This window comes from Pseudomonas sp. NPDC088322 (genome assembly GCF_044740745.1).
Lineage (GTDB): Bacteria > Pseudomonadota > Gammaproteobacteria > Pseudomonadales > Pseudomonadaceae > Aquipseudomonas > Aquipseudomonas shirazensis.
Genome location: NZ_JBIURK010000001.1, coordinates 598,634 through 656,304 on the forward strand (window position 1 = coordinate 598,634; position 57,671 = coordinate 656,304).

The following is a 57,671-nucleotide window of genomic DNA, read 5'->3' on the forward strand; positions in this document are numbered from 1 at the left end:
ACCATCTTCATCAAGAAGCCCGCTTTTATAGCGGGCTTTTTGTTGTCTGCAATTCACCGAATTGTCAGTAAGCCGGACTAGACTGTGCGAGTAGGGCGCCCATGAGACAGGTCCTGCGCCTATGTGCTTTTTGTCTGGCGCCCACCGTCGCACTGATGGCTTTGCGCGTTGTCACAAGATAATCGCGTAAACGATTGTTCTGACCAAAAATTTAAGCAATCCGACAGCTCTTGCAGTGTATGATTGCGCCCGTCAGCCCCGCCGGGGCTTGTGGAATACCACCATGGACTTACCCAGTAGTTACCCCTTAATCCGATTTGCCAAAATAGATCTGATCGATTGATCTCCCCGGCGTGCTCCGCTGCTGGGAGTGGAGTTCGCCTATGACCGAAGTCGAAGTAAAGAAAAGCCAAGACAGCCTGCAGGATCGCCTGGCCCAGGTGATTGACCTGCTGCAGCGTCAGCGTGTTGTTGAAGACCTGACCCATCGTCAGGAGGGGCAGCACAATAGCCTGGTGGAGAGCCTCGTCCACCGCCAGAACCTGGTCGAGCTGCAACGCAAGCTCGATGACCTGCACCCTGCCGACATCGCCTACATTCTCGAAGCACTGCCGCTCGACGACCGCCTGACGGTCTGGCAGTTGGTGCGCTCTGATCGTGACGGCGACATCCTCCTGGAAGTATCCGACGCCGTCCGCCAGACCCTGATCGCCGACATGGACGATCACGAGCTGCTGGCCGCTGCCAAGGAAATGGACGCCGACGAACTCGCTGACCTGGCTCCCGAGCTGCCGCGTGACGTTGTCCACGAGCTGATGGAGACCCTCGACGCCCAGCAACGCGAGCGGGTCCGCTCGGCGCTGAGCTACGACGAGGATCAGGTCGGTGCACTGATGGACTTCGAGATGGTCACCATCCGCGAAGATGTCAGCCTGGAAGTGGTACTGCGTTACCTGCGCCGGCTCAAGGAGTTGCCAGGCCACACTGACAAGCTGTTTGTGGTCGACTCCGATGGCATGCTCAAGGGCGTGTTGCCGATCAAGCGCCTGCTGGTCAATGATCCGGACAAGCAGGTGGCTGAGGTCATGGCTACCGACCCGGTCAGTTTCCACCCTGACGACGACGCCTACGACGCCGCGCAGGCGTTCGAACGTTACGACCTGGTATCTGCCCCTGTAGTCGACAAGAGCGATCGCCTGATCGGCCGTCTGACCATCGACGAGATGGTCGACCTGATCCGTGAGGAAAGCGAAAGCGAAGTCCTCAACATGGCCGGTCTGCGCGAAGAAGAAGACATTTTCGCCTCGGTCTGGCGCTCGCTGCGCAACCGTTGGGCGTGGCTGGCGATCAACCTGATTACCGCGTTCCTCGCCTCTCGCGTGATTGGCCTGTTCGAAGGCTCGATCGAGAAGCTGGTGGCATTGGCGGCATTGATGCCGATCGTTGCTGGTATCGGCGGCAACTCGGGCAACCAGACCATCACCATGATCGTCCGCGCCATGGCGCTGGACCAGGTCAGCCCGGGCAACACCTCGCGATTGATGCGCAAGGAGCTGGCGGTGTCATTGATCAACGGCCTGGTCTGGGGTGGTGTAATCGGGGTAGTGGCGTATCTGCTTTACGGCAGCTGGTCGCTGGGCCTGGTAATGACCGGAGCAATGACTCTGAACCTGCTGTTGGCGGCGCTGATGGGAGTGTTGATCCCGATGACCCTGGTCCGCCTCGGGCGTGACCCGGCGATGGGTGCCAGTGTGATGATCACGGCAGTGACAGACAGTGGCGGCTTCTTCATATTCCTTGGCCTGGCCACGATATTCCTGATGTAAACCCACTGCCGGCGCTTGATTGCAGAGCGCCGGCAGCCAGAAACAACAAAGCCAGCTTGCGCTGGCTTTGTTGTTTCTGGCGGTTTGATCAGGACGCGTCGGCGGCCATTTCCACATCGTGGGCAATCAAGGCTACCAGAGCATTTTGTTGGCGGTGGGAGAGCTGGCGGAAGCGTTGCAGCAGCTCGCGCTCGTGCAGGCTCAGCTCAGGGCTGTCCAGGCGCATGCTCAGCTCGTCGCCCAGTGCACCTTCCTGGATAAGGCTCTGTTCCAGGCGGGCAATGATCTCGGAGTTCATGCTGCGGTGATGGTTGCGGGCTACCTCGGCAATGCGCTCACGCATCCCGTCTGGCAGACGAACGACAAACTTGTCAGCGGTGCGGCTTGAATAAATAGCCTGTTTCAATGGGCGCATATAAATTGACCGGTTTACTGGTTCAGGGGAAGCGGTTGTCAAATGCCGCGCGGTGGAAATCTGACCGTCGCGACGGCAAAATGTTCAACCGTCGTGTATTTTTGGCGTTCATCATGCCTAAAATCTGCCGTTTCCTTGGCGTCAATTCTGTGACAAATAGTGATCCGCATAAAGGCTTTTTGCCAGTACCAATTATCAGAAATGAGCACTGGTTTGAAAAGTTTAGCGTTTTTCGGATCTACTGAATGTCAGACCTCTGCCGTCAAAATCTGGTAACAGTCGGAAAAGGGCAGGGATAACACCTAGAATGCGCTCGGTCCCTAACAGTGAGCATAGTGGCTATGCAATATGACGCAAGCGGCAGTCCATCGACAGTAGGTAGGTTGATATTCCTCGTTGGACCCTCTGGATCAGGAAAAGATTCCCTGATCGACGCGTCTTCGGCGAAATTGACCGAGCACGGCATCATGGTTGCTCGCCGCGTCATTACCCGCTCGCCCGAAGCACAGGGCGAGGCCGCGCAGGGTGTCAGCCCTGAGCAATTCGAGCAGATGCGCGCAGGTGGGCATTTTGCCATGTATTGGCAGGCAAATGCTTTGGCATATGGCATTCCGGCGCAGATTGATCAGTGGCTGCAGGCTGGCAAGCACGTTTTGGTAAACGGATCGCGGGCTTACTTGGCCGAAGCGCGGCGACGTTACCCGGACCTGCTGGCAATCCGCCTCGAGGTAAACCCGACCGTCCTGCGTCAACGTTTGCTGGCGCGCGGCCGTGAGACCCCGCAAGCCATCGAGCAGCGTTTGCAGCGCAGCGCCAAACTGCAGGTGACCGCCGCCGCCGACAACGTGCATGTGCTGGACAACTCGCAGACGCTGGAGCAATCGGTCACCAGCCTGTTTGCCTTGCTGCAGGTCGAAGGTTTGCTTCAAGCCTGACCGCTATGACAAGTCTTACGTGGCAAAAGCCCGAATCGGGCATGACAAACGGTCTGGCGCTGGTTAACATGCTCGCCGTCACGCTCATCGGCGCTCGCCGGTGGCACTGGTCCCAGTAGCTCAATTGGATAGAGCATCCCCCTCCTAAGGGGAAGGTTGGCCGTTCGAACCGGCCCTGGGACACCATATCTCGCGCTGCAGGTGCCCACGCAGCACCGTCAGCTCCCCCAGACATTTCCCGCCGGGCCTGGCACTTTCATGCTAGATTCTCGGAAATCTCCGACCATTTCCATGCTGCAACGCCCAACTTGATCCCAAACGATCGGGATTACTGCGCTGGGCAGGCTTATTCACTACTCTGTGGAAGACATCACGATGCAGCAATCTTCTGCCGACGAGACCATTCGTGCGGCATTACAGAGGTCCCATGCGCGGCTTCATCGCCAGCATGAGTTGGTGGTCGAGTTTGGCGTCGCCTCGCTCAAGGCGAGTGACCTGGACCTGTTGCTTACCAAGGCTTGCGTGGTGGTTGCCGAAGGCATGCAGACGCGCTTTGCCAAGGTGCTGACGCCGCTGCCCGACAGTGAAGACTTGCTGCTGTCGCACGGGGTTGGCTGGGACGAAGACGATATCGGTCACGCGACGCTGGGTGGTGACGTCGCCAGTCCGGCGGGTTATGCCATCGCCACCTACCGCCCGGTGCTGTCCAATCATCTTGGTCAGGAGCACCGTTTTCGCACCCCCGAGTTGCTGAAGAAGTACGGTATCGAGCGTGCCATCAACGTGCCGATTCGTGGTGCGATGACGCCGTTCGGCGTGCTCGAAGCCGACAGCACCGACGGTGATGACTTCATCGAGAGCGATATCGTCTTTCTCGAAGGCATCGCCAACGTGCTGTCGATGGCAGTCGAGCGGTTGGCCGCAGGTAACGCCGAGGCGCTGCCCGACCCGTATTCGGAGAGCATGCTCAACGCCAGCCCGGACTGCGTGAAGGTACTGTCGACCGATGGCGAAATCGAGTTCATGAATGACGCCGGCATGTGCCTGATGCAAGTCGGCGACCTGGCCATGGTCAAAGGCAAGCCTTGGCCGCAGCTGTGGCCAGAAGAGTCCAAGGACCTTGTGCTGGGCGTTATCGAGAAGGTCAGCAGCGGCGAATCCGCCCGCTTCGAGGCGTTCTGCCCGACCGCCAGCAACGAGCCCAGGTGGTGGGATGTCACCGTGGCGCCGATCGTCAGCCCGGACGGCGAGATCAGCAAGCTGATCGCGGTGTCCCGCGACATTACCGAGCGCCATCACCATGAGGCCAAGCTGCTCTCACTGATCGCCGCGCAGAACTCCAAGCTCGACGAAAGTGACCTTTTCCTTGAAGAGATTCACCACCGGGTCAAGAACAGCCTGCACCTGGTCAACACCTTGCTTATGTTGCAAGCCAACCTGACAGCGGACGAAGCGGTCAAGCTCCAGCTGGAGACTGCCGCTGGGCGCGTAGTGACGATTGCCAGCGTGCACGAGCGCTTGTACCAGGCGACAGAAAGCCAGGACCTCGATGTGGTTGAGTATCTGGGAGCGCTGTTGGGTGATCTGGGCAATGCCTTGGGTGATCGCAAGATCTCGTTGGAGGCTACGTCGTTTGTGCTGGCGCAAGAAAGAATGGCGCCGCTGGGGATGGTGGTGTCCGAGCTGATCACCAATGCGCTCAAGTACGGCAAGGGAAAAATCGAGGTCAGCCTGCACAAGGCTGAGGATCATGCCTTGATCACGGTGACCGACCAGGGTGACGGCTTCCCGGATACCTTTCCCAAACCCAGCGGCACCGGACTGGGCATGCGTCTGGTCAAGAGTTACTCAGGTTACGGCGACAGCGCCATTTCGATTGATCGGCTGGAAGGCAAAAGCACCATCCGGGTCCGCTTCAAACTCTGATCCAGACCCAAGCGTGCAGCGCAGAGCGCGGTGCACGCCGGTCCTGCCGTTAGATATGCAGTGCGTGCCCCAAAGCGCGCAACGCGGCTTCCTGCACCGCCTCACCCAGGGTCGGGTGGGCATGGATGGTGCCGGCTATATCCTCCAGCCGCGCGCCCATCTCCAGCGACTGAGCAAACGCCGTCGACAGTTCTGAAACTGCCACGCCTACTGCCTGCCAACCCACGATCAGATGGTTGTCGCGCCGCGCTACCACGCGCACGAAACCGGTCTTTGACTCGAGTGTCATGGCCCGACCATTGGCCGCGAACGGGAACTGCGCAACGATGCAATCCAGACCTTGCTGGCTGGCCTGCTCCGGCGTATGCCCAACCACCACCAACTCTGGATCGGTAAAGCACACTGCGGCAATCGCGGTGGGCGCAAAGCGCCGTGCGTGGCCGGCGATCAGCTCGGCGACCATTTCGCCCTGGGCCATGGCGCGGTGCGCCAGCATTGGCTCACCCGCCACATCGCCGATGGCCCAGACGTTGCGCATGCTGGTCTGGCAGTGCTCATCAATGGCCACGGCAGCACCGTTCATACTCAGCCCCAGGCTTTCCAGATTGAAGCCTTGCGTGCGTGGCCGGCGACCGACGGCGACCAGCACCTGATCGGCCTCCAGCAGCAGTTGTTGGCCGTCTGCAGTGCGCGCCTGCAAGGAGCCGCCCTCATAGCCTTCGACGCTGTGGCCCAGGTATGTAGCGACGCCGAGCTTTTTCAATGACTCGGCAACCGGTGCAGTCAATTCGGCATCGTAAGTCGGCAAGATCCGCTCACGCGCCTCGACCACGCTGACCTGTACCCCAAGCTTGCGATAGGCGATACCCAACTCCAGGCCGATGTAGCCGCCGCCGACGACCACCAGGTGCTGGGGCAGTGCCTTGGGCGCGAGTGCTTCAGTGGACGAGATCACCGCGCCGCCCAGCGGCAGCATCGGCAGTTCGACGCTGCTGGAGCCGGTGGCCAGCAGCAGATGATCACAACGGATCAACTGCCCATCGACCTCGACGCTTTTGCCATCGACGATCTTCGCCCAGCCATGGATCACGGTTACGCCGTGCTTTTTCAGCAAGGCCGCGACACCACTGGTCAAACGATCGACAATGCCGTCTTTCCAGGCCACGCTGCGGCTGATGTCCAGCTGCGGTGTGGCCACGCTGATGCCCAGCGCGGCGTGTTCGCTGTGTCGGCAGGTCTGGTGATACTGCTCGGCTACATGGATCAGCGCCTTGGACGGGATGCAGCCGACATTCAGGCAGGTGCCGCCGAGCGCCTGACCTTCGATCAATACGGTAGGGATGCCCAGCTGGCCGGCACGGATCGCTGCGATGTAGCCGCCAGGGCCGCCACCGATGATCAGCAGGGTGGTGTTGAGGGTCTGAGTCATGCTCACTCCACGAACAGGCAGGCGGGTTGCTCAAGCAAGCCGCGCACGGCCTGGATGAACAAGGCGGCGTCCATGCCATCGACCACGCGGTGATCGAACGAGCTGGACAGGTTCATCATCTTGCGCACGACGATCTGGCCGTCGACCACCACCGGCCGTTCGACCATGCGGTTGACGCCGACGATCGCTACCTCCGGGGTGTTGACCACGGGCGTGCTGACAATGCCGCCCAGGGCGCCAAGGCTGGTCAGGGTGATGGTCGAGCCGGACAGCTCGTCGCGGCTGGCCTTGTTGTTGCGCGCCGCGTGGGCCAGGCGGGTGATCTCGCTGGCATTGCTCCACAGGCTGCCGGCCTCGGCGTGACGCAGTACCGGGACCATCAGGCCGTTGTCGCCCTGGGTGGCAATGCCGACATGCACCGCACCATGGCGGGTGATGACCTGGGCTTCGTCGTCATAGGTGGCGTTGATCTGCGGGAAGTCGCGCAGGGCGACGACCATTGCCCGCACCAGCAACGGCAGCAGGGTGAGTTTGCCGCGGCTTTCGCCGTACTTGCGATTGAGCTGTTGGCGCAGGGCCTCCAGCGCGGTCACGTCGATTTCTTCAACGTAGCTGAAGTGGGCAACACGGCGCTTGGCATCCTGCATGCGCTGGGCAATCTTGCGGCGCAGGCCTATCACCGGCACCTGCTCGCTGTCGGTGCGCCGGCTATAACCACTTGGCGCTTGCCCGGCAGCGGACTGTGGTTTGCTCATGAAGTTGTCGAGGTCTTCGTGCTGAATACGCCCGGCCGGGCCACTGCCGTGCACATAACGTAATTCGATACCGGCATCCAGCGCGCGCTTGCGCACGGCAGGGGAGGCCAGTGGTTTTTCGTTGGCCTGGCGCGGCACGATTTCAGCGCTAGGCTTGCTCGCCGCAGGCTGGCTGGCGACACTGGCCGGTGCAACTACGGGCGCTGGCGATTCAGTGCGGGCAGTGCTGACGGCGGGCGCGGTGGCAGCTGCTGCGGCCGGTTTGCTGTCTGGCGCGTCAACATGGTTGCCACTGCCTTCGACTTCGATGCGGATCAGTTCGCTGCCGACCGCCATGACTTCACCCGGCTGGCCGCCGAGGGCTACTACCGTGCCGCTGACCGGCGAGGGAATTTCCACCGTGGCCTTGTCGGTCATGACATCGGCCACTACCTGATCTTCGGCAATTACATCGCCGACCTTGACGAACCACTCAACCAACTCGACCTGCGCGATGCCTTCGCCGATGTCCGGCATCTTGATGACGTGCGTGCCCATTCAGACCTCCATGACCTTTTTCAGTGCCGCGCCAACCCGCGAAGGGCCTGGGAAGTACGCCCATTCCTGCGCGTGCGGGTAGGGCGTGTCCCAGCCGGTGACGCGCTCGATCGGCGCTTCGAGGTGATGGAAGCAATGCTCTTGCACCAGCGCGACCAACTCGGCACCAAAACCGCAGGTGCGTGTGGCTTCGTGTACGACCACGCAGCGGCCGGTTTTTTTCACCGAATCGACAATCGCATCCAGGTCCAGCGGCCACAGGCTGCGCAGGTCGATGACTTCGGCGTCGACGCCGGTCTCTTCAGCAGCCACTTGCGCGACATAGACGGTGGTGCCGTAGGTCAGCACGGTCACGTCGTTGCCGGGCCGCACGATCGCAGCCTTGTCCAGCGGCACTTTGTAGTAGCCGTCCGGCACTGCGCTCTGGGCATGCTTGGCCCATGGCGTCACCGGGCGGTCGTGGTGGCCGTCGAACGGGCCGTTGTACAGGCGCTTGGGCTCGAGGAAGATCACCGGGTCGTCGCATTCGATCGAGGCAATCAACAGGCCCTTGGCGTCATACGGGTTGGACGGCATGACCGTGCGCAGCCCGCAGACCTGGGTGAACATCGCCTCAGGGCTCTGGCTGTGGGTTTGTCCGCCATAGATGCCGCCGCCGCAAGGCATGCGCAGGGTCAGCGGCGAAATGAACTCACCGGCCGAGCGATAGCGCAAGCGGGCCATCTCCGAGACGATCTGGTCGGAGGCCGGGTAGAAGTAGTCGGCGAACTGGATTTCCACCACCGGGCGCAGGCCATAGGCACCCATGCCGACAGCAGTACCGACGATGCCGCTTTCGGAAATCGGCGCATCGAATACCCGCGACTTGCCATACTTGGTCTGCAGACCTTCAGTGCAGCGGAACACACCGCCGAAATAGCCGACGTCCTGGCCATAGATGACCACATTGTCATCGCGCTCAAGCATCACATCCATGGCCGAGCGCAAGGCCTGGATCATGGTCATGGTAGTGGTGGACATGGCGGTTTCCAGGTCGATGCTGTTGTTGTGATCGTTCATGTTCAGACCCCCAGCTCTTGGCGCTGACGGCGCAGGTGCTCAGGCATTTCCTTGTACACGTCCTCGAACATCGAGGCGGCACTGGGGATCTGGCCATTGCTCATGGTGCCGTACTGCTCGGCTTGCTTCTGTGCCTTGATCACTTCGGCTTCGAACTCGGCAGTTACTGCCTGATGTTCTTCTTCGGACCACTGGCCGATGTGAATCATGTGCTGCTTGAGGCGGGCGATCGGGTCGCCCAGCGGGAAGTGGCTCCAGTCATCGGCAGGGCGGTACTTGGAAGGGTCGTCCGAGGTCGAGTGCGGGCCGGCGCGGTAGGTGACCCATTCGATCAGGGTTGGCCCAAGGCCACGGCGGGCGCGTTCAGCGGCCCAGCGCGAGGCGGCATACACCGCAACGAAGTCGTTGCCGTCGACGCGCAGCGAGGCGATACCGCAGCCAACGCCACGGCCGGCAAAGGTGGTCGACTCACCGCCGGCGATTGCCTGGAAGGTCGAGATCGCCCACTGGTTGTTGACCACGTTGAGAATCACCGGCGCGCGGTAGACATGGGCAAAGGTCAGGGCAGTGTGGAAGTCCGACTCGGCGGTGGCGCCGTCGCCGATCCAGGCCGAGGCGATCTTGGTATCGCCCTTGATCGCCGAGGCCATCGCCCAGCCGACGGCCTGGACGAACTGGGTGGCGAGGTTGCCGCTGATGGTGAAGAAGCCGGCTTCGCGCACCGAGTACATGATCGGCAACTGACGGCCCTTGAGCGGATCGCGCTCGTTGGACAGCAGTTGGCATATCATGTCGACCAGCGACACGTCGCGGGCCATCAGGATGCTTTGCTGGCGGTAGGTCGGGAAGCACATGTCGCTGCGGTTCAGGGCCAACGCCTGAGCGCTGCCAATGGCCTCTTCGCCAAGGCTTTGCATGTAGAAAGACATCTTCTTCTGGCGCTGGGCAACCACCATGCGGCTGTCGAAGATACGCGTCTTGAGCATGGCGCGCATACCCTGACGCAGGATCTGCGGGTCGATGTCCGCAGCCCATGGGCCAACGGCGTTGCCGTGCTCATCGAGCACGCGCACCAGGCTGTTGGACAGGTCTGCGGTTTCGGCAGGCTCGACATCGATAGGGGGCTTGCGAACCTGGCCTGCATCGTTCAGACGCAGGTAGGAGAAATCAGTCTGGCAGCCTGGCCGGCCGGTAGGCTCGGGCACATGCAAACGCAGGGGGGCGTACTCGTTCATGCTGTTTACGCTCGCTCGAATATTGTTTTTGTGAGCTTTGAAGCGGTCGCCGCTGAATGCCGGCTCGTGACCAGCAGGTCAGTGCTGACTACATGGTAGTGGGAGCGCAGGAGAATATTTCTCTCTTGTTGATTGCCTTTGCCCTCACGCCCAGATAAACATTCCGCATAAACACAAAAAACTGGTGATTTTGTCTCATGCGCAAACTCGATCGCACCGATATCGGCATTCTCAACAGCCTGCAGGAAAACGCCCGCATCACCAACGCCGAGCTGGCCCGCTCCGTCAACCTGTCACCGACGCCGTGCTTCAATCGGGTCAAGGCGATGGAGGAGCTGGGCGTGATTCGCCAGCAAGTGACCTTGCTGTCGCCTGAGGTGCTGGGGCTGGACGTCAATGTGTTCATCCATGTCAGCCTGGAAAAGCAGGTCGAGCAGTCGCTGCATCGCTTCGAGGAAGAGATCGCCGAGCGGCCCGAGGTGATGGAGTGTTACCTGATGACCGGCGACCCGGATTACCTGCTCAGGGTGTTGTTGCCGAGTATTCAGGCGCTCGAGCGGTTTCTCGACTACCTGACCCGCTTGCCGGGGGTAGCCAACATCCGCTCCAGCTTCGCCCTCAAGCAAGTGCGGTACAAAACGGCGTTGCCGTTGCCAGCCAATGGCATGACCTTGCGTGAATGAGATGGACGATGTGCGAGGGTGTACAGGAACTCTGCCGTGACCCACTCATCGAAGCTAGACCTTTTTGCTGACTACGGCCTGCAGCCCGGCCTGTTTGCCCTTATGCTTGCCAGCATACCCTCCACCTGAATCGGGAGCCCCTCAGGGACGCATGCGCCAGATCTGGAAGTCTTTTCGTTCACTGTACTTTGCTGCGCTGATGATGCTGATTGGCTCCGGTCTGCTCAGTACCTACCTGGCGCTGCGCCTGGCGGCTGAAAACGTCGATAGCCTGTGGGTGGGTGCCTTGATGGCGGCCAACTACTTTGGTCTGGCGCTGGGCGGCAAGATCGGCCACCGGCTGATTGCCCGGGTTGGGCATATCCGCGCCTACGCGACCTGCGCTGGTATCGTCGGCGCGGCGGTGCTCGGCCATGGCCTGACCGACCTGTTGCCGGTGTGGGTTGGGCTGCGGGTGATCGTCGGTCTGGGCATGATGTGTCAGTACATGGTCATCGAGAGCTGGCTCAATGAGCAGGCCGATGCCAAACAGCGCGGTGCCGTATTCAGCGGCTACATGATCGCTTCGTATCTCGGCCTGGTGCTGGGTCAGTTGATTCTGGTTGTGCACCCTGAACTTGGCCCTGAGCTGCTGATGCTGGTCGCCATGTGCTTCGCCCTGTGCCTGGTGCCCGTGGCGATGACCCGGCGCATTCACCCGGCGCCGTTGCATCCGGCACCGATGGAGCCGAAGTTCTTCATCAAGCGTGTGCCGCAGTCGCTGAGTACCGTGCTTGGCGCGGGGCTGATCGTCGGCTCGTTCTATGGTTTGGCGCCGCTGTACGCCTCCAATCAAGGCCTGAGCACAGAGCAGATCGGTTTGTTCATGGGTTGCTGCATCTTTGCCGGGTTGTTGGTGCAGTGGCCGCTGGGCTGGTTGTCCGACCGTTATGATCGCGCAGTGCTGATCCGCAGCGCGGCGGGCGGCCTGGCGCTGGCGGCGTTGCCGCTGGCGATCCTGCCCAGTGTGCCGTTGGAAGTGCTGTTTGCGGTCGGCTTTGTCATCTCGTTGTTGCAGTTCTGCCTGTATCCGCTGGCGGTGGCTTTTTCCAATGACCATGTCGAGAGCGAGCGGCGGGTGTCGTTGACCGCAATGTTGCTGGTTACTTATGGCGTGGGCGCCTGTATCGGGCCGTTGGCGGCAGGCGTGCTGATGAAGCTGCTCGGGCCGCAGATGCTCTATGCATTCTTCCTGTTCTTCGCGCTGGTGCTGGTGTGGCGGATTCGACCGAAGGCGGTTACCGGTTTGCACCAGGTGGAGGATGCGCCGCTAGGACACGTCGCGATGCCGGCTGCTGGCTCGCCATTGTCGGCGGCGCTCGACCCGCGGGTGGATGAGCAGACTGTGCAGGATGTGATGCAGACGCCAGTGGCGGCGGAGGATACCGAGGAGGATCAGGTCGGTCCTGAGGGCAGGCCTTCCGAGCTGTAAGGGCTGGGCCCGCATAGCGGGCCCGGAATCTCAGTAATCGTCTTTATCGAATCGCCGCGCTTCACGCTGCAGCTGGTAGACAAAACTTTCGATCTTGCGCTGCGCCTGGCCACTCAGGTTATGGAAGCGCACGCCAGCGAAGGTGGTATTGATGCGTTCTTCGAAGTGCAGATGACGCAGCTCGACCATCACGTCCACCAGCCCCAAAGGGTTGCCCGCCTTGAATCGCTCGTAAACCTGGCCCAATTGCAAACGCTGTTCTACGTCGCCTTCAAAACGCATCTTGCAGCCGGTGGCGGAGATGTCCAGCAGCTTGCCGCGCAGTGCGCCATTGCCCTTGATATGGGTACCATCAAGCGTCACATCGACCAACTGGGAGAGTTTCAGCGCAGCGCGGAACGCGTTGCGGCGCTGGTGGTAGACGACTTCTTCCGGCAGGGGGCCGCGGTAGCTGCGGTGGCCATCGACCTCGGTGATGGTCAATGGCGAGTTGCATTCCCAGGCGATACGCACGCCGTCATGGAAGCCTTCAACGCGGAACGGTTCGCCGTTCTCTATGAATTTTTCCCCGTCGCGCGGGATCATTTCATCCAGTGCCACGCTGTTGCTGTCACGGTCAACATCCACTACATAGCTCTGAAACCGCTGGCTACGCTCGTGGAAAGTGATGATCAGCGGATCGTGGCTATCCAGCAGTTGACGCAAGTTGGCGACAATTTCCAAAGGGGTATTGAGCACCTTTGGCGGCTGGGGAGCATCGGATTCATTGAACACGGGTTATAAATCTCCAGGCAAAAACGACACACGCAATTAACGGCATTTTGCCAGTAGTACCGTGCAATGTCAGAAAAATCACACTTGGCTGAGCGCCCGCGGTTTGACCATTGGCGAGGTTGCGCCACGGCTGTCATACAGCGACGGAGAGTCGCCGCCCATGAGGATGCGGATTTGATTGGATGTGGCGTTTTGCTGGACCTGGATGATCCGCCCGTTGGTCTCGTTGACCTGTTGGCAGGTATCCATCAACTGGGTCAGCACGCCGAGCTGCTGCATGATCAGCTCGCCGTTGGGCGAGAGGTCGGCAACTGCCTGCACACCGGCGCGATCCGCCGTGAGGCCGAGGCTGGTGAGCAGGTGATTACGGCGCTGGCCCTGCTGCTCGAGCAGCACGATCAAAGACTGCTTACGGGCGAGAATGGTCTCGAGCACCTCGATTTCACGGCCATGCAGGGCGACTGCCTCGTTCTGTAGCAGCTCGAGCAGTTCCTGGGTGGGCGCGATGTCGTCTTCGATCAGTTGCAGCAGGGTTGTGTCGTGCATGGCTGGCTCTTTGGCTTGTAGCGTCCTTGAAGTCAGCGCGCCGAAGGCTTAGCGCTGAGCTTCGAAATCAAGCAGTTTACTGGCGACCCGGCTGGCATCGACTTGGTAGCTGCCGTCGGCGATCGCTTGTTTCAACTCAGCCACGCGGGCGCTGTTGACTACCGGCTGGTCGCGCAGCTTGTCGCTGATCTTCTGCAACTGCTGAGCCTCTTGGCTGAAATGTACCGCTTCTCCGCTGACGCTGGAGCGCGCTGGTGTTTCGCTGGCTTCACCGCTTTTTTCGGTGCTGCCGGCTGCGGTGCCACCGCGTACGCCGCCGACTGACGGCGAATTGTTCAAACGACTGAAGTCGATGACCATGATCAGAAACCTCTGGGTATTAAGACGCTTGCCTTGTTTTCGGCCAACCCGAAGAAAACTTTAGGCACGAATACGAAGCTGCCTGTCAGCAAGCTTTCGCTACCCGATTTCTGACACAGTTTAGGTAATGCGGTTCCTTACCGCCAGCACTGTTACATCGCTACTTCGACCTGGCCGGGGCCGGTCACCCGCGCCTTGACCACCCGCTTGGAGTTGAGGTTGCGCACTCTGATCTGTTCGCTGAAGCCGCCCTTGCTCAGTGCTTCGCCGGGCATGCGTACGCTGAGGGTGCCGCTGCGGGCCACGATCACCACTTGATCGCCCTTGCGGATCAGCTCTGCCTGTTCAAGGTGCTGCGGGGTCAGCACCTGGTCGAGCACCACCGGTCGCATCAGTTTCATGCCCACAGCCTGGTCCAGACTGCCGAGAAAACCCTGGCTGAGGGTGCCGACGTCGCGCTCGCGCAGAGTCACGTCGTCCTCGCTCACCACGCTTTCGCGCTTGAGCGGGCGGGCCATGACCACCACTTCGCGAAACAGCCTGACCTGGGCCGGTACAAACACCGTCCACGGCGCCGCGCTGTCACAGCGCACGCGTACCGTCACACGTCCGAGCGGCTGCGCCGGGCTTTCCAGCGACGCATCCAGCGGCTGGCTGCACAATGGCATGCGCAGGCGCGGGTCCAGGTTGTTGATCTGGATTTCGTAACGCCCGGCGGTCTGGCTGGTGGCCAGATAATCTTCGACGGTGAATTCAAGAAACCCTTGGGTGACACCGATAAGCTGTTCAGGCAAGGTTACCGCGTCGGCCAGCGCCCGAGCGGCAGGTGCCAGCAGGCACAGCGCAGCCAGGCTAGAGGCCAGCAAGCGGGTCAATCGTCGGGAAAATGTCGTTTTCATGTACATGACGCTCAAAAAAGCAAAGCCCGTGCCGACTTTAATAAGAAGGCAGAAACGTTAAGGAGTCTGGCATGGCTGGTGTTATGGATTCGGTCAACCAGCGCACGCAGCTGGTTGGGCAGAATCGTCTGGAACTTTTGCTGTTCCGCCTCAATGGCGCTCAGTTGTACGGGATCAACGTGTTCAAGGTCCGTGAGGTGCTGCAGTGCCCGGCATTGACCGTGTTGCCCAAGTCGCACCCGGTGGTGCGCGGCGTAGCCAATATTCGCGGTGCGACCATTCCTATTCTTGATCTGTCGATGGCAACCGGCTTGCCCGGCCTGCAGGAAGACATCCGCAACAGTTTCGTGATCATCACCGAGTACAACACCAAGACGCAGGGCTTTTTGGTGCATTCGGTCGAGCGCATCGTCAACATGAACTGGGAGGAGATTCATCCGCCACCCAAGGGTACTGGCCGCGACCATTATCTGACGGCAGTGACCCGGGTCGACAACCGCATGGTCGAGATCATCGACGTGGAGAAGGTGCTGGCAGAAGTTGCGCCATCGTCCGAGTCGGTGTCGGTCGGCGTGGTCGACCAAGAGGTGCACAGCAAGGCGGTGTCGCTGCGCGTGTTGACGGTGGATGACTCGTCGGTAGCGCGCAAACAGGTCAGCCGTTGCCTGCAGACGGTCGGGGTCGAGGTGATCGCCCTGAATGATGGCCGTCAGGCGCTGGATTACCTGCGCAAGCTGGTCGATGACGGCAAGCGTCCGGAAGAGGAATTCCTGATGATGATTTCCGACATCGAGATGCCGGAAATGGACGGCTATACCCTGACTGCGGCAATTCGTAGTGATCCGCGCATGCAACAATTGCACATCGTCCTGCATACTTCACTGTCTGGGGTGTTCAACCAGGCCATGGTCAAGAAGGTCGGGGCCGATGATTTCCTGGCCAAGTTCCGGCCGGACGATCTGGCTCAGCGGGTCGTTGACCGGATCAAGGCTACGCATTAAACCGGTCGGGGTACGCCCCGGCCTCAGCGATTGAAAAGAGGCGGTTGCATTGTCTACGGGTAATTTGGATTTCGAACAGTTCCGGGTCTTCCTGGAAAAAGCCTGTGGCATCCTGCTGGGCGAAAATAAGCAGTACCTGGTCTCCAGCCGTTTGAACAAGATGATGGAGCAGCAGGGGATCAAGTCGCTTGGTGAGCTGGTGCAGCGTATCCAGACCCAGCCGCGCAGCGGTCTGCGTGAGCAGGTAGTCGATGCGATGACCACCAACGAGACGTTGTGGTTTCGCGATACCTATCCGTTCGAGGTGTTGAAGAACAAGGTCATCCCGGAGTTCATCAAGGGCAATCCGGGGCAGCGCCTGCGCATCTGGTCGGCGGCCTGTTCGTCGGGGCAGGAGCCTTATTCCCTGTCGATGTCGATCGACGAGTTCGAGCGGGGCAATCTTGGCCAACTGAAAATGGGCGCGCAGATCGTCGCGACCGATTTGTCGGGGACCATGCTGACCAACTGCAAAAGTGGCGAGTACGACAGTCTGTCGATCGCCCGTGGCTTGTCGCAGGAGCGTCTGCAGCGCTACTTCGATGTGAAGGCGCCGGGGCGCTGGGCGATCAAGGCGCCGATCCGCAGTCGGGTCGAGTTTCGTTCGTTCAACCTGCTCGACAGCTATGCGAGCCTGGGCAAGTTCGATGTGGTGTTCTGCCGGAACGTGCTGATTTATTTCTCGGCGCAGGTGAAACGCGACATCTTGCTGCGCATCCATGCCACGTTGAAGCCTGGGGGGTATTTGTTCCTGGGGGCTTCGGAGGCGCTCAATGGGTTGCCTGATCATTATCAGATGGTCCAGTGCAGTCCCGGGATTATTTATCAGGCCAAGTGATATGGCCCCAGTCACGTTGCGCTGACTGTTGGGGCGGCCTTGCCGGATGGTCGGAAACGGTCGCGCAGCGGCCCCGACCATCCCAAGGCCATGAACAAAAAAAGGCCAGCGTCAATCGACGCCAGCCTCTTCCAGAACAACAACCAATCAACCCCTCACAAGGTCAACTCAGAAGTCATACCGTACCTTGGCCGAGAACACATCGGCATCAAATCCGGACTTGCCGATGTAGTCATAATTCAGACCCACCGTCACAGCGCCCAACTTGTAGTCAGCCCCCACGCCCGCTTCGTAACTGTTGCGTACCGCATCAGCTCCGTGCGTCACGAACGGCGTATTGCCCAGCAGGAAGGTAGACGTACTGCTGGCCTGGTCGGCCGCGAAGTCGTGATAGCCCATCAACTTGAACTGCGGTTCCAGCGTCCCGGCGCCCAGGCCAACGCTTCCGGCAACCCGAACCCCAGCCCCCAGCTCGATCGCTTCATAACGCTGATCTTCGATCTTCAGCGCAGCAGAAGAACCTTTCTCACGGTAACCATCGATTTCCACTCGGCTGTAACGCGCCGCCAGGCGCGGCTCGATCAGCAACTGTGGGTTGATCCGGTAGGTATAACCTCCAACCAGATTCAGGCCCAGCAGGTCGCTGTCGTAGTCAGCCTTGGCGCGGGTGCCGGCGATGTCGCGCTTGCCTTCGTTGTCGTTGAAGCCGTAAGTCAGGCTGGCGTCAACGAAGTAGTTACCCTGCTCAAAGCCGCCGTACAGGGTGAATGCGTGGCTGTCGACTTCGGTCTGGTTGCCGCTTTTGCCGTTGACGTCGGTATTGATGAAGCTGTACGCCAGGCCCAGGGTCAGCTGGTCGTTGAGCTTGCCATCAGCACCTACCGCGATGCCGCGGCTGTAGGCGTTGTAGCCGGCAATGCCGTCGCGTTGGCCTTGGGTCGCATCGCTGTACAGCGACTGAATCCACACGCCGGTCTGCTGGAGCGCGTCGCCCGACGAAGCGCCGCGCAGGCCGCTGGTGCGGCTGGTGGTCACGCCGTTGACCAGGCTTTGGCTGGTGGTCGCTGCCTGGGTAGCTCCGCCGTTGGTTTCCGGGGTCAGCTGTTCGGCAATCTTGGCCAGCTGCTTGCTGTCGGCGTTGACCGCAGCGCGCAGCAGGGGGTCATTGGCGGCAAGCTTGGCGAGGACGCCGTCCTTGGCCAGGGCGCCGAGCGCGCGTTTGTGGTTGATGGTGCCGCCATTCAGATCCAGTACGTGGTCGATGCCTTGCTGATCCTTGGTGGTGACCACCGCCACGACCGTGTTGCCTTCGACTGCGCTGGTGTCGACATCGAGCAGTGCCGAGGTGCTGGTGACCAGCGGAGCACCTTGCAGCTCGCCGGCCTCTATCAGCTTGAAACGGCTGCCGTTGGCGCTGAAGTCATTACCGCGTGCAGTCAGTTTCAGTTGCGCACCTTCGCCGAATTCAGCGGTGCCGCTGACGCTGACGACGGCGCGAGCAGGGTTGGTGTCGGCGCCCAGGGTCAGGCCCAGTGCCGAGTTGCCAGCAACATACAGGTTGCCGTCGATGGTGGTGTGCGCCGACTGCAGCGCCAGGGTCGCCGAATTGCCGCCCGAAACCGAACCGACGTCGATCCAGCCGTTGTCCTTGAGGCGAATGTTGGAGCCGTCAGCGGAGCTGTCGGTGCCCGTGAAGGAGGTGTCGGCCTCGACTTCGATGTTCGACAGGTCGATCAGGTTGCCGACGATCACGCTGCCTTTGCGCAGGATCAACTCGACCGGGCGGTTGGCTTCGGAGGCATCGATCGCTTCATCCTGAGAGATGATGGTGCCGCTGTTGAAGATGTTCAGATCACCGTGCAACTGGTACTGAGGTTGCAGGCCCGGGCCGTCGAAGTCGACGTTGCCGATGGTGATTGCCGCGTCTTCGGCAATGATGGTGCCGGTGTTGAGCAGGTGTACGCCATCGGCGGTGCTCAGGCTGGCGCCGTCGAGCATGATGCCGTTGGCGTCGTTGCCGGTGGCGATGATGGTGCCGTGGTTTTCGATGCCGGCCAGGTCGACCATGTCGCCGCGGTTGCTGGTGGTGGCGTCGATGGCAGTGGCGCCTTCGCCGCTGACGACGATGCTGCCGTAGTTGATCACCTTGCCATTGATGGTGCCGCCTTCGAGGTTGATCCCGCGGGCGCTTTCGCCGCTGGCCACGATACGGCCGCTGTCGGCGTTGATCAGGTCGCCTTCGATCAGCGAGGTGCCGGAGAAGTCCAGTGCGCGAGCGACATCGGTGCCGCCGTCGTCGGTCAGTGGCTCGCCGATGGCCGACAGCAAACCCTGGTTGATCAGGTTGCCGCCGATCCGCGCTGGATCGATCATCAGCGCGTTGGCGCCGCCGCCGGTGGCGCTGATGCTGCCTTTGTTGATGACGTCGCCGGCGATGTCGTTGCGTGCCCAGCTCAGGCCATCTTCCCAGCTGTCCATGTCCACGCCGCCGGCAAAGTCGCCGCTGCTGTCGATGGTGCTGTTGAGGATCAGGTCGCCGGTGATCGTCGAGCCGTTCAGTTCAATGGCGTCTTCATCGCTGCCGCCGGTGTAGCTGCCAGTGAATTCGAGATTGCCGTAGTGAGTCTGGTGCTCGCTCTTGAAGCCGGCGTTGGTCAGGTTGACCACTTGGTTGGCGAGCGGTACGGCAAAGGCGGGGAGGGCGCTGGCGGTGATGGCCAGGGCCAGCAGGGTCTTGCGGAAGATAACGGGAGCCACGGTTCTGTCCTTGAAAAACGGGGGAGCAAACGGCGCGCATCCATGCATGGCTCTAGGCAGTAAGTCAGGCGACTACGGCCAGCGGGGCCGCATGTCTGCGCGGCGCGAATTCTATCCCAAATAGTGGCCAATTGACATTTTCGTTGGCGTCAATTTTTTGATTTGCCGCTTTTGCCGCCCAACTATTGCCGCCCGCCTACCATCAAGCGGAAGCACTTTGCCGCTTTTCTGGCATTCCTATGCTCGCAAGCAAGGCTGACCGCCCTGATCCCGTGCCTTCCAGCTGGTTGGCACAGGCCTTGCTATAACTTCGCCAACGACACTCCGGCCCCATCGGCGAAGGTTTGCATCCATGAGCATCAGTTTCGACAAAGCGCTTGGCATCCATGAAAAAGCCCTGGGCTTTCGCGCCCAGCGCGCAGAGGTCCTGGCCAACAACATCACCAACGCCGACACGCCCAACTACAAAGCGCGTGACATGGACTTTTCGTCGGTGCTGGCTGCCGAGAGCGACAAGCAGCAAAACGGCCGCATCGCGCTCGACCGCACCAACACTCGCCATATCGAAGCGCAGGGCCTGGCCATGGGTGACGACACCCTGAAGTACCGTACACCGACACAGCCGTCGGTCGACCAGAACACCGTTGACGCTCAGGTCGAGCAGGCCAACTACACCGAAAACGCGATCGGTTTCCAGGCCAGCTTCACTTTGCTCAACAGTAAATTCAAAGGGCTGGTATCGGCCCTGCGCGGAGAGTAACCATGTCCCTTTCCAACGTTTTCAATATCGCCGGTAGCGGCATGAGCGCGCAGAATACCCGCCTCAACACCGTCGCTTCGAACATTGCCAACGCCGAGACGGTCTCGTCGAGCATCGACCAGACCTACCGCGCACGTCACCCCGTGTTCGCCACCACCTTCCAGCAGGCCCAGGCCGGCATGGGGCAGTCGTTGTTCGAAGACCAGGGTGAAGCGGGGCAGGGCGTGCAGGTAACGGGCATCATCGAAGATCAGAGCAATCTGGAAGCCCGCTACCAGCCTAATCACCCGGCGGCCAACAAGGACGGTTACGTCTACTACCCGAACGTCAACGTGGTCGAAGAGATGGCTGACATGATCTCGGCGAACCGTTCGTTCCAGACCAATGCCGAGCTGATGAACACTGCCAAGACCATGATGCAGAAGGTACTGACCCTGGGTCAGTGATAAGGAATCCGGACCATGGCTATCAACAGTACCAACCTCAATGAAGTGATCGCAGCGTCGGGTGTCAGCACCGGGACCAAGAAGGTGACCACCGATACGGCATCCAAGACCGGCACTGATTCGCTGGGCAAGGATGCGTTTCTGCAGTTGCTGGTTTCCCAGATGCAGCACCAGAACCCGCTTGAACCGCAGGGCAATGGCGAGTTCGTGGCGCAGTTGGCGCAGTTCAGCAGCCTTGAAGGCATCACCTCGCTGAACGAGTCGGTCAATGCAATCACCAGTTCGCTGGGTTCGTCCCAGGCGCTGCAGGCGTCGTCGCTGGTCGGTCGTTCGGTGATCGTGCAGAACGACAAGGCGGTGGTTGACACCAGTGCAAGCTTCAATGGGCAGTTTGTGGTGCCGGAAGGCATCAGCGAGGCCAAGATCACGGTCAAGGACAAGGACGGCAATACCGTCAAGACCATTGAGCTGGGCGAACAGAAAGCCGGTTACGCCGACTTCATCTGGGACGGCACCAACGACAAGGGCGTCAAGGTCGATCCGGGTACCTACACCTTTACCGCCAGCACCATGGTGGACGGCAAGTCGGTACAGATGAATACCCTGCTGCCGGCCAAGGTCACCAGCGTCAGTTTCAGCGCCAATGGCGAAATGGTCCTCAACCTCGCCGGCGTCGGCAAGGTCTCTCTTTCCGACGTACAAACCATCGGTATCTAAGGCCAGAACGGCACAAGGAGCAACAGCATGTCTTTCAATATCGGCCTTAGCGGTCTGTACGCAGCCAACAAGCAACTGGACGTCACCGGCAACAACATTGCCAACGTCAATACCAATGGCTTCAAGTCCTCGCGCACCGAGTTCGCCGACGTCTATGCCGGCGCCAACCGTCTGGGCGTGGGCAAGAACCAGATCGGCAATGGTGTGCGCCTGGCCGCGGTTTCCCAGCAGTTCAGCCAGGGTGACGTGAACAACACCGGCAACGTGCTGGACATGGGTATCCAGGGTCGCGGCTTCTTCGTGTTGTCCGACAACGGCACCCAGGTCTATACCCGTGCCGGTGCCTTCCAGAACAACAAAGACAACTTTGTGGTGACCTCCGACGGCCTGCGTCTGCAGGGCTACGCCGCTGATTCCAACGGCAAGATCCAGAAGGGCATCCTCACCGACCTGAAGATCGACACCTCGTCACTGGCGCCAAAAGCCACCACGTTGATCGATCAGGGCATCAACCTGAACTCCTCGGCAACCTCCATTCCGCTGCCGGCTACCCCGCCTGGCGCGGGTGATATCGTCTTCGACCCGGCTGACGAAACCTCATACACCAAGTCGTTCCCGACCAAGGTTTTTGACAGCCAGGGTAACGAGCACACCATGGAGCAGTTCTATCGCAAGACCGGCAAGAACGAGTGGACCATGTATACCCTGGTCGACGGCCGTAACCCGATGGATCCGACCAGCACCGCGCCGTTGGTGGGTACCGTCAGTTTCAACGAAGACGGCAGCGTTGCCTCGATGACGGCCGACCAGACTGGCCTGCCGACCGGCGCCGAATGGAGTGTGACCAACAATGTCTTCAGCATGAAGGGCTGGATCCCGGCCGAAAAAGACGGTGCCGGCAACTGGGGCCCCAATGGCTCGGCCGGCAACCCGGATGGCATGCGTCTGTCGATGAACAGCACTACCTCGTACAACACCGAGACCGCGCGCATGTCGCAGTCGCAGGATGGTTACGCCACCGGTGTTCTGTCGAGCCTGAGCATCGACTCCACCGGCGTCATGTTTGCCAGCTTCAGCAACCAGCAGTCGCGGGCGATCGGCCAGGTGGCGCTGGCCAGCTTTGCCAACGAGCAGGGTCTGCAGCAGATCGGCGGCACCCGCTGGACCGAGACCTTTGCGTCGGGTATCCCGGGCGTTGACGCACCCAAGACCGGCACTTTGGGCGGCGTCGAGTCCAACTCGCTGGAAGCCTCCAACGTCAACCTGACTCAGGAGTTGGTCGAGCTGATCAAGGCGCAGAGCAACTACCAGGCGAACGCCAAGACCATCTCGACCGAGAGCACCATCATGCAGACCACCATACAGATGGTCGGCTAAAAGCGCTGAGGATGGACACTGGACGAGCCCCTTCACTGCAAGGGGCTCGTCGTTTCAGGCAAGGTGGACATGAAAAAACTGATCATCGCCAGCGCTGCTGTGTTGTATCTGCTGCAGGCTCAGGCTGGCACCGCGCCGTGGTGGCGCTGGGAAAGCCAGGTGGATGGCCGGCTGGTGTGTTCGCAGTGGTCGCCAGGGGAGGGCTGGAAGCGTTTTGCCGGGCCCTTCAACAATGCCGGTTGCCGCGAATTGTAGCCAGTTGCCGCCGGCGGCAAGCAAGCGCCGGATATCCGGCGTGAGTATTTCCCCACTATCCCCCATGAGCCCGTAAACACGGGCTTTTTCATGCTTTGTAAAAGTTGGTTCGGAACTTGCTTTATCGCCTGTATAGCAGCGGCGAGCGGCAAGCAATCGCCAGTGCAGTGGAGGAAGACTGTGGACAAGATGCTTTACGTGGCCATGACCGGCGCCAGCCAGAACGCGCTGGCGCAAAAGGCCCATGCCAACAACCTGGCGAACGTTTCAACCAACGGTTTCCAGCGTGACCTGGAGCAGGCGCGCTCGATGCCGGTGTTTGGTGACAGCTTTCCGTCGCGAGCATTTGCCCTGTCCGAGCGCCCGGCCACCGACTTCACCGCCGGTGCGCTGGTGGAAACCGGCCGCGAGCTGGACGTTGCCGTGACCGGCAATGGCTTTATCGCCGTGCAGGCACCAGATGGCAGCGAAGCCTATGTACGCACCGGCAGCCTCAATATTGACGCCCTCGGCGTCCTGCGCGCTGGCAATGGCATGCCGGTGATCGGCAACGGCGGCCCGATTGCCGTGCCGCCCGAGCAGAAGGTCGAGATCGGCGAAGACGGCACCATCAGCATTCGCGCCATGGGTGAAGACCCGCGGGTGATGGCTGAGGTCGACCGGATCAAGTTGGTCAACCCGGACATCAAGGGCCTGACCAAAGGTACCGACGGCATGATCCACACCACCAGTGGCCAGCCTGCGGATGCCGACATCAACGTCAAGGTGGTGTCGGGTTTCCTTGAGTCGAGCAACGTCAATGCCGTCGAGGAAATGACCTCGGTGCTGGCCTTGTCGCGCCAGTTCGAACTGCACGTGAAGATGATGAACACGGCCAAGGAAGGCGATGAAGCCATGGCCCGGGTTTTGCAAATCAGCTAATCAATTTTGAACGGGTGCCGAAAAACAGGCGCGCGAGGAGAACACTATGCTTCCGGCACTTTGGGTCGCCAAGACCGGTTTGTCCGCCCAGGACACCAATCTGACGGTCATTTCCAACAACCTGGCCAACGTTTCGACCACCGGCTTCAAGCGTGATCGCGCCGAATTCCAGGACCTGCTGTACCAGATCAAACGCCAGCCTGGCGCTCAGTCGACGCAAGACAGCGAGCTGCCTTCGGGCCTGCAGGTCGGTACCGGTGTGCGCATCGTTGGCACCCAGAAGAACTTCCAGACCGGCAGCCTGCAAACCACCGAGAACCCGCTCGACCTGGCGGTCAATGGTCGCGGCTTCTTCCAGGTCTTGCAGCCTGACGGCACCGTGTCCTACACCCGTGACGGTACCTTCCACCTGAACTCCGATGGTCAGGTAGTGACCGCCAACGGCTTTGCCCTGGAGCCTGCGATCGTCGTCCCCAACGACGCCCAGACCTTCACCGTGGGCCAGGACGGTACCGTGTCGATCACCACCGCCGGCAACCCGGCAGCGCAGATCATCGGCAACCTGCAGACGGCTGACTTCATCAACCCGGCAGGCCTGCAGGCAATGGGCAACAACCTGTTCTTGGAAACCGCTGCCAGCGGCGCACCGCAGGTCGGTACGCCTGGCCTGAACGGCTTCGGTACCACCCTGCAGCAGACCTTGGAAAACTCCAACGTCAGCACCGTGGAAGAGCTGGTCAACATGATCACTACCCAGCGTGCCTACGAGATGAACTCCAAAGTCATTTCGACCGCCGACAAGATGCTCGGGTTCGTCACCCAGCAGCTGTAAACCTTAGGTCGCTGTTGCAGCGCCAGTTCTACCGTGAGGGAAGCGTCATGAGCCGTTTGTTGTCCGTATTCGCCCTGGGTGGGGCGGTGTTGTTGGCCGGTTGCGTCGCGCCGACGCCCAAGCCCAACGACCCGTACTACGCGCCGGTGTTGCCGCGCACCCCATTGCCGGCGTCGGCCAACAACGGCTCGATCTACCAGGCTGGCTTCGAGCAGAACCTGTATGGCGACCGCAAGGCGTTTCGGGTAGGTGACATCATCACGATCACCCTCAACGAGCGTACCTCGGCGAGCAAGAGTGCCAACTCCCAAGTGGGCAAAGACAGCAAGGCCAGCCTCGGCCTGACTTCGCTGTTCGGCGCCATCCCCAATACCAACAACCCGTTGGGCAGTGGTGACCTGTCGCTCGAAGCCGGCTACAGCGGTAACCGCGCGACCAAGGGCGACAGCAAGGCCGCCCAGGGCAATACCTTGACCGGTTCGGTCACTGTGACCGTGGCTGAAGTCCTGCCCAACGGCATCATCGCCGTGCGCGGCGAGAAGTGGATGACCCTTAACACCGGCGACGAGCTGGTGCGGATTGCCGGGCTGGTGCGCGCCGATGACATCGCCACCGACAACACCGTACCGTCGACCCGCGTCGCCGATGCGCGCATCACCTATTCGGGTACCGGTTCGTTTGCCGATGCCAGCCAGCCCGGTTGGCTGGACCGCTTCTTCCTCAGCCCGCTTTGGCCTTTCTGAGTACGGATGCCCATGCTTAATTTCAGGCAGCTGATTGCCGCAACCGTGCTTGTATCCTGTGCGTTCAGCGCCCACGCCGAGCGCCTCAAGGACATCGCCAGTATCTCCGGCGTGCGCACCAACCAGCTGATTGGTTATGGCCTGGTGGTCGGCTTGAACGGCACTGGCGACCAGACCACGCAGACCCCGTTCACCCTGCAGACCTTCAACAACATGCTCTCGCAGTTCGGCATCAAGGTGCCGCCAGGCTCGGGCAACGTGCAGCTGAAGAACGTCGCCGCCGTGTCGATCCATGCGGATCTGCCAGCGTTTGCCAAGCCGGGCCAGGTGGTCGATATCACCGTGTCGTCGATCGGTAACTCCAAGAGCCTGCGCGGCGGCAGCTTGCTGATGACCCCGCTCAAGGGTATCGACGGCAACGTCTACGCCATCGCCCAGGGCAATCTGGTGGTCGGCGGTTTTGACGCCGAAGGTCGCGATGGCTCGAAGATTACCGTCAACGTGCCATCGGCCGGGCGTATCCCTGGCGGTGCCAGTGTCGAGCGGGCCGTGCCGAGTGGTTTCAACCAGGGCAACAGCCTGACCCTGAACCTCAATCGCCCTGACTTCACCACCGCCAAGCGCATCGTCGACAAGGTCAACGAGCTGCTCGGCCCAGGTGTTGCCCAGGCCCTCGATGGCGGTTCGGTGCGGGTCACTGCGCCGATGGACCCAAGCCAGCGTGTCGACTACCTGTCGATCCTGGAGAACCTCGAGATCGATCCGGGCCAGGCCGTGGCCAAGGTCATCATCAACTCGCGTACCGGCACCATCGTCATCGGCCAGAACGTCAAGGTTTCGCCGGCTGCGGTGACCCACGGCAGCCTGACCGTGACCATTACCGAAGACCCGATCGTCAGCCAGCCGGGGCCGTTCTCCAATGGCCAGACGGCCGTGGTGCCACGTTCGCGCGTGAACGCCGAGCAGGAAGCCAAGCCGATGTTCAAGTTCGGCCCGGGCACCACGCTGGATGAGATCGTCCGAGCGGTCAACCAGGTCGGGGCAGCGCCCAGTGACTTGATGGCCATCCTTGAAGCGCTGAAACAGGCCGGTGCTCTGCAAGCCGACCTGATCGTGATTTGAGGGCGCTTTGATGAACTCCAAGAGTCTGGTTTCCAGTCAAGCCGACAGCGGTGCCTACACCGACCTCAACCGCCTGACCTCGCTCAAGCATGGCGATCGTGACAGCGAAGCGAACGTGCGCAAAGTCGCCCAGGAGTTCGAGTCGCTGTTCATCAGCGAGATGCTCAAGGCTTCGCGCAAGGCTAGTGACGTACTGGCTGAAGACAACGAGCTGAACACCGAGACGGTCAAGCAGTACCGTGACATGTACGACCAGCAGCTGTCCGTGAGTATGTCCCGCGAGGGCGGCGGCATCGGCTTGCAGGATGTGCTGGTGCGGCAATTGTCCAAGCAGAAGAACCCGGTCGCGACGCCCAACCCGTTCCTGCGCGGCGAGGGCGCAGGCCCTGCGCTGTGGGGGACCAAGGTGGCGACGCCGGTTCACGGCGATACCAGCAGTGCCGCGCGCAATGACGTCGCCGCGCTCAACTCGCGGCGCCTGTCGCTGCCTGGCAAGCTCACCGATCGGCTGCTGGCCGGCATCGTGCCGTCTGCCGGCAACCCGGCGCTGGCCGGCGCTGGTGCGGCGCTGCCGGCGCGTGACGGGCAACTGGTCAATGGCGTGGTCAAGGGCGACTGGGAGCCAGCGCAAGCGTTTGCTGCCGCCGATGGCGGTACGCGCATCCTCGGTCGGGCCATGGCCCAGCCACCGCTGGCGCCGAAAAGGGCCTTCGGCAACAGTGACGAATTCGTCTCGACCATGCTGCCAATGGCTGAACAAGCGGCCAAGCGCATCGGCATCGACCCGCGCTACCTGGTAGCCCAGGCCGCGCTGGAAACCGGCTGGGGCAAGTCGGTGATGCGCAACACCGATGGCAGCAGCAGCCACAACCTGTTCGGCATCAAGGCCACCGGCAGTTGGCAGGGCGGTGAAGCGCGGGCGATCACCAGCGAGTTCCGCGATGGCGCCTTCGTCAAGGAAACCGCCGCGTTCCGTTCCTACGACTCCTACCAGGACAGTTTCCACGACCTGGTCAGCCTGCTGCAGAACAATGCGCGCTATCAAGATGCGGTCAAGTCGGCCGATAACCCAGAACAGTTTGTGCGAGAGCTGCAGAAGGCCGGGTACGCAACCGACCCGAACTACGCCAGCAAGATCTCGCAGATCGCTAAACAGATGAAGTCGTACGAGAGCTACGCAATGCTCGGTACCACCACGCAACGTTAAGGGTAGAGAACCATGGCGAGTTTGCTCAATATTGGCATGTCTGGGCTTGGAGCCGCACAGTCGGGGTTGTACACCCTGGGTAACAACATCGCCAATGCCGATGTCGCCAGCTACTCGCGTCAGCAAAACGTGCAGAAGACCAGCGGCGGCCAGCAGACTGGCCAGGTCTTCATCGGTACCGGTACCACCCTGGCCGACGTACGTCGGGTGTACAACGCGTTTCTCGAGAACCAGTTGCGCACCACTACGTCGCTGTCCAGCGATGCCAACACCTACCTCAGCCAGATCACTCCGCTGGACAACGCCCTGTCCAGTGCCGATACCGGTATCACTGCAGCGCTGCAGAGCTTTTTCAGCGCCATGCAGGATGCCTCGGCCAAGCCGACCGAAGACGCCTCGCGCCAGTTGCTGCTGACCAGCGCGCAGACCTTGGCCAAGCGTTTCAATACGTTGTCTGCCCAGCTCAATCAGCAGAACAGCAACACCAACAGCAACATGGCTTCGCTGGCCACTCAGGTCAACAACCTGACCAAGACCATTGCCGATCTCAACGAGCAGATCTCCAAGGTCAGCGTAGTCACCGGCCAGCCCAACGATCTGCTCGACCAGCGTGACGGTGCAGTCCGCCAGCTGACGTCACTGATCGGCGCCGATGTGGTCGAGCAAAAAAACGGCAACTACGACATCTACCTGAAGAACGGCCAGGCGCTGGTATTGGGCAACACCACCCAGACCCTTGGCGTCGAGCCGAGCGCGGCCGACCCGACCCGCATGAGCCTGATCCTCAATCGCGGCTCGACCAAGATGGACATCACCAACAGCACCAGCGGTGGTGAACTTGGCGGCCTGATCCGCTACCGCAAGGAAACCCTCGACCCGGCGCTCAACGAGCTCGGTCGCGTGGCACTGGTGGTGGCTGATGCAATCAACAGTCAATTGGCCCAAGGCATCGACAAGGAAGGTAACTTCGGCGCCAGCCTGTTCGGCGACATCAACAGCGCCAAGGCCATCAGCGAGCGCAGCATCGCCAAGCAGGGCAATGCCGGCACCGGCAATATCAACGTGACCATTGCCGACACCGGCAAGCTCGGCACCAGTGACTACCAGGTAACCTTCAACAACCCGGCCAACCTGAAAGAATACACCGTGCGCAAGTTGCCGGAAGGCACCGACATGGGCACGCACAACCTCGACGACGACCCGGCGCCGGTGTTCGATGGTTTCAGCCTGTCGGGCAATGGCGGCACCTATGCTGCCGGTGACAGCTTCAAGATCACTCCTACGCGCAATGCTGCCGCCACCATCGAGTCGGTGCTGACCGACCCCAAGCGCCTGGCCATGGCCTCGCCGCTGACCGCTACCAGCGGTTCGGGCAACAAGGGCACTGGCGTGATCACTCAGCCAACCCTTACCACCAAGTTGAACATCTACGACGCAACCGAGCTGAACAAGCTGCAGACCGGCCTCAAGTATTCCACCCCGGTCAAGCTGGTGTTCGGCGATGACGGCGCTTCGCCGCAGAGCTACACCCTGTACAACGCCAAGGGTGACTCGATCGGCACCGGCACGATCATCCCCGGCCAGGACAACAAGCTGCAATTGTCGGTGCCTTTGACCGATGCCAATGGCAATGCTCTAGGTGGCAATTTTACCTTCGAGATGAACGTCAATGGCGCGCCAAAAAACGGCGACAGCTACAGCGTGGCGCTGACCGGTTCGGGTTCGGCGGATAATCGCAATGCTCAGTCTGTGCTCGACCTGCAAACCAAGTCGACCGTAGATGTGGGCGCCAACGGCAAGGGCATCAGCATCAGCGACGCCTATGCCAAGCTGGTCTCCAACGTAGGCGGCAAGGCCGGCCAGGCGAAGATGGACAGCGACGCCACCGGTGCATTGCAGAACTCTGCGTTGGACAGCCGCAATTCCTTGTCGGGGGTCTCGGTCGATGAAGAGACCGGCAACCTGATCAAGTTCCAGCAGTACTACACCGCGTCGTCGCAGATCATCAAGGCGGCCCAGGAAACCTTCGCCACCTTGATCAACAGCCTTTAAGGAGCCGTAGACCGTGCGCATTTCCACTTCGCAGTTCTACAACACCACCAGCGCCAACTATCAGCGCAACCTTGCCAACACGGTGAAGAGCCAGCAGGAAGCCAGCGACAACCTGCGCATCCGTACTGCGGCCGACGATCCGGTAGGCGCTGCGCGTCTCCTGCAGCTTGAGCAGCAACAGAACATGCTCAAGCAGTACAGCGGTAACATCACCAACGTGCGCAATGCGCTCGGTACCAGCGAGAGCACGTTGAACGCCATTGGCAATATTCTGCAGCGTGTCAACGAACTGGCCATCAGCTCGGGCAACGCCGGTTTTACCGACTCCGATCGCAAGGCCAACGCTGATGAACTCGGCTCACTGGAAGAGCAACTGTTCTCGCTGATGAACAGCAAGGACGAGAACGGCAAGTACCTGTTCTCTGGCTCCAAAGGCGATACCCAGCCTTATGTGAAGAACGCTGACGGCACCTACAGCTACAAAGGTGACCAGACCAGCCTGCAGCTGCAGGTGGGTGACATGCTTAGCCTGGCCGCAAACGAGACCGGTTACGATGCCTTCGAGCAGGCGCTCAATACCAGCCGCACCGAAGCCAAGTTGACCTCGCCTGCCGCGGCAGACTCGCGCATCAACATGTCCAATGGTCAGGTCGCCGGCAGCTCGGTATTCAACGACCGCTTCCGCAGCGGCGAGCCGTACACCATCGAGTTCACCAGCAGCACTCAGTTCAAGATCACGGCCGCCAATGGCGATGACGTGACCAACGAAGCGTCCCAGGGCGGCAAGTTCGACCCCAAAGGCACCAATACCTCGATCAACTTCCGCGGCGTTGACCTGCGCCTTGATATCAGCTTCAAGCCAGGTGACGAAGCCGACTATGATGCCGCGCTGCAAGGCCACTCGTTTACTCTCGGCGCCAAGCCAGACAGCATCAGCGGCACCCGCAGTGCCGGCAATGGCCCGTCCGGCAGCCAGGTCACCGGCGCAAGCATCAGCGATGAAGCCCTGTACAAGGCGGCATTCCCCGGTGGCGGCGCGATCCTCAAGATTTCTGAAACCGACCCGACCCAGTTCGACCTTTACGCCGCACCGTTGAGCGCTGACAGTCGCCCGGTCAGCAGCGGTACATTGAGCGGAAGCGGCACGGCCGCTGACCCGTATACCGCAACTGCTGCCGGGGTGACGTTCACGTTGTCGACCGCCCCGGATGCAGGTGATTCTTTCTCGGTCAAGGCTGATACCCACCAGACCCAGAATGTGCTCGACACCCTCAGCCAGTTGCGCACGGCACTGCGCACGCCGGTCGATTCGGACCCGGTCGCCAAGCAGAACTTCAAGGCTTCGCTGGATGCAGCCATTGGCAACATTGGCAGCGCGATCAATCAGGTCAGCTCGTCCGTCAGTGCTATCGGTGGCCGTGGCCAGGCGCTGGATGTGCAGGCAGAAACCAATGAAGCGCTGAGCACCGAGAACAGCAAGACCCAGACCTCGATTCGCGAAAGCGATCCGGCCGAAGTGATGCTGCGGCTGCAGCGCCAGACCAACATGCTGCAGGCGTCCCTGCAGGCCTTCGCCAAGGTCGCCGGGTTGTCGCTGGTCAATTACATCTGATTGTTCCAGGCCGGCATCGCCATCCACGCAGGGTCCCGTGAGGGGCCCTGCAGCGTGCCACACACTGGATTCGCCATGCTGGCTGTCACAGTGAACCGTAAACCTTGTCAAGGTCGTCATCGTGAGTGATCAGCCCGTCGTCAGCATTGCCATTCCTGCCTTCAATGCTGAATTTTTCCGCGCCACGCTGGCCAGTGCCATCGCCCAGGATTACCCCAATCTGGAGATCGTCGTCTGCGACGACAGTGCCGATGAGCAGATCGAGACCATCTGCGCCGAGCTTGGCAAAGACAGCGCGGTGCCGCTGCGTTACTTGCGCAATCCGGTGCGACTGGGCTTTGCCCGCAATCTGCAGGTGTGTCTGGCACAGGCTTCGGGTGAGCTGATCAAGTTTCTCTGCGATGACGACATGCTGCTCGACAGCTGCATCACTCGCCAGGCCAAGGTTCTGCAGGACTTGGCGCAGGTCAGTATGGTCATCTGCCAGCGCCTGGTGTGCTCGGCTGATGACATCCTGCTGCCTTCACGCTCGCTCAACAGCGTCATTGCCCCGCAGAGTGCCGTGCTGATCGGCACAGACCTGTTGGCGAGCATTGCCGACAATGCGCCGAACCTGTTCGGTGGCATTAGCCACGCGCTTTTCCGCCGCGCCCAGGTCGAAGAATATCTAAGCCATCTGGTGCTCGACGGCCAGGGCTTTACCGCGCGCCTTGACCTTGCCTTGTATGCATGTGTGCTGCGCCGGGGTCATCTGGCCAGCCTGGAGCAGGTGCTCAGTGTCGAGCGGGTTCACGCGGCCAGGCTCAGCCACAATGTTGGCGTTATCGAAGCGTTCAAGGTCGAAACCCAGTGGCTGCAACAGATGCTTGCTGCACGTACTGGCGACCTGCCGCCCGCCAATGGCTGGGTCCGTTACCTGCCACTGGCAGCGTTCAATGGCGAGCCGGATCAGCGCTGGGAAGAGTTTGATATCCGCCGTTTCTATTCCGGCCAGATCGCCAACTTCCAGCAGCAGGTCGGTAGTCAGGCACTGAGCTTTGCCGAGCTTTATGCGCAGTGGTTGGCCTGCCGCAACCTGTCGCCGGGGCAACTGCAACTGTTGCCCAAGCGCATCGAGCAATGGCCCAACCAGCCACGCATCGTGCCGGTCATCGTTTGCCAGCAGGGTGATGAGGCGGCATTGCAGGAAACCCTCGATAGTCTGGCTGTACAGTCTTATCCAGGCGCGCAGATTCTGGTGCAGGGCCCGGCTGAGCTGGCCGGCGTGGATGCACCTGGAGTCTGCTACCAGGTCGTCCACGGCACCGGTCTGGCCGAGCTCAATCAGTGGCTGAGCGCCGCTGAGCAGCCCGCCGACTGGGTATGGCTGTTGCGTGCCGGCGACCGGGTCCATGCTCACGCATTGGTGATTCTCGCCGAGCGCATGGCCCTGCGCACCGACAGCCTGTGCCTTTATACCGATGAAGACGGCTTCGACAACCTTGAGCCGGGTCGGCCGATCTTCAAGCCGGATTTCAACCTTGATCTGATGCGTAGCCTGCCTTACGTAGGGCGGATGCTTGCGTTCAACGTAACTGCGCTACGCGCTTTGGGCGGCTTCGATCCTGAGTTTTCCGGCATGGCGGCCCATGACCTGCTCTGGCGCATGGTCGAGGCCAAGGGCCTGCACGTCGTAGAACATGTCCCACAGGTGCTTGTGCAGTGCCAGTCTGGCTATGCCGAATGGTTGGCCGAGGCGGATGCGCAGCAGCAGGCAGCGCGCGTGGTCGAGGCTCATCTGCGTCGCCTTGGCGTCAAGGCGCAGGTGCAGGGCCAGCCGGGCAGCCTGATCTGTCGCGTCAATTACCTGCATGAAACGCCAGCGAGCGTGTCGGTGCTGATCAGCGCAGGACACGACCTGCTGGCACTCAGGCAGTGTGTCGAATCGCTGTTTGAACACACCCGGTACGCTTACTTCGAAGTGTTGGTAGTGGCTACTGGTGACGAGCCTGCCGACGTCCGTGATTGGCTGCAGGCCATGCGTGGCGTCGGCGCGGATCAGCTGCAGGTGGTCGAGGTGCAGGCGCAGGGCAGGGCCGCAGTGCTCAATCAAGCCAGCCAGCACGCACGAGGTGATTACCTGCTGCTGCTTGAGAGCGGTTGCGCGCTGTTTGACGGGCAGTGGCTGAGCGCGCTCATGGAGCAAGCCCAGCGCCCGGAAGTGGGTGTGGTGGGGCCGATGCTGTGCGCGGGCGATGGCAAAGTAGTGTCCGCTGGCCTGGTACTTGGCCTGGGCGGTGCTGCCGCTGGCAGCCCCTTCGCCAGCAATAACCTGAACGCAGATGGCTACCTGAACCGCCAGCGCCTGGTGCAGAGCTGGAGTGCGGTGAGCCTGGATTGTCTGTTGGTGCGGCGTGAGCTGTTTGCGCAGTTGCAGGGGCTCGATACTGCCCACCTGCAGGCATCGCAGTTCGACCTTGACCTCTGCCTGCGCGCTCGCGACGCAGGCTATCTGGTGGTTTGGACGCCCTTTTCCCGAGTGGCCAAGCTATCGCGCGCGGCCGCATTGGCAACGCCCGACCAGGTGCAGTTGGCCGACACGCAAGCCTGCTACGATCGCTGGCTGCCGTCGGTGGCGCTGGACCCAGCCTACAACCCTAACCTGAGTTTGAAGCTGGGTAATTTCAATCTTGAGCCTGGCTTGCGCACTGGCTGGGATCCGTTCATTGCCAGGGTCATGCCTTCGGTGCTGGCTCTGCCGACCAATACCACGGCCATCGGCCATTACCGGGTCATTCAGCCATTCACCGAACTGGAGCGCGCCGGCTGGATTCAAGGGCGTATCAACTACATGACGCCCGGGTTGATCGAACTGCAGCGAGAGCAGCCGGATGTGATGATCCTGCAGTGTCGCTACACCCCGACAAACCTGCACGAAATGGCCCGGTTCAAGCGTTTTTCCAATGCCAGACGAATCTACGAGCTGGACGACTACATCGTCGAGCCACCCAAGAAGAACGACCATGCGCGCAACCTGCCAAGCAATATCCGCGAGCTGGTGGCGCAGGGAATTGGCTTGTGTGACCGCGTGGTAGTGTCCACCGAGCCTCTGGCTGACGCGCTGTCGAGCATGCACCAGGACATCCGCGTGGTGCCGAACATGTTGTCTGCACCGATGTGGAAAGACCTCGCCAGTCGCCGCCAGACCAGCGCTCGCCCGCGCGTCGGATGGGCCGGTGGTACCAGCCACCGCGGCGATCTGGAATTACTGCTGGACGTCATCAAAGCCTTGGTTGACGAGGTCGACTGGGTCTTCTTTGGCATGTGCCCAGAGCCGCTACGCCCCTATGTCAAGGAGTTTCACCGCGCCGTGTCGCTGGCCGAGTACCCGCGCAAACTGGCCAGTCTCAATCTCGATCTGGCGCTGGCGCCGCTCGAACAGAACCTCTTCAACGACTGCAAGAGCAACCTGCGCCTGCTCGAATATGGCGCGTGCGGCTTCCCGGTAATCTGTACCGATTCGCGGGCCTATGCCGGCTATCTGCCCTGCACACGGGTGAAAGACAACAGTACGGAACAATGGCTGGATGCGATCCGCATGCACCTCGCCGACCCGCAGGCCAGCTATCGCCAGGGTGATGCCTTGCGCGAAGCCGTGCTCCACGACTACATGCTGATGCCGCACCATTTGCAGCATTGGGCCAATGCCTGGCTGGCAGACTGAACCCTGGCGCCGGGCCTGGCCCCGCGCTGCAATGACCACTGAACAGGTGCTTTATGATCAAAACCGCAATTGGCTCGCGCAGTGATGTGACCGTTGTCCTGCTGGGACACGATCAGTCAGGCAGCCGTGCCCGCGCACTGCATTACTATGCTCAGGCTGGCGTACCTTGCATGGCCCTCGAGCCGCTTTCCGAAATGAGCGCCGCCGGGGTCTGGCTTGATCATCTGAGCATGTTGCTCAAGCAAGTGCAGACGCCTTTCGTCAGCTTGGCGCTGGACACCGATTTTGTCTTGCCCACCGCGCTTGATCAGGCAGCAGCGTGTTTGCACGCTCAGCCTCAGGCCGTGGCTGCACAAGGTTATGTGTTGGCTTACGCAGCCGCCAGCAGTGAGGTTGCATATCATAAGGTCGGTTCGGCGTTTGCGCCGCTGCAAGCGCCTGACGCTGTTGCGCGGCTGACGCAGTATGCCCAGGCCGGGCAGCAGGCCTGGCGCGCAGTGCAGCGCGTGGCGATCCTGCAAGCCGCAGTGGCAGCAGCGCCGAGCGAGTTGGATTTCGCGGGCATGCGCGTGGCGTTGTCCTTGGCGCTGCTGGCTCAGGGTGAAGTTGTCCAGCTTGAACAGACCGACGTGCTCGCCGAGTGGCAAGCCGGTGACGCGGCCTGTTCCGCCCGCGAGGAGCGCCTGACCCAGACTGTCCGCGCCCTGCGTGAATGGGACGAGGCGCGCGATGGCTTGTGTGCCGGTGATGACGGCTTCGTCCTGCTCAACCAGTTTGTTCGCAACAGTTACGACCTGATCGCGGCGCCGTTGATTTTCACTTCAAAGTGGACCAGCGTGATCGACGATCCGCAGCGCGACTTTGAGCCGCGCCAGGACGTGCAACTGCCTTATTACAATGGCGCCCTGTTTGCCCAACTGACTGAGCTTGAGTTTCTCAACCACGCCTGGCCGACTGGCCAGCAGCACCAGCAGGCCCTTGAAGGGGTATGGGTACGTCAGCGCGATCTGCTGGTGCAACACCCTAACGACACTGCCGAGAGTTTGCAGTACCGGTACTGGCAAGCCTTCGCCATGGGCATGTTCAACGCTGATGTGTGCCGTGAGCTGCTGGCGAGCCTCTCTGCCGAGGCAGATGCGCAACGCCGGCATGAGCTGGTGGACTGGCTGGCACGGCTGGAGCGAGTGCCTGCTGTGGATAATCTGCAGCAATTACAGGCCACGCCGTCGGGGCACGTGCTTGCCGCAATTGCTGCAGCCACCCCGGACGCGAGCTCTCATAAGCGCGTTCTGGCGCACCTGAACAAGCACGCCCCTGCGCAGCTCGCTTATGTCGTGCTTGACCTGGAAAACGACGACCTGGCCTTGCAAGCGACCTTTGACAGCCTGCTGGCCAGCGGCCTGCGCAACTTCAAATTATTGGTGCTGAAAGCCGGCAAACCGCCGACCATCACCACGCCGCGCGACACTCTGCATTTCATCCAGGTCAGTGATAGCAACTGGGTCAAGCACCTCAATCAAGCTGTGGCGCAACTGCCAAGCGAATGGTTGCTGCTGCTCGAGGCTGGCGACGTATTGCTCCCGGGCGGTTTGCTCCGGCTGCAGGTTGAACTGAGCGAAGCGCCTGCCTGCCAGGCGATCGCTGCCAATGAAGTCCAGCGTGACGACGAGGGTCGGCTGCACAGTGTCACGCGGCCGGGTGCCAACCTCGACCTGCTGCGTAGCCAGCCTGGGCTGATGGCGCGGCACTGGTTGCTGCGCCGTCAGGCCTTGCTCGATCTGGGTGGATACAGCGAAGCCCATCCCAACGCGGCTGAGCTTGACGTGTTGCTGCGCTTGGTCGAAAGCCAGGGTGTGGCCAGCCTGGCGCACATGGACGAGTTCCTTGTGATTGGGCGCCAAGCGTCGCCGGCGTCCAAGCGCGACGCAGTAGCAGTCGTCAATCGCCACCTGACGCAATTGGGCTATCGCAGCCAGGTCAACGATCAGGGCGCGTCTGGGCTGGTGATTGATTTCCGTCACAGCAGCACTCCGCTGGTGAGCATTCTGCTGGCGTTCGAGGGCAACCTGGCGCAACTGCAGGCGTGCCTGACCTCGATACTGCAGCGTACCCGTTACCCGCGCTACGAAATCATCGTCGCGGGTGCCGATCAGGCATTTGCCAGCGAGGCGGCTGCACGGGCATTGGGCGGGCGTGTACGCCTGGTCAGCGCGGCGCCTGGTGCGTCGCGCAGTGATCTGCTGAACCTGGCGGCCAGCCAGGCGCGCGGCGACTACCTGCTGTTGTTGTCCACGCGCTGTCATGTTGTGACCCCGGCCTGGATTGAAGGCCTGCTCAACGAAGCCCAGCGCCCTGAGGTAGGGGTGGTCGGTGCCCGCCTGCTTGAAGCTGCTGACGGCAGCCTGGTGCATGCCGGCTACGAGCTGCTCGCCGGGCCACAGGTGTACTCGCCATGGCAGGGCCTGTCGATGCTCCAGGCAGCCAGCAACAGCTGGGCCTCATCGGTGCGCAGCTGTGCGGCGGTCTCGGCGGATTGCCTGATGGTGCGCAAGGATGTGTTCGACCAATGTGGTGGTCTGCAAGGACTGGCCGGGGCCGATATCAATCTGTGCCTGGCTGCCAAGGAAGCCGGCCTGATGGTGGTGTGGACACCACGTTCGCAGTTGCTGCTCAGCCCTGCCGACAGCGTGGTTGCAGATCCAGCAGCAGCGCTGGCCGAGCGCTGGCCTGGGGCCTTCCATGGCGAGGCGCAGTTCGGCCACGCCTGCCTCCCGCACTCGCAGCAAGCGTGGCTCGCGCAGCTGTAATAGCTGGCGCGGGAATTGCAAAAGCCGGGTCATGGACCCGGCTTTTTTATGCCCGGTGGCAATTTATTGACAGGTCACAGGCCTGATGTAGGCGCGCTGCGCGATGGGATCGGGGATGCACAAGAAAGTCGCTGTGCTGCAGTCGAATTACATTCCGTGGAAGGGCTATTTTGACCTGATCGCCAGCGTCGATGCCTTTGTCTTTTACGACGATGTGCAGTACACCCGGCGCGACTGGCGCAACCGCAACAAGGTCAAGACCGCGCAAGGCGAACACTGGTTGACAGTGCCGGTCAAGAACAAAGGTCGTTTCGAGCAGTTGATCAACGAAGTCGAAGTCAGTGATCCAGGCTGGGCCGAGCAGCATTGGAAAACCATTGCCATGAGCTACCGTCGCGCGCCGTGTTTCGCCGAGATGGAAGGCAAGGTGCGGGCGATCTACGAGCAAGCAGCCAAGCTCAGCCTCCTGTCGCAGATCAACCAGCACTTGATCAGCGCTTTGTGTCCGCTGCTGGGGATCTCCACGCGGTTGTACCGCTCGGAAGATCTGGGGCGAGCTGACGGCAAGAACGAGCGCCTTATCCACCTGTGCCAGGCACTCGGCGCCAGCGATTACCTGTCCGGGCCTGCGGCCAGTTGCTATCTGGACCAAGCGGCATTCGCTGCAGCAGGGCTGGGGCTGGATTACATGAGCTATGACGGCTATCCGGTTTACCCGCAGTTGCATGGCGAGTTTCTGCACGGGGTAAGCGTGATCGACCTGCTGTTCAACACCGGCAGTGATGCTGCAGCGTTCCTGCAGCGCCGTCCGGCCTGAACTGATCCTGGAGTTTCTGATGTCCAATACCGCGCAACCAGGCGCTCAACCTTACGACGCAGCGCTCGCGCGACTGCGTTTGATGTATGCCAAGCCAGAGCATCCCTACTACATCATGGCGCCTGGGTATCGCGAAACATCGTCAGGCATCGTCTCGATGCACTATTTGTGTCACGTGCTCAACCTTAGCGGTCGCGAGGCGTATATCCACGGCAGCGGCGCGGTGAACCCTGAGCTGAAGACGCCAGCGCTCGATGCGGCCGTGCGTGAACGGCACCGGGCACAAGGCAAGGTGCCGATTGCGGTGTATCCAGAAGTGGTTTCGGGCAACCCGTTGCTGGCAGCCGTGGTTGCGCGGTTCATGCTTAACTTCGAGAAGTTCATCACCGGCAAGGACATGCAGGCAAGTCCCGACGACCTGATGTTCTACTACGCGGCGCGGCTTGCCGAAGCGCAGGGTTTTCCGGATGGCGACCTGCTTTGCCTGCCTACCATCGATATCGAATTGTTTGCAGGCGGTGCCCCCGCAGTGGTGCGTGAAGGCAGCTACCTGTATCACAACCGCTATCCACTCGAGCGCATCGACTACACCCAGTTGCCGGAGCAGGTCCGCCTGCTCAGTATCGCCAACCCCTTGAGCCTGTCCGAGTTGGCCGAGGTGTTGCGCAAGGCCGAGGTGCTCTACACCTACGAATGGTCGATGACCTGCGTGATCGCCGTACTCTGCGGATGCCCGGTCATCTTCATGGCGGGGGTCGGCATCGACCGTGAGTTCCTCGACAACAGCTTCTTTGGCTGCATCGGTTTTGCCATGAGTGATGAAGCGGATGCGCTGCAGCGCGCCAGGGCAAGCCTTGGTGCTGCCTTGCCGCGCTACGTCGAGCGCACCGCACCGTTCTGGCAGCAGCTTGACGTGTTCATCGACAAAACCCAGCGTGCCGCGCGCCTTGAAGCTGCAGGTAATCGGCTGGGCATCCTCGACTGGATCCGCCAGCGCCGCCCTCAGCCCGCGCAACTGCAGGCCATCAAGCAGCGTCTGGAGCGACTGGGGGCGCCGCGCATTGCCGTGCTGGTGATTGACCGAGGCGATCAGGTGGCTTTGGCTGCCACCGTGGACAGTCTGGTTCACAGCCGCTATCAGCAGCTGCAGATCGTCGTTTTTGGCAGGGTCCAGCCCAAGCAGAGCAATATCGAATGGCTGGCGACGGATCCACAGCAGCCGCTGGCTGCTATCAATGCGTGGCTGAGCGGCAGCCAGAGCCCATGGCTGATGCTGGTCGAGGCGGGCACAACATTCATCCACAGTGGCCTGCTGCTGTGCGCAGTAGGCTTGGCTGAAGCCGCCAGCGACTGTCTGGCGGTATACGCAGACGAGGCGTCGCGTGGCGATGATGGCGCCGTCGAACTCTGCTTGCGCCCCGATCTCAACCTCGACCTGTTGCTGTCGCGCCCAGCAGAGCTGGCAAGGCACTGGCTATACCGGCGTGAAGCCCTACAGCAGGGATTCAGCTGCGCTGCCGGGCGTGCGTTCGAACTTGAGTTGCAGTTGCGCCTGCTCAGCGAACACGGCCTGGGCTGTGTCGCCCACGCCAGTCAAACGCTGCTCATAGCGCAGGTGCCCGGCCAGGTGCCGTGCAGCGACGAACAGGCGGTGATCGGCGCTCATTTGCAGGCGCGCGGTTATGTCAACGCGCAGGTGCTGGCGCAGTCGCACGGTGGCTATCGCATTGAATATGGACTGCAGTCTCCGGCACTGGTCAGTATCGTGATTTACCTGGAGGGGCAACTGCAGCAGTTTCAACGCTGCCTCGACAGCTTGCTGACACAGACGTCCTACAGCGATTACCAGGTGCTGTTGATCGAGCCGGGCACAGACGACCCTGCCCGCCAAGCCTGGCTCGACCAGCTCGAGCAGATAGGTGCGGGCCGTTTCGAGGTGCTGCGATTTGCCCCCGGTCAGGCGCCTGCGGCCATGTGCAACGCGGCGGCGCAGGAGGCTCGCGGCGAGTATCTGGTCTGGCTCAGTGCCTGTAGCGTCCTGCTCGAGCCAGGTTGGCTGCAGGCGCTGCTCAATCACGCGCAGCGCCCGGAAGTCGGCGCGGTGGGCGGCAAGTTGCTCAACCGCGACGGCAGCATTGCTCAGGGAGGTTTGGTGCTCGGCCTGGCGGGCTCGGTCGGGCCGGCGTTTGCAGGCGTATCCGCCCAGGCCCCCGGCTACATGGACCGCCTTTGCCTGGACCAGAACTACTCGGCGCTGGGCGGTGAATGCCTGATGCTGCGCCGGGCGCTGTTCATTGAAATGGGGGGCTTTGATGCCGCTCCTTTGCTCTCCTGCTGGACCGCAGTTGATCTGTGTCTGAAGCTGCAACGGTCCGGCTACCTGAATGTCTGGACACCGCATGCGCGGCTGCTGCTCGATGCCGAGCCAGTGCCGGCGCCCAGCGCTGATCAGGAAGATGCGCTGTATGCCCGCTGGTTGCCCGCGCTGGCACGCGATCCAGCCTATAACCGCAATCTGTCGCTGACTGCCGGAAAAAGCTTCAGCCTGGAAACCAACGCGTTGAGCTGGCGCCCGGTACAGCACATCCTGCCAACCGTGCTGGCCTGCGCGGCAGGTCCGCAGCCCCTGGGCAGGGCGCGCTTGCTGTTGCCGTTCATGGCCTTGCGCGACTGCGGCGAGCTCGATGGCGCGGTGACTGCCGGGATGCTGTCGCCGGTCGAAATCGAGCGTTTCGAACCGACCAGCGTAATTGTCCAGCGCCCCTGCGATGACGCCGGTCTGCTTGCGCTGCGGCGCTTGCGGGCATTTTCGGCGGTTTTCAAAGTTTACGATCTGGACGGCTATCTGCCGGAAATGTCCTTGCCCGGCGGATTCTCCGCCGCCGAGCTGCAGCAGCGGCTGCAGCATGGCATCAGCCAGGCCGATCGGGTGTTGGTAAGCACTCCGGCGCTGGCGCAGCTGTTGCAGGCTGAGCATGAAGATGTGCGCTTGCTGGAAAGCGCGTTGCCGAGTAGCTGGGGGCGCCTCCAAGGCGGTCGCGGCAAGGGCAGCAAGCCGCGTGTGGGCTGGCTGGGCGACAAAGACGCGGACGTGCTTGCCGAGGTCATACCGGCGTTGGCAGGGGCGGTCGAATGGGTCGTGCTGGGCGATTGCCCAGCCGCCTTGCGTGGCTGGCTGACAGCCTGGCAGCCGCAGGTCGACGACAGCCGTCTGGGCCAGGCTTTGGCAGAGCTGGATCTGGATCTGGCACTGGTGCCGATGCGTGAATCCTTTGCCAACGCCTGCTCGGGCGACCTGCGCATTCTGCAGCATGCAGCCTGTGGCCAGCCGGTGATCTGCAGCCGGGTTGCAGGGTTTGTCGGTGGCGAGGTGTTGCCGTTGACACGCGTGAGCAATGAGGCGGCAGATTGGGTCCGGGCAATCAGACTGCACCTGGACGATCAACAGGCGTCAGCCCAGTTGGGCTCTGCCCTGCAGGCCCAGGTACGTAAGGACTGGCTACTCGAAGGCGACCGACTGCAAGCATGGCGGCGTGCCTGGTTGCCAGATTGAGCGGCGTCAGTCACATGACAACGATCATGGCGGACATCGCTCCGATCCATGCAGGAGAAACGGCATAGATGAACAACACACTCGATACTTTCATTGGCGCTTACAGCGACAGTTTCGGCTACGCCTACGACAACAACATCATGCTGAACTGGTACCCGCGGCGGATCATGGAGCTTTGCGGCCCTGAGCTCAGCTTGCTGGAACTGGGTATCGGGCATGGTTTCTCAACCAATCGATTCTCTCGCTATTTCAACTCGCACACTGTGATCGATGGTTCGCCTTCGGTAATTGCCCAATTTCAGGCGCAATACCCGGACAGCCCGGCGCACATCGTCGAAGGCTATTTTGAAACCTTCGAAACCGATCAGCGTTTTGACCTTATCGTCATGGGCTTTGTCCTTGAGCATGTCGAAGACCCGCAGGTAGTGCTGCGCCACTTCCGCCAGTACCTCAAGCCCAATGGCCGCTGTTTTGTTCTGGTGCCCAATGCACAATCGCTGCACCGGCGCTTCGGCCATGCCGCTGGGCTGCTTGATGACATGATGGTGCTGGGGCAGGGCGATCATGAACTGGGGCATCTGCGCGCCTACTCACTGGACACGCTGACGCAAGAGCTCGAGCAGGCGGGTTTGCGGGTCGTGCGCAAGGAAGGCCTGTTCCTCAAGCCGTTCATGACCTCGCAGATGAAATCACTCGAACTCAGCGAAAGCATTACCACTGCCATGTGCACCGTCGCCATCGATTACCCGGAGCTCAGCTGCGCGCTGATGCTCGAAGCGACCGTCGCCGACCTATGAAAAGCCTAGTGATCGGCAGCACTTCGACCCTCGGCAAAGCAATCGCCCAGGCGCTGACACGCCACGGCCCGGTCCAGTTGGCGGGGCGCCGCGAGGCTAACATTGTCTTTGACCTGAGTCGGTTGGATAGTCCGGTCTGTGAGCAATCGTTCGATGTAGTGGTGCACGCCGCAGCCGATTTCGGTGGCGCAGAGCCCGACGATCTGGTGCGTGCCGAGCAGGTCAACAGCGTCGGTGCGCTGGCAGCCTGTCGCCTGGCCGAACAGTGTGGCGCGCGGCATTTCATTCTGTTGTCATCGCGCTGGGCCGCGCATCAAGCGCAAGACCCGTATTACGGTATCTATGCGCTGTCCAAACGGCACGCCGAAGAAGTCGTCAGCCTGTACTGTCAGTCACGGGGCATGGCTCTGACGATTCTGCGTATCAGCCAGGTCTATGACAGTCAGGCCCAGTGTCGAATCCACCAACCGCTGCTGTACGCCATTGCCGACAGTGCAGCAGCCGGCAACACGGTCAAGCTGTACGGCAGCAACGACCCTCGTCGCAACTACCTGCACGTCGATGATCTCGCCGAGATCTGCGCACGAGTCGCCGAGCAGCGGGTCGAGGGCTTGCACAACTGTGGCCATCCAGAAGACCCGCGCCTGTCGCAGATTGCCCGAGCGGCGTTCGAGGCTTTCGGTCAGCCGGTTGATGTGCAGTTTTTGCCGGATCGGGCTGATATCCCCGATCTGCCAATGTTCGCCTGCGCGCACGCGCTGTTCGAACGGATTGGCTACGCGCCCAAGGTGGATATCCGGCGCGGCTTCGAATTGATGCGGGCACAGCGAGGGATGCACGGATGAGAACGGTAATGGTCACGGGCGTGGGTGCCATCATGGGCTATGGCCTGCTGAAATCGCTGCGTGCAGCCGACCCCGCGGTGCGCCTGGTCGGCACCGATATCTACGACGATGCGGTCGGCCGGGCATGGTGCGATGTGTTCGAACAGGCGCCGCTGACTGCCGATGCCAACTACGGCCACTGGCTCCAACAGGTAGTGCTCAGGTACCAGGTCGACTTGCTGATTCCGGGCATCGAGCAGGACGTCCACTGGCTTTCCGACCACCGTGCGCTGCTGGCGAAGACGAGTACTCAGGTGGCGCTCAATACCCAGGCTCTGATCGACTTGTCGCGCGACAAGTGGGCCATGGATCAGGCCCTGCTGGCGCTTGACGAGCGCTGCCGCATCCCAAGCCTGATCGCTGGTGATTTCCACTCGCTGAAGCAGGCCCTGGGGCTGCCGTTTCTGCTCAAGCCGCGCAAGGGTTATGCCTCTAAAGGACTGGTATGGGTCCACCAGGAGCAGGACTTCACGCCTTATGCGCCGCTTCTCGGTGAGGTGATGATGGCGCAGCCGATCATTGGCACTGCGGCTCAGGAGTACACCGTGGCGGTGTTCGGTGACGGCCTGGGCAATGCCGGTGCGAGCATTGCCTTCCAGCGCAGTCTGGCCTCCGACGGTTCGACCGCCAAGGCGTGGGTCTATCAGGCCGATAGCCTGGACGGCACGGTTGCCCGATTGTGCCGTGCGTTCAAGCCGGTGGGTCCGACCAATCTGCAGTTTCGCCGCGATGACCAGGGCGGCTGGCGCTTGCTTGAGATCAATCCGCGGATTTCTTCGACCAGCTCGATCCGTACTGCCTTTGGCTATAACGAGGCGGCGATGTGCCTGGACTATTATCTGGACGGCAGGATTGCCCAGCAGCCGACACTCAGGCAGGGCTTCGCGGTCCGCTACATAGAGGATCACGTTGTCTATGATCGGCATCATTTCTGACGTCCACGGCAACTACAGCGCACTGTGTACGGTGCTTGACCGGCTTGATGCGCTTGGCGTGTCGCGGATCATCTGCCTGGGCGACACCGCTGGCTACTACAGCGAGGTCAATGCGTGCTGCGATGCATTGCGCGAGCGCCAGGTGCTTTCGGTGATGGGTAACCACGACTGGTACCTGGCCAATCAAGAGCGCTGCCCCCGCTCGAACAGTGCCAATGCGTGCCTGGATTATCAGGCGGGTGTCATCAGCGCGAGTAACCTTGACTGGTTGAAAGGCCTGGCCACGCATGCCGTGGAGCAGGAAATCCAAATGGTGCATGGCGGCTGGAATGATCCGTTGGATGAATATCTGCGTCCCTCGCAAGGCTATTTCGATGCGCTGCCGGGCTGTCGCTTCGCCTCAGGGCACACCCATGTGCAGTTTCTCTGGCAAGGCCAAGGCAAGATCTATTGCAATCCGGGTTCCGTTGGCCAGCCGCGTGACGGAGACCCGCGCGCGGGTTTCGCCACCTGGGACGGTGAGACGTTTGTACTGCACCGCGTCGCCTATGACATCGGCAGGACGCAGCGGGCGATGGCCGCTGCCGGATTCACCCCATACTTTTACCAGAACCTTGAGAAGGGCACTCAGATAGGTGGCAGGATCAGCACCGTTCCGGGGCTCTGAATGGCTAACCAGCGACCCGTGGCTTCGGGTGGCGACTGCGGAAAATCAGCAATGAACACAGAAAAGATGTTCTTCAATCGCCCGCACATGACGGGCAAAGAGCTGTACTACATTGCCGAGGCCAAGTTCGGCAACATGCTGGCTGGCGATGGCCCGTATACCAAGCGCTGCCACCAGTGGCTGGAAGCCCACACCCGCAGCGCCAAGGCCCTGCTGACCCACTCCTGTACCGCCGCGCTGGAAATGACGGCGCTGTTGCTGGATATCCAGCCGGGCGATGAAGTCATCATGCCTTCCTACACCTTCGTCTCGACTGCGAACGCGTTCGTGCTGCGTGGCGCTGTGCCGGTATTCGTCGATATCCGGGCCGATACGCTCAATCTCGACGAGCGCCTGATCGAAGCCGCCATCACCCCGCGAACCAGGGCGATCGTGCCGGTGCACTACGCTGGAGTGGCCTGCGAAATGGACAGCATCATGGCCATTGCCCGCAAGCATGGCCTGGCCGTGGTCGAGGACGCCGCCCAAGGTGTGATGTCCAGCTACAAAGGCAGGGCGCTGGGCAGCATTGGTGATCTGGGTGCATTCAGCTTCCATGAGACCAAGAACGTCATTTCCGGTGAAGGCGGAGCGCTGTTGGTCAATACCCCGAAGCAGGTGCTGCGCGCCGAGATCATCCGCGAGAAGGGCACTGACCGCAGTCGCTTCTTCCGTGGCGAGGTAGACAAGTACACCTGGCAGGAGGTCGGCTCGTCGTTCTTGCCTGGTGAGTTGATTGCAGCGTTTCTCTGGGCTCAGCTCGAGGAAGCGCAAGCGATCACCGACAACCGCCTGGCCAGCTGGGATTACTATCATGGCGCCCTGGAGCCGCTCGAGCAGCAAGGCTTGCTGCGTCGGCCGATCATCCCCCTCGACGTTCAGCACAACGCCCATATGTACTATGTACTGCTCGCGCCCGGGATTGATCGCCAGGCTGTGATCGATGCGCTCAGGCAGCACGAGATCTATGCCGTGTTTCACTATGTGCCGCTGCACTCGTCCCCAGCGGGTCAACGCTACGGACGCGTGCACGGCTCGATGCAAGTCACCGACAGCAGTGCTGAGCGGCTGTTGCGTCTGCCACTCTGGTGGGGGCTGCCGCGAGCGGGCCAGGATCGGCTCGTCGAGGTGCTCGGCGATTGCCTGACCGGGCAGTCCGCAGCGAACGCGTATTCGACAAAAAGAGCGTGACTTGAGAGTCAGAACGCGCATCTTCACTGTATATTGTCGGAAACCGGGAGCCGCTGCATAGCGCCTGCAAAACGGGTCAGGGATCGGTAGTCACCGTATCGCCTGGCTTTTTGTCGTTGTGCATGCAGTGGGTGTTTCGCTGTTATTGAATTGGGAAGCCATATGATTGGCATTAAAAGCATCGCCAGCTACGTGCCCACCGAAGGGGTGGACAACTACGCCCAGGGTGCGAAATTCGGCAAAGACCAGGATTTCATCTTCGGCAAGATCGGTTCGACGTTCTTGCCGCGCAAGGACGCCGGCCAGGAAACATCCGATCTGGCTGTCGAGGCTGCCAAGGCCTTGTTTGCAAATAATCCAGCGCTGGACCCGGCGGCAATTGATGTGTTGATCGTCGTTACCCAGAACGGTGACGCCGAAGGGCTGCCGCATACCGCTGCGATCGTCCAGCACAAGCTGGGCCTGCCCACCCATATCGCGGCGTTCGACATTTCTCTTGGCTGCTCTGGGTATGTCTACGGTCTGTATGCCATGAAGGGCTTCATGGAAGCCGCGGGCCTGAAGAATGGCTTGCTGATCACCGCCGATCCTTACTCGAAGATCGTCGACCCTGAAGACCGTAACACCACCATGCTGTTCGGCGATGCTGCAACCGCCACCTGGATGGGTGAGGACGCCAGCTGGAAGCTCGGCAAGTCGCTGTTCGGCAGCGACGGCAGTGGCGCTGAGCACCTGCGCACCACTGAAGGCAAGTTCTACATGAACGGCCGCCAGGTCTACAACTTTGCCCTGGTGAAGATCCCCGCTCACCTGCAGCAGTTGCTCGATGCCAGCCAATTGCAGGCTGATGACATTGACCTGTTCTGCCTGCACCAGGGCAGCGCGGCCATCGTCGATGCGGTATCGCTGCGCTTCCAGGAAGGGCAACACAAGGCCAGGTTCGTCAAGGACATGGTCGAGACGGGTAACACTGTGTCGTCGAGCATTCCCTTGTTACTGGAAAAACACGTATTCGGCTCACGTCACCAGCGCGTCGCGTTGAGCGGCTTCGGCGTAGGTCTGTCATGGGGCTCGGCGATTATCGAACGATGTGACTGAGCACTGTCGATGTATGCATAGAAACGCCGCCATATCCCGGGCGGCGTTTTTGTTGGTGTGCAGGCAAGCTTGCGTCAAGGGCAAATTTTTCCACTGCGGTCTTCAAATGCGCGCCTGAATCATGGCGTCAAGTCCGCGAATTCTCTGGGCTGGCAGGATGCCACCAATTTTTTTCGAAAATCCGCTAAAGCAACGCCCGCTGACGACGATAACTATTACGAAGGTTCTCTGTGCCCCCACCCGGCGAATTGCCAAGGCCGGAAGCCGTAGTACCCAATTAACGAGGAATTCGTCATGGCTTTGACCGTTAACACCAACACTACCTCCCTGGGCGTTCAGAAGAACCTGAACCGTGCTACCGATGCACTCAGCACCTCGATGTCCCGTCTGTCTTCCGGCCTGAAAATCAACAGCGCCAAAGACGACGCTGCCGGCCTGCAGATCGCTACCCGCATGACCTCGCAGATCAAAGGTCAGACCATGGCTATCAAAAACGCCAACGACGCTATCTCGATCGCCCAGACTGCTGAAGGCGCGATGCAAGAGCAGACCAACATTCTGCAGCGTATGCGTGAACTGGCTGTTCAGTCGCGAAACGACAACAACAGCGAAGACGACCGTGCCGCACTGGACAAAGAGTTCCAGTCGATGCTGAAAGAAATCGACCGTATCGCCAACAGCACCCAGCTGAACGGCAAGAACCTGCTGAACGGCGACGCTGGCGAGATGACCTTCCAGGTCGGTTCCAACACCGGTACTGACAACCAGATCACCATCAACCTGAGCGACGCGCTGAACACCACTGGTGCACTGAGCGGTCTGACCGGCCAGAACATCACCGGTGCAGACAGCTCCTCGGCCGAGGCCACCTTCACCGCCGCCATGAGCGCGATCGATGACGCCCTGAACGCCATCAACACCACTCGTGCTGACCTGGGTGCCGTGCAGAACCGTCTGACCAGCACCATCAACAACCTGCAAAACATCAACGAAAACGCCGAAGCTGCTCGTGGTCGCGTACAAGACACCGACTTCGCCGCTGAAACTGCCCAGCTGACCAAGCAGCAGACTCTGCAGCAAGCTTCCACTTCGGTTCTGGCTCAGGCCAACCAGCTGCCATCCGCTGTACTGAAGCTGCTTCAGTAATAGTTGATTGGTCGTTGGCGGAGGAGTGCAGAATGCTGCGCTTCTCCGCTTTTTTCGTTGCGAGGTGGCAGACATGGACATGAGCGTCAAGCTGAACCAGTCTTACCCGGCCGTGCGTCCGGTCGAGGTGGTCGCCGACAAGCCAGTAGCTGATGCGCCTGTGTTGCGCTCGGCAGATACTGATCGTGTCAGTGAAACGAAACAACCGCCGGCCGTGATCGATGCCGAGCAGGTTCGCAATGCGGTATCGGAAATAGAAAAATTCCTGAGCACGTCTCGACGTAATCTGGAGTTCTCCACCGATGAGGATTCCGGCAAGATCGTGGTCAAGGTCATCGCCAGCGAGACTGGCGAGCTGATTCGTCAGCTACCCTCGGAAGAGGCGTTGCGGATCGCCAGCAGCTTGAGTGATGTCAACAGTCTTCTATTCGACGCCAAGGTATGATTGGCGGCGAATTCAGCAATAATGAATCGTGGCGGCCCTGTAACCTTGGGTGACCGCACAAGCAGAGAGGAGCACCACCATGGCAAGCTCGATCGTTTCCTCCTTGGGCCTCGGCTCTGGAATCAACATCACTGAAATCGTAAAAGTGCTGGTCGATTCCGATACTGCCGCCAAGAAGGCACAGATCACCCGGCAGACCAGCAACAATGCTGCGTACATTTCCGGGGTTGGCGCGCTGCGTAGTGCCCTCACTGCTTTCACTACGTCGATGGGCAAGCTCAACGACAAGAATGCGCCGTCGTTCAATGCCTATGCGGCAACGTCGGCAAGCGAGAGCGTGGTCAAGGCCAAAGCCAGCAACACGGCTGTGGCGGGCTCTTACAGCATCGAAGTGAAAAACCTCGCCACCAGTTCCAAGGTCGCCAGCCAGGCGTTCCTTGAAGGTCCGAGTAAAAGCATTGATCCGGGCGAGCTGGTCATCGAGCAAGGTGGCAAGAGCTACAAGATAACTGTTGGTGATGATGCGACCCTGCAGACTGTGCGCGACCAGATCAACAAGGAGCTGAGCGCCAGCGGCATCTCTGCCAACATCATCACCGGTGAAGATGGTGCTCGTTTGGTGCTGGGTTCCACTACTACAGGCGCCAATACCGATATCAAGGTCAGCGGTATCCCTGATCTGGAGATCGACGGCACCAAATCGATGAAGACCGAAGGCGCTGGCTATATCACTGCGCTAGCTGAGGATGCGGTCATGCTGGTGGATGGCCTGGAGGTCAAGAGTGCCTCCAATACCGTCACCACCGCAGTGAGCGGGCTGTCACTCGAATTGACCGGCGCCAGCCTCGCTGGGTCGCCGACCAAGGTCACCGTAGCATCCAACAACGACGGCTTGAAAACGTCGGTGCAGAGTTTCGTCGACGCATACAACACCCTGCAGAAAACGGTTGCTGCGCTGACCAAAGCCACCACCAATGCTGATGGCAGCGTAACGCTCGGCCCACTGAGCAACGATCCGACGACCCGGTCGCTGCTGGCCGATGTGCGCGGTGTTCTGGCCGAAGTTGGCGCAGGCGACCGGCTGACCACCTTGAGTCAGCTTGGCATCAACACGCAGAAAGACGGCACGCTGGAGTTCTCCAGCAGCAAGTTCGACAGCGCCATGAATGACAAGAAACTTGGCAGCGAGATCCAGCAGCTGTTCAGTGGCACCAATGGTATTTTCGAGCGCATGACCAAAGTCATTGATCCGTATAACGCGGTCGATGGCAGCCTGGTGACACGCAAGAACAACCTCGACAAGGTCGCCAAGAACCTTGCCGATCAGCAGGCTGCCCTGGATCGTCGTACCGAGGCGCTGACCGCATCGCTGACCAAGAAGTACGTGGCGCTGGACACCGCTCTGGGCAAGATGAAGGCTCAGGCCAACCAGATTACCTCGATCTTCGAAGCCATCAATGCGCAGGCCAAAAAGTCCTGAGCATGAGCAGCTGAAACAAGCCCGGTAGCGTTGCCAAGACGCACCGGGTTTTTTTTCGCGGCTAAAGTTTTTTGACGTGGCGGCGATATACAGGGTATACGCAACCTTTTTCGCGGTAACGAGGCAGATCCATGAATCCGATGCTGGCCCTTCGGCAGTACCAGAAAGTCAACGGTGTGGCGCAGACGTCCGAGGCGAGCCCGCATCGTCTGGTGCAGATGCTCATGCAGGGCGGGCTGGACCGCCTGGCACAAGCCAAGGGTGCTATCGCGCGCAAAGATATCGCCCAGCAAGGCATCCTCCTCAGCAAAGCCATCGACATCATCGGCGGCCTGCGTGAAGGTCTCGACCTGGGAAACCACGCCGACAGCCTGGCCGAGCTTGATAATCTGTACACCTACATGAGCCGGCGCCTGGTCGAGGCCAACCTGAAGACCGACACCGCGATCATCGACGAAGTCGCCCGCCTGCTGATCACGGTCAAGGAAGGCTGGGATGCGATCGCCGACCAACAGCCGGAAGGCTGATCCAAGGAGCGTGGCATGAGCATGGTGATCGAGCGTATCGAACAGACCCGTGAGGCGCTGCTGGCAGCGCTCGCCGGCCGCGACTGGGATGCAGTGAGCGAGCTCGACCTCGAGTGCCGCCTGTGCGTCGATGACGTGTTGTCCGAAGCATCGCACAATGAAAGCCAGGTACGTGCCAGCCTTGAGCAGCTACTCGAGGTCTATCGGCATCTGATTGAAGTTGCAAGTGGGGAACGTCAAACTTTAGTCGACGAGATGACGCAAATCCGTCAGGCGAAAAATGCCGCCAAGGTATACCATCTGTTCAGCTGACACTGATGAGATACAAAAACTGAGCGCCATAAATTTGACTGTGCGTTTTTTTTTGACTTTACTAGTGGCTGTATTCGAATTTCAGACGTCCGAACACTGACCATTCAGTCGGAATGATGTCGAGCACGCCCTCAGGGCGCCGATATGACTAGGGAAGTTGCTATTGCATGTGGCGTGAAACCAAGATTCTCCTGATCGATGACGACAGCGCCCGCCGCCGCGATCTGGCAGTGGTTCTGAACTTTCTCGGCGAAGACAACCTGTCTTGCTCAAGCCAGGACTGGCAGCAAGCGGTAGAGTCGCTGGCCTCCAGTCGTGAGGTGCTGTGCGTACTGATCGGTGCGGTCAATGCGCCTTCCAGTGTGCAAGGGCTGCTTAAGACAGTGGCAGGCTGGGATGAGTTCCTTCCGATGTTGCTGCTTGGCGATGTTTCTGCTGCAGAGTTCCCTGAGGATCTGCGCCGCCGGGTGTTGTCCAACCTGGAAATGCCTGCCAGCTACAGCCAGCTGCTCGACTCCCTGCACCGCGCCCAGGTATATCGCGAAATGTACGACCATGCCCGCGAGCGTGGCCGTCAGCGCGAACCGAACCTGTTCCGCAGCCTGGTCGGCACCAGTCGCGCCATTCAGCACGTGCGGCAGATGATGCAGCAGGTGGCCGACACCGACGCCAGCGTGCTGATCCTCGGCGAGTCAGGCACTGGCAAGGAAGTGGTTGCGCGTAACCTGCACTATCATTCCAAGCGCCGTGAAGCACCGTTCGTGCCGGTCAACTGTGGGGCGATCCCGGCCGAGTTGCTCGAAAGCGAACTGTTTGGTCACGAAAAGGGCGCGTTCACCGGTGCGATCACCAGTCGCGCTGGGCGCTTCGAGCTGGCCAACGGCGGCACGCTGTTCCTCGACGAGATCGGCGACATGCCGCTGCCGATGCAGGTCAAGCTGCTGCGCGTGCTGCAGGAACGTACCTTCGAGCGTGTCGGTAGCAACAAGACCCAGAGCATCGATGTGCGCATCATTGCCGCCACGCACAAGAACCTTGAGGTCATGATCGAAGAGGGCACCTTCCGCGAAGACTTGTACTATCGCCTGAACGTGTTCCCGATCGAGATGGCGCCGCTGCGCGAGCGAGTTGAAGACATCCCGCTGCTGATGAACGAGCTGATCTCGCGTATGGAGCACGAGAAGCGTGGGTCGATTCGGTTCAATTCGGCCTCGATCATGTCACTGTGCCGGCATGGCTGGCCTGGCAACGTCCGCGAGCTGGCCAACCTGGTCGAGCGCATGGCGATCATGCATCCCTACGGTGTGATCGGGGTGTCCGAGCTGCCGAAGAAATTCCGCTACGTCGACGATGAAGACGAGCAGTTGGTCGACAGCATGCGCAGCGACCTGGAAGAGCGCGTTGCGATCAACGGCCATACGCCGAATTTCTCCAATCACGCGATGCTGCCGCCCGAAGGCCTCGACCTCAAGGACTACCTCGGTAGCCTCGAGCAAGGCTTGATCCAGCAGGCGCTGGACGACGCCAATGGTATCGTTGCGCGGGCCGCCGAGCGCTTGCGGATTCGCCGTACGACGCTGGTGGAGAAAATGCGCAAATACGGCATGAGTCGTCGTGACGGCGAGGAACAGGCAGAGGATTGACGCCTGCCGTTCCCTTGCATAGGGCTGCAGCGCAGCCCTGATAAGCCCTCCACCCCGTTAACCCTATCTCCGGCACGGCTATTGCTATATCGCAGGCAACACACCGTTTTTATGACGGTCAGCCACGCGAGAGAGCACGATGCCCCACGCCGCCCCGATTTCCCGAGCCGCTGATCCGCAGGGTCGCATCCCGGTCGAGCAGGAAAGCCGACAGGGCCTTGAACACGCATTCGCGTTGTTCAATCAGGTTTCCAACCAACTGAATCAATCCTACGGCATGCTCGAGGCGCGGGTGCGCGAGCTCAAGGGCGAGCTGGCTGTAGTCAGTGCGCAGCGCATGGCTGAACTGGGCGAAAAGGAACGCCTGGCCAATCGCCTGCAGAACCTGCTCGACCTGTTGCCAGGCGGGGTGGTGGTGATCGATGAGCACGGCAGGGTGCGCGAGGCGAATCCTGCGGCCTGCGAGTTGCTGGGCGAGCCGTTGCTCGGCGAATTGTGGCGCCAGATCATTGCCCGCAGTTTCGCTCCACGCAAGGACGATGGCCATGAAGTGTCCCTGCGCGATGGCCGCCGTGTGTCGATCGCTACTCGTTCGCTGGATGCCGAGCCTGGCCAGTTGGTCCTGTTGACCGACCTGACCGAAACCCGTCGCCTGCAGGATCAACTCGCCCGGCATGAGCGCTTGTCCTCGCTCGGGCGCATGGTTGCCTCGCTGGCGCATCAGATCCGCACGCCGCTGTCGGCGGCCATGCTCTATGCCAGCCACCTGGCAGATCCGCAGCAACAGTTGCCCAGCGAAACCCGTCAGCGCTTTGCTGGAAACCTCAAGGAGCGCCTGCACGAGCTTGAGCATCAAGTGCGCGACATGCTGGTGTTCGCCCGCGGTGAGTTGCCGCTGGCTGATCGGCTCAGCCCGAAGGGTTTGTTCCAGGCGTTGCAACAAGCCGCGCAGGTGCATGTGCAGGGCCATGCAGTGCGTTGGCAGTGCGACACCCACCTAGGAGAGTTGCTGTGCAATCGCGACACCCTGGTCGGGGCACTGCTCAATTTGCTGGAAAACGCCCTGCAGGCAAGCACGCTGCCGGCGCGGGTAAAAATTCATTTGTTCCGCCGTGGGCATGCGCTGCACCTGTGCGTCAGTGATGCTGGCTGCGGCATCGCGCCGGCGCTGCTGGCGCGCCTCGGTGAGCCGTTTCTGACCACCAAGACTACCGGTACCGGGCTCGGTCTGGCCGTGGTTCAGGCGGTGGTGCGCGCACATCAGGGCGAAGTACGCATGCGCTCGCGACTAGGTCGGGGCACCTGCGTGCAGGTGATCCTGCCGCTGCTGGGCGAGTTGCCTGGGGAGGCGCGCTGATGGGTATCAAGGTGCTGCTGGTCGAGGATGACCGGGTGCTGCGTGAAGCGCTTGGCGATACCCTCGAGATCGGCGGTTTTGCCTACCGGGCTGTGGGCAGTGCCGAAGAGGCGTTGGCCGCTGTGGCCGGTGAAGCGTTCAGTCTGGTGGTGAGTGACGTCAACATGCCGGGCATGGACGGCCATCAGTTGCTGCTGCAATTGCGCAGCAGCCATCCGCAATTGCCGGTGCTGCTGATGACCGCCCATGCTGCGGTTGAGCGTGCAGTCCAGGCCATGCGCCAAGGCGCGGTGGATTACCTGGTCAAGCCGTTCGAGCCGCAGGCGCTGTTAAGTCTGGTGGCGCGTCATGCTGGCGGTCGCGTCGGCGGAGCCGATGAAGACGGCCCGGTGGCATGCGAGCCGGCCAGCCGGCGCTTGCTGGAGCTGGCTGCGCGAGTCGCCCAGAGTGATTCGACGGTGTTGATTTCCGGCGAATCGGGTACCGGCAAGGAGGTCTTGGCGCAGTACATCCATCGCCAGTCCGCGCGAGCGGCGCAGCCGTTTGTGGCGATCAACTGCGCAGCAATCCCGGACAACATGCTCGAGGCAACCTTGTTCGGCCACGAGAAGGGTGCCTTCACCGGCGCCATTTCCGCTCAGCCAGGCAAATTCGAGCAGGCCGATGGCGGTACCTTGCTCCTTGACGAGATTTCCGAAATGCCGCTGGGCTTGCAGGCCAAGCTGCTGCGGGTGTTGCAGGAGCGGGAAGTGGAGCGGGTGGGTGGACGCAAGCCGATCGCGCTGGATATTCGCGTGCTGGCTACCACCAACCGCGACCTGGGCGCTGAAGTAGCGGCGGGGCGCTTCCGCGAAGACCTGTTCTATCGATTGTCGGTGTTCCCCTTGGCCTGGTGCCCGCTGCGCGAGCGCAGCGGCGATATTCTGCCGCTGGCCGAGCGCCTGCTGGCGCGCCATGTGGCGAAGATGAAGCACGCGCCGGTCCGGTTGTCTGCCGAGGCGCGCCACTGCCTGCAGAACCATCCGTGGCCGGGCAACGTGCGCGAACTCGACAATGCCCTGCAGCGGGCGCTGATTCTGCAGCAGGGCGGCTTGATCGAGGCGGCGGATTTTTGTCTGGGTGGGGTCATTGCCTTGTCTGCACCGGCAGCGCTGGTCGCGCCTGCACAGGCAGTCACTAGCGATTCGCCTGCTGATTCCGGGGTGTTGGGCGATGACCTGCGCCGGCACGAATTCCAGATGATCATCGACACCCTGCGCGCCGAGCGCGGACGGCGCAAGGAAGCGGCCGATCGACTGGGCATCAGTCCACGCACCCTGCGCTACAAGCTGGCGCAGATGCGCGATGCCGGCCTTGATGTCGAGGCCAGCCTGTTCGGCTGATTCACCTTAATTAACCCGCTTACAGGATGGCTGGCATCGCTCTTGCTAGCACCAGCCTATCCGCTGCATGAGTGTCAAAAAAATGCGGCCGCCGGAGAGAGAAGTTCATGAGCCAAGGTGTTGAATTCAATCGTCTGATGTTGGACATGCGGTCCATGCAGGCCGATGCCATGTCCCTGCCCAAAGTGGCAGCTGCGCCTGAGCTGGCGCCAGGGCAGAGCAGTTTTGCCGACATGCTCGGCCAGGCCATTGGCAAGGTCCATGAAACCCAGCAGGCCTCGAGCCAGCTCGCCAACGCTTTCGAAATTGGCAAGAGCGGCGTGGACCTGACCGACGTGATGGTTGCTTCACAAAAAGCCTCGGTGTCATTCCAGGCGTTGACCCAGGTGCGCAACAAGCTGGTTCAGGCGTACCAGGACATCATGCAGATGCCGGTTTGAGGACTAATTGACTCATGGCCGAAGCAGTCGTCGATAACGCCCCCGCCAAGAGCGGGCCGCCAGTGGCCAAGCCGCCGCTGTTCGGCATGTCGTTCCTGGAAAACATCTCGCGGATGCCCGCCTTGCGTCAGGTCGGCCTGTTGGTCGGGCTGGCTGCCAGTGTGGCTATCGGCTTTGCCGTGGTGCTCTGGTCGCAGCAGCCGGACTACCGGCCGCTGTATGGCAGCCTGGCCGGCATGGACACCAAGCAGGTCATGGAAGTGCTTGGCGCCGCCGACATCCCCTACAACGTGGAGCCCAACTCCGGCGCTCTGCTGGTCAAGGCCGACGACCTCTCCCGTGCGCGCCTGAAACTGGCAGCCGCTGGCGTGGCGCCAAGCGACGGCAACGTCGGCTTCGAGATGCTCGACAAAGAGCAGGGTCTGGGCACCAGCCAGTTCATGGAGGCGACCCGCTACCGGCGCAGCCTGGAAGGCGAGCTGGCGCGCACCGTGTCGAGCCTGAACAACGTCAAGGCCGCCCGCGTCCATCTGGCGATCCCGAAAAGCTCGGTATTCGTGCGCGACGAGCGCAAGCCAAGTGCGTCGGTACTGGTCGAACTGTATCCGGGCCGTGCGCTGGAGCCGGGCCAGGTGATGGCGATCGTCAATCTGGTGGCTACCAGCGTGCCGGAACTGGACAAGACCCAGGTCACCGTGGTCGACCAGAAAGGCAACCTGCTCTCCGATCAACTGCAGGACTCTTCGCTGACCATGGCCGGCAAGCAGTTCGATTACAGCCGACGCATGGAAGGCATGCTCACCCAGCGTGTGCACAACATCCTGCAGCCAGTGCTGGGTAATGACCGCTACAAGGCTGAAGTGTCGGCCGATGTCGACTTCAGTGCAGTCGAGTCGACCTCCGAGCAGTTCAACCCTGA

49 protein-coding genes and 1 tRNA gene (1 of these 50 cut by a window edge) are annotated in these 57,671 nt (G+C 61.0%); 40 read left to right on the top strand and 10 right to left on the bottom strand.

Annotated features, from left to right (window positions below; genetic code table 11):
- The first annotated feature begins 383 nt into the window (after window positions 1-383).
- The gene (gene mgtE / locus ACIOAU_RS02825) at window positions 384-1,826 is read left to right on the top strand and encodes a magnesium transporter (protein WP_101317732.1); all 1,443 of its coding nucleotides are present in this window, start codon (window positions 384-386) and stop codon (window positions 1,824-1,826) included.
- Between the two features lie 88 nt (window positions 1,827-1,914).
- Here the strand turns inward: mgtE and ACIOAU_RS02830 are convergent, their stop codons facing one another.
- Window positions 1,915-2,241, bottom strand: coding sequence for an Arc family DNA-binding protein (locus tag ACIOAU_RS02830; protein WP_033699552.1), 327 nt, complete (start codon window positions 2,239-2,241; stop codon window positions 1,915-1,917).
- Window positions 2,242-2,582: 341 nt separating this feature from the next.
- On the opposite strand from ACIOAU_RS02830, the gene phnN reads away from it, so the two are divergent.
- The 3 genes from phnN to ACIOAU_RS02845 all read left to right on the top strand — a co-directional run bounded on the left by phnN (window position 2,583) and on the right by ACIOAU_RS02845 (window position 5,102).
- On the top strand, window positions 2,583-3,176 hold the full coding sequence (gene phnN / locus ACIOAU_RS02835; protein ID WP_401179808.1) for a phosphonate metabolism protein/1,5-bisphosphokinase (PRPP-forming) PhnN: 594 nt from the start codon (window positions 2,583-2,585) through the stop codon (window positions 3,174-3,176).
- Window positions 3,177-3,285: 109 nt separating this feature from the next.
- Window positions 3,286-3,362, top strand: a tRNA-Arg gene (locus ACIOAU_RS02840).
- 189 nt (window positions 3,363-3,551) lie between these two features.
- A complete protein-coding gene (locus ACIOAU_RS02845; protein WP_401179811.1) occupies window positions 3,552-5,102 on the top strand; it encodes a sensor histidine kinase in 1,551 nt (516 codons plus the stop codon).
- A 49-nt stretch (window positions 5,103-5,151) separates the two neighbouring features.
- Here ACIOAU_RS02845 and lpdA read toward each other — a convergent pair whose 3' ends face one another.
- The 4 genes from lpdA to ACIOAU_RS02865 are packed head-to-tail and all read right to left on the bottom strand — an operon-like array spanning window position 5,152 to window position 10,117.
- Window positions 5,152-6,531 (bottom strand): dihydrolipoyl dehydrogenase, encoded by a 1,380-nt coding sequence (gene lpdA, locus ACIOAU_RS02850; protein WP_401179814.1) that lies wholly within the window; start codon window positions 6,529-6,531, stop codon window positions 5,152-5,154.
- A 2-nt stretch (window positions 6,532-6,533) separates the two neighbouring features.
- Entirely contained in the window at window positions 6,534-7,823 is a 1,290-nt protein-coding gene (locus ACIOAU_RS02855) for a dihydrolipoamide acetyltransferase family protein (protein WP_150569795.1), read from the bottom strand.
- On the bottom strand, window positions 7,824-8,882 hold the full coding sequence (locus ACIOAU_RS02860; protein WP_101317744.1) for an alpha-ketoacid dehydrogenase subunit beta: 1,059 nt from the start codon (window positions 8,880-8,882) through the stop codon (window positions 7,824-7,826).
- A 2-nt stretch (window positions 8,883-8,884) separates the two neighbouring features.
- Window positions 8,885-10,117 (bottom strand): 3-methyl-2-oxobutanoate dehydrogenase (2-methylpropanoyl-transferring) subunit alpha, encoded by a 1,233-nt coding sequence (locus ACIOAU_RS02865; RefSeq protein ID WP_103436616.1) that lies wholly within the window; start codon window positions 10,115-10,117, stop codon window positions 8,885-8,887.
- A 197-nt stretch (window positions 10,118-10,314) separates the two neighbouring features.
- Between ACIOAU_RS02865 and bkdR the strand changes: the two genes are divergently transcribed.
- Together bkdR and ACIOAU_RS02875 are read left to right on the top strand one after the other, a co-directional pair.
- A complete protein-coding gene (gene bkdR / locus ACIOAU_RS02870) occupies window positions 10,315-10,800 on the top strand; it encodes a Bkd operon transcriptional regulator BkdR (protein ID WP_054891915.1) in 486 nt (161 codons plus the stop codon).
- A gap of 151 nt (window positions 10,801-10,951) precedes the next feature.
- A complete protein-coding gene (locus ACIOAU_RS02875; RefSeq protein WP_101317748.1) occupies window positions 10,952-12,271 on the top strand; it encodes an MFS transporter in 1,320 nt (439 codons plus the stop codon).
- 30 nt (window positions 12,272-12,301) lie between these two features.
- On the opposite strand, the gene ACIOAU_RS02880 is transcribed toward ACIOAU_RS02875, so the two are convergent.
- From ACIOAU_RS02880 to flgA, 4 genes are all read right to left on the bottom strand, one after another.
- Window positions 12,302-13,045 (bottom strand): flagellar brake protein, encoded by a 744-nt coding sequence (locus tag ACIOAU_RS02880; protein WP_220633276.1) that lies wholly within the window; start codon window positions 13,043-13,045, stop codon window positions 12,302-12,304.
- A gap of 78 nt (window positions 13,046-13,123) precedes the next feature.
- Complete coding sequence (locus tag ACIOAU_RS02885) at window positions 13,124-13,591, bottom strand: flagella synthesis protein FlgN (RefSeq protein ID WP_101317752.1); 468 nt, start codon at window positions 13,589-13,591, stop codon at window positions 13,124-13,126.
- A gap of 48 nt (window positions 13,592-13,639) precedes the next feature.
- Window positions 13,640-13,951: a flagellar biosynthesis anti-sigma factor FlgM gene (gene flgM / locus ACIOAU_RS02890; RefSeq protein WP_150569794.1), complete on the bottom strand. Its 312-nt coding sequence runs from the start codon at window positions 13,949-13,951 to the stop codon at window positions 13,640-13,642.
- Between the two features lie 152 nt (window positions 13,952-14,103).
- Complete coding sequence (flgA, locus tag ACIOAU_RS02895; RefSeq protein WP_101317756.1) at window positions 14,104-14,856, bottom strand: flagellar basal body P-ring formation chaperone FlgA; 753 nt, start codon at window positions 14,854-14,856, stop codon at window positions 14,104-14,106.
- Between the two features lie 65 nt (window positions 14,857-14,921).
- Here flgA and ACIOAU_RS02900 point away from each other — a divergent pair, with 65 nt between their 5' ends.
- Together ACIOAU_RS02900 and cheR are read left to right on the top strand one after the other, a co-directional pair.
- Window positions 14,922-15,851 carry a chemotaxis protein CheV gene (locus ACIOAU_RS02900; RefSeq protein ID WP_103436620.1) on the top strand — a complete coding sequence of 310 codons (930 nt, stop codon included), beginning with the start codon at window positions 14,922-14,924 and terminating at the stop codon, window positions 15,849-15,851.
- A gap of 49 nt (window positions 15,852-15,900) precedes the next feature.
- Window positions 15,901-16,728, top strand: coding sequence for a protein-glutamate O-methyltransferase CheR (gene cheR, locus ACIOAU_RS02905; RefSeq protein WP_101317760.1), 828 nt, complete (start codon window positions 15,901-15,903; stop codon window positions 16,726-16,728).
- A gap of 168 nt (window positions 16,729-16,896) precedes the next feature.
- Here the strand turns inward: cheR and ACIOAU_RS02910 are convergent, their stop codons facing one another.
- Window positions 16,897-19,473: an autotransporter domain-containing protein gene (locus ACIOAU_RS02910; RefSeq protein WP_401180164.1), complete on the bottom strand. Its 2,577-nt coding sequence runs from the start codon at window positions 19,471-19,473 to the stop codon at window positions 16,897-16,899.
- Between the two features lie 364 nt (window positions 19,474-19,837).
- On the opposite strand from ACIOAU_RS02910, the gene flgB reads away from it, so the two are divergent.
- From flgB to fliF, 32 genes are all read left to right on the top strand, one after another.
- On the top strand, window positions 19,838-20,245 hold the full coding sequence (gene flgB / locus ACIOAU_RS02915; protein ID WP_101317765.1) for a flagellar basal body rod protein FlgB: 408 nt from the start codon (window positions 19,838-19,840) through the stop codon (window positions 20,243-20,245).
- A 2-nt stretch (window positions 20,246-20,247) separates the two neighbouring features.
- Window positions 20,248-20,691 carry a flagellar basal body rod protein FlgC gene (gene flgC, locus ACIOAU_RS02920; protein WP_101317767.1) on the top strand — a complete coding sequence of 148 codons (444 nt, stop codon included), beginning with the start codon at window positions 20,248-20,250 and terminating at the stop codon, window positions 20,689-20,691.
- 15 nt (window positions 20,692-20,706) lie between these two features.
- Window positions 20,707-21,408 carry a flagellar hook assembly protein FlgD gene (gene flgD, locus ACIOAU_RS02925; protein ID WP_101317769.1) on the top strand — a complete coding sequence of 234 codons (702 nt, stop codon included), beginning with the start codon at window positions 20,707-20,709 and terminating at the stop codon, window positions 21,406-21,408.
- A gap of 27 nt (window positions 21,409-21,435) precedes the next feature.
- Window positions 21,436-22,785, top strand: a complete 1,350-nt coding sequence (gene flgE / locus ACIOAU_RS02930; protein ID WP_401179827.1) for a flagellar hook protein FlgE — start codon at window positions 21,436-21,438, stop codon at window positions 22,783-22,785.
- A gap of 69 nt (window positions 22,786-22,854) precedes the next feature.
- Window positions 22,855-23,040, top strand: a complete 186-nt coding sequence (locus ACIOAU_RS02935) for a hypothetical protein (protein ID WP_150569791.1) — start codon at window positions 22,855-22,857, stop codon at window positions 23,038-23,040.
- Window positions 23,041-23,220: 180 nt separating this feature from the next.
- Window positions 23,221-23,961: a flagellar basal-body rod protein FlgF gene (gene flgF, locus ACIOAU_RS02940; RefSeq protein WP_150569790.1), complete on the top strand. Its 741-nt coding sequence runs from the start codon at window positions 23,221-23,223 to the stop codon at window positions 23,959-23,961.
- A gap of 46 nt (window positions 23,962-24,007) precedes the next feature.
- On the top strand, window positions 24,008-24,793 hold the full coding sequence (gene flgG, locus ACIOAU_RS02945) for a flagellar basal-body rod protein FlgG (protein WP_101317777.1): 786 nt from the start codon (window positions 24,008-24,010) through the stop codon (window positions 24,791-24,793).
- Window positions 24,794-24,840: 47 nt separating this feature from the next.
- On the top strand, window positions 24,841-25,536 hold the full coding sequence (flgH, locus tag ACIOAU_RS02950) for a flagellar basal body L-ring protein FlgH (protein ID WP_101317779.1): 696 nt from the start codon (window positions 24,841-24,843) through the stop codon (window positions 25,534-25,536).
- A 12-nt stretch (window positions 25,537-25,548) separates the two neighbouring features.
- Entirely contained in the window at window positions 25,549-26,658 is a 1,110-nt protein-coding gene (locus tag ACIOAU_RS02955; RefSeq protein ID WP_101317781.1) for a flagellar basal body P-ring protein FlgI, read from the top strand.
- A gap of 10 nt (window positions 26,659-26,668) precedes the next feature.
- Complete coding sequence (gene flgJ, locus ACIOAU_RS02960; RefSeq protein WP_101317783.1) at window positions 26,669-27,865, top strand: flagellar assembly peptidoglycan hydrolase FlgJ; 1,197 nt, start codon at window positions 26,669-26,671, stop codon at window positions 27,863-27,865.
- Between the two features lie 12 nt (window positions 27,866-27,877).
- Window positions 27,878-29,917 (top strand): flagellar hook-associated protein FlgK, encoded by a 2,040-nt coding sequence (flgK, locus tag ACIOAU_RS02965; RefSeq protein WP_401179834.1) that lies wholly within the window; start codon window positions 27,878-27,880, stop codon window positions 29,915-29,917.
- Between the two features lie 13 nt (window positions 29,918-29,930).
- Window positions 29,931-31,529 (top strand): flagellar hook-associated protein 3, encoded by a 1,599-nt coding sequence (locus ACIOAU_RS02970; protein ID WP_150569788.1) that lies wholly within the window; start codon window positions 29,931-29,933, stop codon window positions 31,527-31,529.
- Between the two features lie 121 nt (window positions 31,530-31,650).
- Window positions 31,651-35,232 (top strand): glycosyltransferase, encoded by a 3,582-nt coding sequence (locus tag ACIOAU_RS02975; protein WP_401179838.1) that lies wholly within the window; start codon window positions 31,651-31,653, stop codon window positions 35,230-35,232.
- A 53-nt stretch (window positions 35,233-35,285) separates the two neighbouring features.
- Entirely contained in the window at window positions 35,286-38,039 is a 2,754-nt protein-coding gene (locus tag ACIOAU_RS02980) for a glycosyltransferase (protein ID WP_401179841.1), read from the top strand.
- 115 nt (window positions 38,040-38,154) lie between these two features.
- Window positions 38,155-38,856, top strand: a complete 702-nt coding sequence (locus ACIOAU_RS02985) for a WbqC family protein (protein ID WP_401179844.1) — start codon at window positions 38,155-38,157, stop codon at window positions 38,854-38,856.
- A gap of 19 nt (window positions 38,857-38,875) precedes the next feature.
- Complete coding sequence (locus ACIOAU_RS02990) at window positions 38,876-42,409, top strand: glycosyltransferase (protein WP_150569784.1); 3,534 nt, start codon at window positions 38,876-38,878, stop codon at window positions 42,407-42,409.
- A 68-nt stretch (window positions 42,410-42,477) separates the two neighbouring features.
- Window positions 42,478-43,206 (top strand): class I SAM-dependent methyltransferase, encoded by a 729-nt coding sequence (locus ACIOAU_RS02995; protein WP_150569783.1) that lies wholly within the window; start codon window positions 42,478-42,480, stop codon window positions 43,204-43,206.
- Window positions 43,203-44,051, top strand: a complete 849-nt coding sequence (locus tag ACIOAU_RS03000; protein ID WP_150569782.1) for an NAD(P)-dependent oxidoreductase — start codon at window positions 43,203-43,205, stop codon at window positions 44,049-44,051. The genes ACIOAU_RS02995 and ACIOAU_RS03000 overlap by 4 nt, the downstream gene beginning before the upstream one ends.
- The gene (locus tag ACIOAU_RS03005; RefSeq protein ID WP_150573126.1) at window positions 44,048-45,025 is read left to right on the top strand and encodes an ATP-grasp domain-containing protein; all 978 of its coding nucleotides are present in this window, start codon (window positions 44,048-44,050) and stop codon (window positions 45,023-45,025) included. The genes ACIOAU_RS03000 and ACIOAU_RS03005 overlap by 4 nt, the downstream gene beginning before the upstream one ends.
- Entirely contained in the window at window positions 45,006-45,692 is a 687-nt protein-coding gene (locus tag ACIOAU_RS03010) for a metallophosphoesterase (protein WP_150569780.1), read from the top strand. Before ACIOAU_RS03005 ends, ACIOAU_RS03010 begins: the two co-directional genes overlap by 20 nt.
- A gap of 51 nt (window positions 45,693-45,743) precedes the next feature.
- Window positions 45,744-46,922 (top strand): dTDP-4-amino-4,6-dideoxygalactose transaminase, encoded by a 1,179-nt coding sequence (gene rffA, locus ACIOAU_RS03015; RefSeq protein WP_186698627.1) that lies wholly within the window; start codon window positions 45,744-45,746, stop codon window positions 46,920-46,922.
- A gap of 162 nt (window positions 46,923-47,084) precedes the next feature.
- On the top strand, window positions 47,085-48,020 hold the full coding sequence (locus tag ACIOAU_RS03020; protein WP_186698630.1) for a ketoacyl-ACP synthase III: 936 nt from the start codon (window positions 47,085-47,087) through the stop codon (window positions 48,018-48,020).
- Window positions 48,021-48,314: 294 nt separating this feature from the next.
- The gene (locus ACIOAU_RS03025) at window positions 48,315-49,166 is read left to right on the top strand and encodes a flagellin domain-containing protein (protein WP_150569777.1); all 852 of its coding nucleotides are present in this window, start codon (window positions 48,315-48,317) and stop codon (window positions 49,164-49,166) included.
- Between the two features lie 73 nt (window positions 49,167-49,239).
- Entirely contained in the window at window positions 49,240-49,611 is a 372-nt protein-coding gene (locus tag ACIOAU_RS03030) for a flagellar protein FlaG (RefSeq protein WP_150569776.1), read from the top strand.
- Window positions 49,612-49,690: 79 nt separating this feature from the next.
- On the top strand, window positions 49,691-51,091 hold the full coding sequence (fliD, locus tag ACIOAU_RS03035; RefSeq protein ID WP_150569775.1) for a flagellar filament capping protein FliD: 1,401 nt from the start codon (window positions 49,691-49,693) through the stop codon (window positions 51,089-51,091).
- A gap of 131 nt (window positions 51,092-51,222) precedes the next feature.
- Complete coding sequence (gene fliS, locus ACIOAU_RS03040; RefSeq protein ID WP_401179854.1) at window positions 51,223-51,618, top strand: flagellar export chaperone FliS; 396 nt, start codon at window positions 51,223-51,225, stop codon at window positions 51,616-51,618.
- Window positions 51,619-51,633: 15 nt separating this feature from the next.
- A complete protein-coding gene (locus ACIOAU_RS03045) occupies window positions 51,634-51,930 on the top strand; it encodes a flagellar protein FliT (RefSeq protein WP_150573123.1) in 297 nt (98 codons plus the stop codon).
- Window positions 51,931-52,097: 167 nt separating this feature from the next.
- Window positions 52,098-53,573 (top strand): transcriptional regulator FleQ, encoded by a 1,476-nt coding sequence (gene fleQ / locus ACIOAU_RS03050; protein WP_103436646.1) that lies wholly within the window; start codon window positions 52,098-52,100, stop codon window positions 53,571-53,573.
- A 139-nt stretch (window positions 53,574-53,712) separates the two neighbouring features.
- The gene (locus ACIOAU_RS03055) at window positions 53,713-54,930 is read left to right on the top strand and encodes a sensor histidine kinase (protein WP_401179859.1); all 1,218 of its coding nucleotides are present in this window, start codon (window positions 53,713-53,715) and stop codon (window positions 54,928-54,930) included.
- Complete coding sequence (locus tag ACIOAU_RS03060) at window positions 54,930-56,312, top strand: sigma-54-dependent transcriptional regulator (RefSeq protein ID WP_401179862.1); 1,383 nt, start codon at window positions 54,930-54,932, stop codon at window positions 56,310-56,312. The genes ACIOAU_RS03055 and ACIOAU_RS03060 overlap by 1 nt, the downstream gene beginning before the upstream one ends.
- Before the next feature lie 107 nt (window positions 56,313-56,419).
- A complete protein-coding gene (gene fliE, locus ACIOAU_RS03065) occupies window positions 56,420-56,752 on the top strand; it encodes a flagellar hook-basal body complex protein FliE (protein WP_101317840.1) in 333 nt (110 codons plus the stop codon).
- 14 nt (window positions 56,753-56,766) lie between these two features.
- A protein-coding gene (gene fliF / locus ACIOAU_RS03070; protein WP_101317842.1) for a flagellar basal-body MS-ring/collar protein FliF crosses the window boundary here: on the top strand, window positions 56,767-57,671 show its 5' portion. It continues 874 nt past the right edge of the window; the window shows 905 of its 1,779 coding nt (coding positions 1-905); the start codon lies at window positions 56,767-56,769; its stop codon lies off the right edge, out of view.

Bases quoted from the DNA above. Each gene is read 5' to 3' on its own strand.
- fliS (WP_401179854.1), top strand. From the start codon at position 51,223: ATGAATCCGATGCTGGCCCTTCGGCAGTACCAGAAAGTCAACGGTGTG.
- flgJ (WP_101317783.1), top strand. From the start codon at position 26,669: ATGAACTCCAAGAGTCTGGTTTCCAGTCAAGCCGACAGCGGTGCCTAC.
- fliE (WP_101317840.1), top strand. From the start codon at position 56,420: ATGAGCCAAGGTGTTGAATTCAATCGTCTGATGTTGGACATGCGGTCC.
- ACIOAU_RS03005 (WP_150573126.1), top strand. From the start codon at position 44,048: ATGAGAACGGTAATGGTCACGGGCGTGGGTGCCATCATGGGCTATGGC.
- ACIOAU_RS03060 (WP_401179862.1), top strand. From the start codon at position 54,930: ATGGGTATCAAGGTGCTGCTGGTCGAGGATGACCGGGTGCTGCGTGAA.
- ACIOAU_RS02955 (WP_101317781.1), top strand. From the start codon at position 25,549: ATGCTTAATTTCAGGCAGCTGATTGCCGCAACCGTGCTTGTATCCTGT.
- ACIOAU_RS02935 (WP_150569791.1), top strand. From the start codon at position 22,855: ATGAAAAAACTGATCATCGCCAGCGCTGCTGTGTTGTATCTGCTGCAG.
- flgM (WP_150569794.1), bottom strand. From the start codon at position 13,951: ATGGTCATCGACTTCAGTCGTTTGAACAATTCGCCGTCAGTCGGCGGC.
- ACIOAU_RS03000 (WP_150569782.1), top strand. From the start codon at position 43,203: ATGAAAAGCCTAGTGATCGGCAGCACTTCGACCCTCGGCAAAGCAATC.
- ACIOAU_RS02875 (WP_101317748.1), top strand. From the start codon at position 10,952: ATGCGCCAGATCTGGAAGTCTTTTCGTTCACTGTACTTTGCTGCGCTG.
- flgE (WP_401179827.1), top strand. From the start codon at position 21,436: ATGTCTTTCAATATCGGCCTTAGCGGTCTGTACGCAGCCAACAAGCAA.
- phnN (WP_401179808.1), top strand. From the start codon at position 2,583: ATGCAATATGACGCAAGCGGCAGTCCATCGACAGTAGGTAGGTTGATA.
- ACIOAU_RS02990 (WP_150569784.1), top strand. From the start codon at position 38,876: ATGTCCAATACCGCGCAACCAGGCGCTCAACCTTACGACGCAGCGCTC.
- ACIOAU_RS02855 (WP_150569795.1), bottom strand. From the start codon at position 7,823: ATGGGCACGCACGTCATCAAGATGCCGGACATCGGCGAAGGCATCGCG.
- flgG (WP_101317777.1), top strand. From the start codon at position 24,008: ATGCTTCCGGCACTTTGGGTCGCCAAGACCGGTTTGTCCGCCCAGGAC.
- fleQ (WP_103436646.1), top strand. From the start codon at position 52,098: ATGTGGCGTGAAACCAAGATTCTCCTGATCGATGACGACAGCGCCCGC.
- ACIOAU_RS02865 (WP_103436616.1), bottom strand. From the start codon at position 10,117: ATGAACGAGTACGCCCCCCTGCGTTTGCATGTGCCCGAGCCTACCGGC.
- ACIOAU_RS03025 (WP_150569777.1), top strand. From the start codon at position 48,315: ATGGCTTTGACCGTTAACACCAACACTACCTCCCTGGGCGTTCAGAAG.
- ACIOAU_RS03020 (WP_186698630.1), top strand. From the start codon at position 47,085: ATGATTGGCATTAAAAGCATCGCCAGCTACGTGCCCACCGAAGGGGTG.
- ACIOAU_RS02995 (WP_150569783.1), top strand. From the start codon at position 42,478: ATGAACAACACACTCGATACTTTCATTGGCGCTTACAGCGACAGTTTC.
- ACIOAU_RS03010 (WP_150569780.1), top strand. From the start codon at position 45,006: ATGATCGGCATCATTTCTGACGTCCACGGCAACTACAGCGCACTGTGT.
- ACIOAU_RS03055 (WP_401179859.1), top strand. From the start codon at position 53,713: ATGCCCCACGCCGCCCCGATTTCCCGAGCCGCTGATCCGCAGGGTCGC.
- flgC (WP_101317767.1), top strand. From the start codon at position 20,248: ATGTCCCTTTCCAACGTTTTCAATATCGCCGGTAGCGGCATGAGCGCG.
- bkdR (WP_054891915.1), top strand. From the start codon at position 10,315: ATGCGCAAACTCGATCGCACCGATATCGGCATTCTCAACAGCCTGCAG.
- fliD (WP_150569775.1), top strand. From the start codon at position 49,691: ATGGCAAGCTCGATCGTTTCCTCCTTGGGCCTCGGCTCTGGAATCAAC.
- ACIOAU_RS02830 (WP_033699552.1), bottom strand. From the start codon at position 2,241: ATGCGCCCATTGAAACAGGCTATTTATTCAAGCCGCACCGCTGACAAG.
- flgA (WP_101317756.1), bottom strand. From the start codon at position 14,856: ATGTACATGAAAACGACATTTTCCCGACGATTGACCCGCTTGCTGGCC.
- ACIOAU_RS02900 (WP_103436620.1), top strand. From the start codon at position 14,922: ATGGCTGGTGTTATGGATTCGGTCAACCAGCGCACGCAGCTGGTTGGG.
- ACIOAU_RS02885 (WP_101317752.1), bottom strand. From the start codon at position 13,591: ATGCACGACACAACCCTGCTGCAACTGATCGAAGACGACATCGCGCCC.
- ACIOAU_RS03030 (WP_150569776.1), top strand. From the start codon at position 49,240: ATGGACATGAGCGTCAAGCTGAACCAGTCTTACCCGGCCGTGCGTCCG.
- mgtE (WP_101317732.1), top strand. From the start codon at position 384: ATGACCGAAGTCGAAGTAAAGAAAAGCCAAGACAGCCTGCAGGATCGC.
- ACIOAU_RS02980 (WP_401179841.1), top strand. From the start codon at position 35,286: ATGATCAAAACCGCAATTGGCTCGCGCAGTGATGTGACCGTTGTCCTG.
- ACIOAU_RS02845 (WP_401179811.1), top strand. From the start codon at position 3,552: ATGCAGCAATCTTCTGCCGACGAGACCATTCGTGCGGCATTACAGAGG.
- rffA (WP_186698627.1), top strand. From the start codon at position 45,744: ATGAACACAGAAAAGATGTTCTTCAATCGCCCGCACATGACGGGCAAA.
- ACIOAU_RS03045 (WP_150573123.1), top strand. From the start codon at position 51,634: ATGAGCATGGTGATCGAGCGTATCGAACAGACCCGTGAGGCGCTGCTG.
- flgK (WP_401179834.1), top strand. From the start codon at position 27,878: ATGGCGAGTTTGCTCAATATTGGCATGTCTGGGCTTGGAGCCGCACAG.
- flgH (WP_101317779.1), top strand. From the start codon at position 24,841: ATGAGCCGTTTGTTGTCCGTATTCGCCCTGGGTGGGGCGGTGTTGTTG.
- lpdA (WP_401179814.1), bottom strand. From the start codon at position 6,531: ATGACTCAGACCCTCAACACCACCCTGCTGATCATCGGTGGCGGCCCT.
- flgB (WP_101317765.1), top strand. From the start codon at position 19,838: ATGAGCATCAGTTTCGACAAAGCGCTTGGCATCCATGAAAAAGCCCTG.
- ACIOAU_RS02985 (WP_401179844.1), top strand. From the start codon at position 38,155: ATGCACAAGAAAGTCGCTGTGCTGCAGTCGAATTACATTCCGTGGAAG.
- flgD (WP_101317769.1), top strand. From the start codon at position 20,707: ATGGCTATCAACAGTACCAACCTCAATGAAGTGATCGCAGCGTCGGGT.
- ACIOAU_RS02860 (WP_101317744.1), bottom strand. From the start codon at position 8,882: ATGAACGATCACAACAACAGCATCGACCTGGAAACCGCCATGTCCACC.